At 50.3% G+C, this 57,671-nt stretch carries 49 protein-coding genes (1 of these 49 only partly in view); 40 read left to right on the top strand and 9 right to left on the bottom strand.

Annotated elements, in window-relative coordinates:
- The 16 genes from WH45_RS19840 to WH45_RS19760 all read left to right on the top strand — a co-directional run.
- Positions 1-1,572 carry the 3' portion of a glycerol-3-phosphate dehydrogenase/oxidase gene (locus WH45_RS19840; RefSeq protein WP_046216200.1) on the top strand. Its footprint begins 108 nt before the window's first position, so the window shows 1,572 of its 1,680 coding nt (coding positions 109-1,680); the start codon falls outside the window, past its left edge; the stop codon is at positions 1,570-1,572.
- A 286-nt stretch (positions 1,573-1,858) separates the two neighbouring features.
- Positions 1,859-2,362: a hypothetical protein gene (locus WH45_RS19835; RefSeq protein WP_046216157.1), complete on the top strand. Its 504-nt coding sequence runs from the start codon at positions 1,859-1,861 to the stop codon at positions 2,360-2,362.
- 367 nt (positions 2,363-2,729) lie between these two features.
- On the top strand, positions 2,730-4,061 hold the full coding sequence (locus tag WH45_RS19830) for a hemolysin family protein (protein WP_046216156.1): 1,332 nt from the start codon (positions 2,730-2,732) through the stop codon (positions 4,059-4,061).
- Between the two features lie 192 nt (positions 4,062-4,253).
- Positions 4,254-4,511, top strand: a complete 258-nt coding sequence (locus WH45_RS19825) for a YqkE family protein (RefSeq protein WP_046216155.1) — start codon at positions 4,254-4,256, stop codon at positions 4,509-4,511.
- Positions 4,512-4,795: 284 nt separating this feature from the next.
- Positions 4,796-5,755, top strand: coding sequence for an ABC transporter permease (locus WH45_RS19820; RefSeq protein ID WP_046216154.1), 960 nt, complete (start codon positions 4,796-4,798; stop codon positions 5,753-5,755).
- Positions 5,739-6,692 (top strand): iron chelate uptake ABC transporter family permease subunit, encoded by a 954-nt coding sequence (locus WH45_RS19815; protein WP_046216153.1) that lies wholly within the window; start codon positions 5,739-5,741, stop codon positions 6,690-6,692. The genes WH45_RS19820 and WH45_RS19815 overlap by 17 nt, the downstream gene beginning before the upstream one ends.
- An 88-nt stretch (positions 6,693-6,780) precedes the next feature.
- Complete coding sequence (locus tag WH45_RS19810; protein WP_046216152.1) at positions 6,781-7,539, top strand: iron ABC transporter ATP-binding protein; 759 nt, start codon at positions 6,781-6,783, stop codon at positions 7,537-7,539.
- A 139-nt stretch (positions 7,540-7,678) separates the two neighbouring features.
- Positions 7,679-8,635, top strand: coding sequence for a siderophore ABC transporter substrate-binding protein (locus WH45_RS19805; RefSeq protein WP_082096990.1), 957 nt, complete (start codon positions 7,679-7,681; stop codon positions 8,633-8,635).
- A 359-nt stretch (positions 8,636-8,994) separates the two neighbouring features.
- Positions 8,995-9,936 carry a carbohydrate ABC transporter permease gene (locus WH45_RS19800; RefSeq protein ID WP_046216151.1) on the top strand — a complete coding sequence of 314 codons (942 nt, stop codon included), beginning with the start codon at positions 8,995-8,997 and terminating at the stop codon, positions 9,934-9,936.
- Between the two features lie 12 nt (positions 9,937-9,948).
- Positions 9,949-10,833, top strand: coding sequence for a carbohydrate ABC transporter permease (locus WH45_RS19795; protein ID WP_082096988.1), 885 nt, complete (start codon positions 9,949-9,951; stop codon positions 10,831-10,833).
- A gap of 26 nt (positions 10,834-10,859) precedes the next feature.
- Positions 10,860-12,248: an ABC transporter substrate-binding protein gene (locus WH45_RS19790; protein ID WP_046216150.1), complete on the top strand. Its 1,389-nt coding sequence runs from the start codon at positions 10,860-10,862 to the stop codon at positions 12,246-12,248.
- A gap of 881 nt (positions 12,249-13,129) precedes the next feature.
- Positions 13,130-13,333 (top strand): YwbE family protein, encoded by a 204-nt coding sequence (locus WH45_RS19785; protein ID WP_046216149.1) that lies wholly within the window; start codon positions 13,130-13,132, stop codon positions 13,331-13,333.
- Between the two features lie 42 nt (positions 13,334-13,375).
- Positions 13,376-14,284, top strand: a complete 909-nt coding sequence (locus tag WH45_RS19780; protein WP_046216148.1) for an aldo/keto reductase — start codon at positions 13,376-13,378, stop codon at positions 14,282-14,284.
- A gap of 166 nt (positions 14,285-14,450) precedes the next feature.
- Positions 14,451-15,239, top strand: a complete 789-nt coding sequence (locus tag WH45_RS19775; RefSeq protein WP_046216147.1) for a ZIP family metal transporter — start codon at positions 14,451-14,453, stop codon at positions 15,237-15,239.
- Between the two features lie 540 nt (positions 15,240-15,779).
- A complete protein-coding gene (locus WH45_RS19765; protein WP_046216145.1) occupies positions 15,780-16,553 on the top strand; it encodes an alpha/beta hydrolase in 774 nt (257 codons plus the stop codon).
- A gap of 136 nt (positions 16,554-16,689) precedes the next feature.
- The gene (locus WH45_RS19760) at positions 16,690-17,007 is read left to right on the top strand and encodes a thioredoxin family protein (protein ID WP_046216144.1); all 318 of its coding nucleotides are present in this window, start codon (positions 16,690-16,692) and stop codon (positions 17,005-17,007) included.
- Positions 17,008-17,128: 121 nt separating this feature from the next.
- Here the strand turns inward: WH45_RS19760 and WH45_RS19755 are convergent, their stop codons facing one another.
- Positions 17,129-17,584, bottom strand: a complete 456-nt coding sequence (locus WH45_RS19755; RefSeq protein WP_052723879.1) for a MarR family winged helix-turn-helix transcriptional regulator — start codon at positions 17,582-17,584, stop codon at positions 17,129-17,131.
- Between the two features lie 411 nt (positions 17,585-17,995).
- Between WH45_RS19755 and def the strand changes: the two genes are divergently transcribed.
- The 14 genes from def to cyoD all read left to right on the top strand — a co-directional run bounded on the left by def (position 17,996) and on the right by cyoD (position 37,679).
- Positions 17,996-18,541: a peptide deformylase gene (gene def, locus WH45_RS19750; RefSeq protein ID WP_046216196.1), complete on the top strand. Its 546-nt coding sequence runs from the start codon at positions 17,996-17,998 to the stop codon at positions 18,539-18,541.
- Positions 18,542-18,940: 399 nt separating this feature from the next.
- Positions 18,941-20,731: a cache domain-containing sensor histidine kinase gene (locus WH45_RS19745; RefSeq protein ID WP_082096986.1), complete on the top strand. Its 1,791-nt coding sequence runs from the start codon at positions 18,941-18,943 to the stop codon at positions 20,729-20,731.
- Between the two features lie 106 nt (positions 20,732-20,837).
- Positions 20,838-22,370 (top strand): response regulator transcription factor, encoded by a 1,533-nt coding sequence (locus WH45_RS19740; protein WP_046216142.1) that lies wholly within the window; start codon positions 20,838-20,840, stop codon positions 22,368-22,370.
- A 338-nt stretch (positions 22,371-22,708) separates the two neighbouring features.
- Positions 22,709-23,689 carry an ABC transporter permease gene (locus WH45_RS19735; protein ID WP_046216141.1) on the top strand — a complete coding sequence of 327 codons (981 nt, stop codon included), beginning with the start codon at positions 22,709-22,711 and terminating at the stop codon, positions 23,687-23,689.
- A gap of 70 nt (positions 23,690-23,759) precedes the next feature.
- Positions 23,760-24,662, top strand: coding sequence for a carbohydrate ABC transporter permease (locus tag WH45_RS19730; protein ID WP_046216140.1), 903 nt, complete (start codon positions 23,760-23,762; stop codon positions 24,660-24,662).
- 203 nt (positions 24,663-24,865) lie between these two features.
- A complete protein-coding gene (locus tag WH45_RS19725; protein WP_046216139.1) occupies positions 24,866-26,563 on the top strand; it encodes an ABC transporter substrate-binding protein in 1,698 nt (565 codons plus the stop codon).
- A gap of 228 nt (positions 26,564-26,791) precedes the next feature.
- Positions 26,792-28,483, top strand: a complete 1,692-nt coding sequence (locus tag WH45_RS19720; protein WP_046216138.1) for an ABC transporter substrate-binding protein — start codon at positions 26,792-26,794, stop codon at positions 28,481-28,483.
- 180 nt (positions 28,484-28,663) lie between these two features.
- Complete coding sequence (locus tag WH45_RS19715) at positions 28,664-31,132, top strand: glycoside hydrolase family 95 protein (RefSeq protein WP_046216137.1); 2,469 nt, start codon at positions 28,664-28,666, stop codon at positions 31,130-31,132.
- Between the two features lie 207 nt (positions 31,133-31,339).
- On the top strand, positions 31,340-32,683 hold the full coding sequence (locus WH45_RS19710; RefSeq protein WP_046216136.1) for a GH1 family beta-glucosidase: 1,344 nt from the start codon (positions 31,340-31,342) through the stop codon (positions 32,681-32,683).
- A gap of 388 nt (positions 32,684-33,071) precedes the next feature.
- On the top strand, positions 33,072-33,356 hold the full coding sequence (locus WH45_RS19705; RefSeq protein WP_052723878.1) for a hypothetical protein: 285 nt from the start codon (positions 33,072-33,074) through the stop codon (positions 33,354-33,356).
- Between the two features lie 266 nt (positions 33,357-33,622).
- Positions 33,623-34,657: a cytochrome aa3 quinol oxidase subunit II gene (qoxA, locus tag WH45_RS19700; RefSeq protein WP_046216135.1), complete on the top strand. Its 1,035-nt coding sequence runs from the start codon at positions 33,623-33,625 to the stop codon at positions 34,655-34,657.
- Between the two features lie 91 nt (positions 34,658-34,748).
- Positions 34,749-36,725, top strand: coding sequence for a cbb3-type cytochrome c oxidase subunit I (locus tag WH45_RS19695; protein WP_046216134.1), 1,977 nt, complete (start codon positions 34,749-34,751; stop codon positions 36,723-36,725).
- Entirely contained in the window at positions 36,725-37,336 is a 612-nt protein-coding gene (gene cyoC, locus WH45_RS19690) for a cytochrome o ubiquinol oxidase subunit III (protein ID WP_046216133.1), read from the top strand. The genes WH45_RS19695 and cyoC overlap by 1 nt, the downstream gene beginning before the upstream one ends.
- A gap of 1 nt (position 37,337) precedes the next feature.
- Positions 37,338-37,679, top strand: a complete 342-nt coding sequence (cyoD, locus tag WH45_RS19685) for a cytochrome o ubiquinol oxidase subunit IV (protein ID WP_046216132.1) — start codon at positions 37,338-37,340, stop codon at positions 37,677-37,679.
- A 134-nt stretch (positions 37,680-37,813) separates the two neighbouring features.
- Here cyoD and galU read toward each other — a convergent pair whose 3' ends face one another.
- The 5 genes from galU to WH45_RS19660 form a co-directional block, all read right to left on the bottom strand.
- A complete protein-coding gene (galU, locus tag WH45_RS19680) occupies positions 37,814-38,719 on the bottom strand; it encodes a UTP--glucose-1-phosphate uridylyltransferase GalU (protein ID WP_046216131.1) in 906 nt (301 codons plus the stop codon).
- 102 nt (positions 38,720-38,821) lie between these two features.
- Positions 38,822-39,199 (bottom strand): GtrA family protein, encoded by a 378-nt coding sequence (locus WH45_RS19675; RefSeq protein WP_046216130.1) that lies wholly within the window; start codon positions 39,197-39,199, stop codon positions 38,822-38,824.
- Entirely contained in the window at positions 39,186-40,178 is a 993-nt protein-coding gene (locus WH45_RS19670; protein WP_152663607.1) for a glycosyltransferase family 2 protein, read from the bottom strand. The genes WH45_RS19675 and WH45_RS19670 overlap by 14 nt, the downstream gene beginning before the upstream one ends.
- Positions 40,179-40,555: 377 nt before the next feature.
- The gene (locus WH45_RS23005) at positions 40,556-42,169 is read right to left on the bottom strand and encodes a sensor histidine kinase (RefSeq protein ID WP_052723877.1); all 1,614 of its coding nucleotides are present in this window, start codon (positions 42,167-42,169) and stop codon (positions 40,556-40,558) included.
- The gene (locus WH45_RS19660) at positions 42,166-42,843 is read right to left on the bottom strand and encodes a response regulator transcription factor (protein WP_046216128.1); all 678 of its coding nucleotides are present in this window, start codon (positions 42,841-42,843) and stop codon (positions 42,166-42,168) included. The genes WH45_RS23005 and WH45_RS19660 overlap by 4 nt, the downstream gene beginning before the upstream one ends.
- 353 nt (positions 42,844-43,196) lie before the next feature.
- Between WH45_RS19660 and kduI the strand changes: the two genes are divergently transcribed.
- The 6 genes from kduI (at position 43,197) to trxB (ending at position 48,908) form a co-directional block, all read left to right on the top strand.
- The gene (gene kduI / locus WH45_RS19655) at positions 43,197-44,027 is read left to right on the top strand and encodes a 5-dehydro-4-deoxy-D-glucuronate isomerase (RefSeq protein ID WP_200897763.1); all 831 of its coding nucleotides are present in this window, start codon (positions 43,197-43,199) and stop codon (positions 44,025-44,027) included.
- 134 nt (positions 44,028-44,161) lie between these two features.
- The gene (locus WH45_RS19650; RefSeq protein ID WP_046216127.1) at positions 44,162-44,929 is read left to right on the top strand and encodes a DeoR/GlpR family DNA-binding transcription regulator; all 768 of its coding nucleotides are present in this window, start codon (positions 44,162-44,164) and stop codon (positions 44,927-44,929) included.
- A 55-nt stretch (positions 44,930-44,984) separates the two neighbouring features.
- A complete protein-coding gene (gene kduD / locus WH45_RS19645; protein WP_046216126.1) occupies positions 44,985-45,737 on the top strand; it encodes a 2-dehydro-3-deoxy-D-gluconate 5-dehydrogenase KduD in 753 nt (250 codons plus the stop codon).
- A 33-nt stretch (positions 45,738-45,770) separates the two neighbouring features.
- Positions 45,771-46,640: a sugar phosphate isomerase/epimerase family protein gene (locus WH45_RS19640; RefSeq protein ID WP_046216125.1), complete on the top strand. Its 870-nt coding sequence runs from the start codon at positions 45,771-45,773 to the stop codon at positions 46,638-46,640.
- Positions 46,641-46,808: 168 nt separating this feature from the next.
- Positions 46,809-47,624: an SDR family NAD(P)-dependent oxidoreductase gene (locus WH45_RS19635; protein ID WP_046216124.1), complete on the top strand. Its 816-nt coding sequence runs from the start codon at positions 46,809-46,811 to the stop codon at positions 47,622-47,624.
- Positions 47,625-47,966: 342 nt separating this feature from the next.
- A complete protein-coding gene (gene trxB, locus WH45_RS19630; RefSeq protein ID WP_046216123.1) occupies positions 47,967-48,908 on the top strand; it encodes a thioredoxin-disulfide reductase in 942 nt (313 codons plus the stop codon).
- 200 nt (positions 48,909-49,108) lie between these two features.
- On the opposite strand, the gene WH45_RS19625 is transcribed toward trxB, so the two are convergent.
- Together WH45_RS19625 and WH45_RS19620 are read right to left on the bottom strand one after the other, a co-directional pair.
- On the bottom strand, positions 49,109-49,669 hold the full coding sequence (locus WH45_RS19625) for a hypothetical protein (protein ID WP_046216122.1): 561 nt from the start codon (positions 49,667-49,669) through the stop codon (positions 49,109-49,111).
- A 272-nt stretch (positions 49,670-49,941) separates the two neighbouring features.
- The gene (locus WH45_RS19620; RefSeq protein ID WP_046216121.1) at positions 49,942-50,139 is read right to left on the bottom strand and encodes a hypothetical protein; all 198 of its coding nucleotides are present in this window, start codon (positions 50,137-50,139) and stop codon (positions 49,942-49,944) included.
- Between the two features lie 379 nt (positions 50,140-50,518).
- Between WH45_RS19620 and WH45_RS19615 the strand changes: the two genes are divergently transcribed.
- Positions 50,519-50,869, top strand: a complete 351-nt coding sequence (locus tag WH45_RS19615; RefSeq protein ID WP_052723876.1) for a hypothetical protein — start codon at positions 50,519-50,521, stop codon at positions 50,867-50,869.
- Between the two features lie 360 nt (positions 50,870-51,229).
- Here the strand turns inward: WH45_RS19615 and WH45_RS19610 are convergent, their stop codons facing one another.
- A complete protein-coding gene (locus WH45_RS19610) occupies positions 51,230-52,393 on the bottom strand; it encodes an ROK family protein (RefSeq protein WP_046216119.1) in 1,164 nt (387 codons plus the stop codon).
- Between the two features lie 195 nt (positions 52,394-52,588).
- Here WH45_RS19610 and xylA point away from each other — a divergent pair, with 195 nt between their 5' ends.
- The 3 genes from xylA to WH45_RS19595 all read left to right on the top strand — a co-directional run bounded on the left by xylA (position 52,589) and on the right by WH45_RS19595 (position 57,287).
- Complete coding sequence (gene xylA, locus WH45_RS19605; protein WP_046216118.1) at positions 52,589-53,905, top strand: xylose isomerase; 1,317 nt, start codon at positions 52,589-52,591, stop codon at positions 53,903-53,905.
- Between the two features lie 227 nt (positions 53,906-54,132).
- Positions 54,133-55,629, top strand: a complete 1,497-nt coding sequence (gene xylB, locus WH45_RS19600; RefSeq protein ID WP_046216117.1) for a xylulokinase — start codon at positions 54,133-54,135, stop codon at positions 55,627-55,629.
- A gap of 533 nt (positions 55,630-56,162) precedes the next feature.
- Positions 56,163-57,287 carry a transglutaminase domain-containing protein gene (locus WH45_RS19595; RefSeq protein ID WP_046216116.1) on the top strand — a complete coding sequence of 375 codons (1,125 nt, stop codon included), beginning with the start codon at positions 56,163-56,165 and terminating at the stop codon, positions 57,285-57,287.
- Positions 57,288-57,671 lie beyond the last annotated feature (384 nt).

The following is a 57,671-nucleotide window of genomic DNA, read 5'->3' as shown; positions in this document are numbered from 1 at the left end:
GCAGTCACACGCGGTATGAAAATCGGACTGGTGGAGATGCAGGACTTTGCAGCCGGCACGTCCAGCCGTTCGACCAAGCTGGTCCATGGCGGACTGCGCTATCTGAAGCAGTTTGAAGTGAAAATGGTTGCCGAAGTCGGCAAGGAACGTGCGATTGTCTATGAAAATGGACCACATGTCACCACACCGGAGTGGATGCTGCTTCCTTTCCACCAGGGCGGAACATTCGGCAGCTTCAGTACATCGATTGGTCTGCGGGTATACGATTTCCTCGCTGGCGTGAAAAGCAGCGAGCGCCGCAAAATGCTGAGTGCGCAGGAGACGCTGAACAAGGAACCGCTTGTGAAGCAGGACGGACTCAAAGGCGGCGGCTATTATGTCGAGTACCGCACCGACGACGCGCGTCTGACGATCGAAGTGATCAAGGAAGCGGTCAAACGCGGCGCACTGGCATCCAACTACACCAAAGCCGTTGATTTCATCTATGAAGACGGCAAACTGAAAGGCGTCAAAGTCAAAGATACGATCAGCGGCAAAGAATACAAAATCTTCGCCCGCAAAGTGATCAATGCTGCAGGTCCATGGGTAGATACACTGCGCAAAATCGATAACTCCAAAAAAGGTAAAACCCTGCAGATGACCAAAGGGATTCATCTCGTTATCGACCATGAGCGCTTCCCGCTGGAGCAGGCGGTTTACTTTGATACACCGGACGGTCGAATGGTGTTCGCCATTCCAAGAGACGGCAAAACATATGTTGGTACGACTGATACGGTCTACAAAGCAGACCCGATCCATCCGCGCATGACTACGGCGGACCGCGATTATGTTATCAAAGCGATTAACTACATGTTCCCGACCGTTAAAGTCACTGCGGATGATGTGGAATCCAGCTGGGCTGGCGTACGTCCGCTCATTCACGAAGACGGCAAATCGCCATCCGAGATTTCCCGCAAGGATGAAATCTGGCAGTCCGACAGCGGTCTGATCACTATCGCTGGCGGCAAGCTGACCGGCTACCGCAAAATGGCCGAGATGGTGGTCGATCTGGCCGTCGAGCTGCTGCAAAAAGAAACCGGCCAGACGTTCAAACCTTCCCAGACCAAGCATATGGCGATTTCCGGTGGAGATGTAGGCGGTTCGGCAGGCTTGCCGGCCTTTATCCGTCAGCATGCCGATGCAGGAGCAAATGTAGGGCTGAGCCGAGAACAGGCGGAGAAGCTGTCCGGATTCTACGGTTCCAATGTGACCCAGCTGTTCGCCCGTGTGAACCAGCCGGATGCCATTGCTGAAGAACTGGGATTGCCAGCGGATGTACGTGTACGTCTCGTATACGCGATGGAAGAAGAAATGACAGCCAAGCCGGTCGATTTCTTTATCCGCCGTACCGGTGCATTATTCTTCGATATCGCCTGGGTGCAGCAGTGGAAACAGCCGGTCATCGAGTACATGGCGAGACGCCTGAACTGGAGCGCCGATCAGAAGCGCCGTTACACCGACGAGCTGGAGACCCAGCTGCATGATGCGGTAGTGCCTTCCGATGCGGAAGCAAGCAGTGAGTTTGCGGTGTAAATGTACTAAATAAATAATCTAAATAATGCATAATCGCATAAGAGCGAGCATATTGAATCATTAAGTTATGATATTGTTGAATGACTGGATTACCGAATAGCAAAGCTGGATCAACGGCTCTCTTCCATAGAGAGCCGTTTTATTTTGGCCTAAAAGGAATGTGCAGAAGAACAACCCCGACCAAAGTCTAGGGGCAAAATCATCCACAGGCTGAGGTCAACGCATAATGCAGCATGGTATGCTGGATATACTCAGGTACAAACTAAGGATAAAGGGGAGAAATCAGATGATTAAACGGGCGATTATTGCACCGGTCCTGCTGCTGCTGGGAGTGTATTTGTTTTTAAATCCCGGCGGGTCGGGTGGAGCGGGCGAGATTTTTGCGACGTTCTGGCCGACACTGTTCATCATACCGCTGGGGCTGCTTTTTCAATGGATGTATTTTTCACTGGTCGGACCGAAAGGAGTCGGACTGCTCGTGCCGGGAGGCATTCTGCTGACGGCCGGAATCGTGAGCCAGCTGGCTCAAGTGTTCGGGATCTGGAGTTACATGTGGCCGGGCTTTATCCTGGCAATAGCAGTCGGGCTGTTCCAGCTGTACTGGTTCGGTTCACGCAACAAATGGCTGCTTATTCCAATCAATATCCTGACCGTGCTGTCACTGCTGTTTTTCGCTGTATTCTCGATCGATTCGGTGTTATCTCGGCTCATCTTCGTACAGCCGCTGGTAGCGATCGCGCTTGTACTCGGTGGTGCCTGGATGCTGGTGGAACGCAAAAAAGAATGGTAAGGAGTATAGCTTCGTATCGGTGATTCGAGCATCGCAGACTATCGAATCCCGACCAGCCAAAAGAGGCAGCACACCACACTGTACATATTCTATTCTTCATAACATCTATCGCATGCCGTATACTGCACATGATATGCCAATGATCCTGTTACAATTGCAGACACTGCTGCATCCAACCACATCGATCGGCTATCGGGAAAAGCTGCCTATTCGGCAGCTTTTTTGGTCGTTCCCTGGTCAAGCATGGCATGAACAAAAACAGAGCGGTTTATTTTGGGTAATGGTAAACAGTGAATGCCAAAGCATACATACTATTTATGTATAAATATCTGCTGGATTCAATCGAAAAAGAGGAGTGAGCCCGCCCATGGAAACGCTCAATGTCATTATCGTAATTTTGTTGATTCTGCTTACTTCATTTTTTGTTGCATCGGAATATTCCATTATCCGTGTCCGGGTATCGCGGATTAATCAGCTGGCGGAAGAAGGCAACAAAAATGCCAAAGCCGTACAGTATATCATTTCCAAGCTGGATGAGTTCCTGTCTGCCTGCCAGCTGGGAACGACGCTAACCTCACTGGCACTCGGCTGGCTGGGGGAATCGACGATTGAGGAGCTGCTGCACCCACTGTTCGTCTGGCTGCATATTCCGGGCTCCATGACGTCTGTGCTGTCCTTCCTGATCGCGTTTCTGCTGATGACCTATTTTGAAGTAGTAATCGGGGAACTGGTGCCCAAATCGTTTGCGATTCAGGTCGCCGAGCCGATGGCGCTGTTTTTTGCCCGGCCGATGATTATTTTCTACAAATTGACGTATCCGTTCAACTGGGTATTGAGCCGTTCGGCCCGCTTTATTACCGGATTGTTCGGGGTGAAACCATTATCCGAACAGGAAGTGGCACAGAGTGAGGCGGAGCTTCGGTTTGCCCTGTCCGAAGGATACAAAAGCGGCAGTATCACACCGACCGAGTACCGTTATCTAAACAATGTGTTTGATTTTGATGAATTGGTCGGCAGCGAGATTATGGTGCCGCGCACGGAAATTATCTATATTGCCCAGGACGCTTCGCTGGAGCGGTTCTATGATATTATCCGCGAGGAACCATACAGTCTGATCCCGGTCGCTCTCGGCGGGGACAAGGACCGGATTATCGGCCTGCTTAACGTCAAGGAGGTGCTGCGTGATGCGGTTAACCGCCAGCATGCACCGACCGATCCGATCGCGCCATTTATTCGTCCGGTGCTGCAGTTGATCGAGACGGTACCTGCCCGCGAGCTGCTCGGTCAGATGCAAAAGGAAAATATTCATATGGCTGTGCTGCTGGACGAGTATGGCGGAACAGCCGGTATGGTCACGCTGGAAGATGTTCTGGAAGAGATCGTCGGTGATATTCCATCCAAGTCGGATACCGAGCCGATGTCCACGCCGGCGATCAGCAAGCTGGGCGACCGGCATTACAAATTGCAGCCGCAGGCATTGATCCATGAAGTGAACCGCCGCCTGGGTACGGATATCGAAGCCGGTGAAGCCTATACGATCGGCGGCTGGATGCTGTCACGCAAGTTCAATATCCGCGAGGGACAATCGGTGATCGAGGATCATTATGAATTTACCGTTACGCGGATGGAGCAGCATCATATTCGCGAGATCGAAGTGCAGCCGTATGAACCGGAAGAACCGCAGGAAAATGATGATTAAGCACATAGTATGGACAGTGAGGAAGTGGGATGCAAGATAGTAAATGCAAAACCGGCACAAACCGCCAGCTTGCCCTTCACTGCAATCCTGTGAGAATGATATAATAAAATGAATGTCAGCCATGATGAAGCTATATGCATAAATGATCCATTTCGGCTGACATCCCAACTCTGGATAACGGGGGAACAGACCATGGCCAAGAAAAACAAAGCGCCGGCCAGACCGGCAGCCGCGCAGGATAAACCGGCTACACTCAAGGATCTGCTGAGTGCCGATGTGCTCGACAAGCTCAAATCCCAGGCGAATGAACTGCGTGAAGCGGAGCAGCAGCAGCAGGAGAAGCAGCGTCAGCAGGCGGAAGAAGCCCGCAAAGCCGAGCAAAAACGCAAAGACAACGATTTTGAGTACTTGCTGGAGAACAGTAATCAGGACTGGAAAAAATATAAATAAGTCTGCCAGCGTGCAGAACAGGAAGCCCTTCGGGACACAGCAGAGCCTACTCTGCCGCCGCCGGATGGCTTCTTTTGTCTACTTATTGATAACGATTATCAAAAAAAGGGTTGATCATTGTTTGGTAAATGGCTACAATAATACTTTGTAACCTATTGATAATGAATATCATTATCGAATGTATTTTTTTCCATATTACATACAAGGTCAGTCATCGGGAGGGAGGATTACCTTAAAGAGGATAACCAGGCAGTCATGCCGCCTTTTTACGGGAATGAACAGGTATGAAATTAAGAACGCTTATTATACTATTTACGGTTCTGGCGATCACCTCCCTGTTCGTGGGAGTGAAGGATCTGCGCCCCTGGGAAATGTTCAGCTGGACGGCCGAACAGCAGCAGGTGTTCTGGATCAGCAGGGTACCGAGACTGATCAGTATTATTATTGCCGGAGCCTGCATGAGTATTGCCGGACTAATCATGCAGCAGCTCAGCCGCAACAAATTTGTCTCGCCAACGACGGCCGGGACGATTGAATGGACCCGGCTCGGCATACTCGTCTCGATGATGCTGTTCGCCGCGGCCGCACCGCTGGTCAAGATGGGTATTGCGTTTGTGTTCGCACTGGGTGGTACTTTCTTGTTCATGCAAGTGCTGAACCGGATCAAGTTCAAGGATACGATATTTATCCCGCTGGTCGGGCTGATGCTCGGTAATGTGGTTAGCTCGATCGCTACCTACTTTGCCTACCGATATGATCTGGTGCAGAATATCTCCTCTTGGCTGCAGGGCAACTTCTCGCTCGTGCTGCAGGGGCGGTATGAACTGCTGTACATCAGCGTACCGCTCGCGATTATCGCTTACATCTATGCGAACCGGTTTACACTGGCGGGAATGGGTGAGGATTTTGCGACCAACCTGGGACTGAATTATAAAAGGGTCGTTACGATCGGACTGATCATCGTCTCGCTGATCTCGGCTTCGGTCGTGCTGACTGTCGGCTCGATTCCTTATCTCGGATTGATCATTCCGAATATCGTCAGCATCTACCGGGGTGATCATCTCAAGAAAAGTCTGATGCATACGGCACTGCTTGGTGCGAGCTTTGTTCTGCTGTGTGATGTGCTCGGACGAATCCTTATTTACCCTTACGAAATTCCGATCGGAGTCATGGTGGGTGTCATCGGCAGCGGCATTTTCCTGTATCTGTTGTTAAGGAGAGATGCATATGCGGCTGCAAGCTAAAATAGGATGGATGATCGGTGCTTCGGTCGTGCTGATTGCGATGTTTCTGTTCGTCAAGCTGAATCCCGTCAATCTCGATTATGTGCTGCCACGGCGCGCAGCGAAGATTACGGCGATTGTGCTGACCGGTACGACGATCGCGTTTGCTTCGGTTATTTTCCAGACGATTACGAATAACCGGATACTGACGCCGAGTGTGATGGGACTGGATTCGCTGTATGTGTTTATCCAATCGGTGATTGCTTTTCTGTTCGGGACATCCAGTCTGTTTATGCAGAATGCGAATGTGAACTTCCTGCTCTGTGTGGTTGGGATGATCGCCTTTTCCGGAGTGTTGTACCGGCTGATGTTCAGGCGGGAGAATCAGAATATTTATTTCCTGCTGCTGATCGGGATGATTCTGGGGAGTTTCTTTTCCAGTCTCTCGACCTTCATGCAGGTGCTGATTGATCCGAATGAATTTCTGATTTTGCAGAACAAGCTGTTTGCCAGCTTCAACAAGGTCAACACCGATCTGCTCTGGCTTGCCCTGATCGGTACGGCAGCGGTCGGCGTCTATGTGTATCCGTATATCAAATACTTTAATGTACTCGCACTGGGCAAGGATCATGCGGTCAATCTGGGCATCAATTACGATCTGGTCGTCAAAAGGCTGCTGCTGGCCGTAGCCGTGCTCGTGTCGATCTCGACAGCGCTGGTCGGACCGATATTGTTCCTCGGACTGCTCGTCGTCAATCTGGCACGGGAGTTCCTGCCGACGTACCGGCACAGCTATCTGATCGGCGGCTCGATCCTGATCAGCATCATTACGCTGGTCGGTGGGCAGTTGGTCGTAGAGAGACTGTTTGCTTTCTCGACACCGCTCAGTGTCATCGTGAACTTTTTTGGCGGCAGCTACTTCCTGTATTTGCTGCTGCGGGGAAATATCGCGAGATAGAGGGATAGCAGGACAGAGGATCACATCACGAATCCGCACAGAACAGGGTGATTCATGAGCCTGCTCTGTCATGAAAGGAAGAAGGACCATGCTGGAAGTCAAAAACCTGTCCAAAACGTATAACGGCAAAAAAGTGGTCGATGATGTCTCGCTGACGATCCGCAAAGGTCAGATCACTTCATTCATCGGACCGAACGGTGCCGGCAAAAGTACACTGCTCTCGATGATCAGCCGGCTGATTACGAGAGATCAGGGCGAAGTATGGCTCGAAGGCCGCGAGATCGGCAGCTGTGACAGCAAGGAACTGGCGCGTACACTGGCGATTCTCAAGCAGGCCAATCATATTGAGCTGCGGCTGACGATCCGCGAGCTGGTATCCTTTGGCCGGTTTCCATATTCGCAGGGACGGCTGAACCGGGAAGATGAGCGTCATGTGGATGAGGCGATTGCCTATATGGGACTCACCGACATGCAGCACAAGTACCTCGACGAGCTGAGCGGCGGCCAGAAGCAGCGTGCTTATATCGCGATGGTGCTCGCCCAGGATACGGAGTATATCCTGCTCGATGAGCCGCTCAATAATCTGGATATGAAGCATTCGGTCCAGATTATGCAGACCCTGCGCCGGATGGTACAGGAGCTGGGCAAGACGATTGTGCTCGTTATTCACGATATCAATTTTGCCTCCTGTTATTCGGACCGGATCGTCGCCCTCAAGGACGGACGGATCGTGCAGGAAGGCAGTGTGGAGCAGATTATCGACACGGATGTGCTGCGCGGTATCTATGATCTGGAGATTGGCATTCAGGAGATTGCAGGCCAGCGGATTTGTACATTTTACGCATAATGCCTGTACGGGAAAGAGTACAGCATCGGTGCTGCACGGTACCGAAATCCTGTTCTCTATAGAACCGTCACAGGCAGCACCTGGATTGAAATGGAATATTCATGCAGCATCCAATACACTTATCAAAGGAGAATTTATAATGAAAAAATGGACACTCGGTCTTACACTTATTCTGGCTATTCTGGTACTGGCCGCCTGCGGCAAAGATGCAGGTTCAACAACAGGAGCGGCAGCAGGAAGCAGTACAGCAGAAACGGCTACCGTCAAGGTTGCTCAGACGACAGGTGATGTTGAAGTACCGCAAAATCCGCAGCGCGTTGTTGTATTTGATATGGGGATCCTCGATACGATGGATCAGCTGGGCATCAAGCCTGTTGCTGTGCCCCAGGACAATCTGCCGCCTTACCTGAAAAAATATGCAGCCAGCGATTATATCAATGCCGGCGGCCTGAAAGAGCCGGACTTTGAGAAAATCAGCGAAGCGGCACCGGATCTGATCATCATCTCCGGACGCCAGGCGGATTCCTATGAAGAGTTCAGCAAGATTGCCACCACGATCAATCTGAGTGTGGATACGAATGATTACATGAATTCCTTTACCCAAAACATGAATATCATCGGTGAAATCTTCGGCAAGCAGGATCAAATCAAACAGGCCCTGACAGCCATCAACGACGAGATCAAAGCTACCCAGGATAAAGTGAAAAAAGCCGATCAGAACGCACTGATCGTACTGGCGAATGAAGGTAGCCTGAGCGCATACGGAGCAGGTTCCCGCTTCGGTCTGATCCATGACGTACTGGGCTTCAAACCGGCTGATCCGAATATCGAAGCATCCACTCACGGACAGAGTGTATCGCCTGAATATGTAGCAGAGAAAAATCCGGATTATCTGTTTGTTGTCGACCGCGGCAGTGCGGTGGGTGAAGATTCCTCCGGCAAAGCTACAGTTGAAAATGCACTCGTCAAAAACACCAATGCCTACAAAAACGGACATATCATCTACCTGAACCCGTACTACTGGTACCTGTCCGGCGGTGGTCTGCAATCCGTATCCGAAATGGTCAAAGAAGTGGGCGACGCGGTACAGGGATAATTTTCTGTACATCGATTGATCATGAAAACAGGAAAATGCGTAAAAATACGCTAACAGTCCTGCTAACCTAGTTATCTCGCTCTATTCCTAATTTCATCTATAGTCCAAAGGAAGCTGCAAGTTACATCGCAGCTTCCTTTTTGTTATATAAAGTGACATATACAAGTCAATAGAATGTTGGATATTAACCAAAATTCGATTTTTATGTATGAAAATCAATTATATTGATCATACCAATTAACTATTTTAATAACTATATTACACAAAAGGAGAACTATACTCTAGAAATTAATCATTATTTCATTATAATGATTATAACAACAGGTGCTGCTCACAAAACTTCCAAGGAAAGAAGGTGGATGATGGTGTCTGAAAATGCACAAACGATCGCAGGTCAACAAACCATAGCCGTCCGCAGAAAGTGGCTGAGTTCCACCGATATCGCCGGCTGGTGCTTTGTCCTGCCGCTGCTGGTCGGAGTACTGGGCTTCTCCCTGTACCCGATGGTCTCCGCTCTGCTGACGAGCTTCCACGGTAACGGCGCTGCCTCCGCGCAGTGGGTGGGGCTGACTAACTATTCCAGGGTGCTGCAGGACGATCTGTTCTGGGGTGCTCTCTACAACACAATCTATATTGGCGGGCTATCGGCCATTCTCGGTATTGTGTTCTCCTTTATCCTGGCCAGTCTGGTCCATCATCTGCCCTGGCAGCGTACGCGCAATGTGTTCAAAGCGATTTTCTTCCTTCCCAATGTGGTCTCGGCCGTAGCCACCAGTCTTCTCTTCAGTCTGTTATTTCATCCCGGCAAAGAAGGTCTGATCAACTATGCACTGAACTGGTTCGGTATCGATCCGGTTGGCTGGTTTACCGATCCTTCGATTGCACGTCTGAGCGTCGTGTTCATGATTCTATGGAGTGCGCTTGGATACAATACGATCATTTTCCTGGCTGCCCTGCAGAGCGTACCGCGCGAGCAATATGAAGCAGCCGATATCGATGGAGCGAGCGCGCTGGGCAAATGGCGCTATATTACGATTCCATCGCTGCGCCCGATTTTCCTGTTCATGATCGTCATGGGCGTGATCAACGGCATGAAGCAGTTTACCAATGTATGGCTGATCGGCGGCAGTGCAGGCAATCCGTCTGGCGCGCTGATGACATCGGTACTGTACATTTACCGTAATGCCTTTTTGTCTTCCCAGCTGGGGATCGCTACGGCAGCGTCGTATCTGCTGTTTGTGTTCATTCTGCTGCTGACGCTGGTCATCCTGCGGATCAATTCCCGCAACCAATTGAACTAGGAGGCTGACGATATGGATAAAACTGCACCCACGCTCCCGACAGCGCCTATGCAAAGGGGCCACAAAACAAGCCGGAAGTTCACCAGCTTTGCGATTATGTTCATCCTGTGCGCAGCCTCCGTGACGATGGTACTGCCTTTTATCTGGATGGTTATGACCAGCTTTGACTGGGGAGCAAGGCTGAATATTCCGTTCCCGCCCAGCTTCTGGCCGGAAGATCCGTCGCTGCGCACTTACCGGGCCGCTCTGACCAATGTGGATCTAATCCGCTATATTCTGAACTCCTTTGTCGTGGCGATCGGTGTGATTGTGATCAGCCTGTTCTCGGCGCTGCTGTCGGGGTATGCGCTGTCCAAGATCCGGTTCAGGGGAGCGGGATTGGTGCTCGTACTGGCACTCAGTACGATGATGATTCCTTTTGAAATGACGATGATTCCGCAGTACATGCTGTTCAACCAGATCCATCTCCTGGATACATATTGGGTTTTCTTTTTGCCGGCACTGAATTACGCCTTCGGTACGTTCCTGTGCAAGCAGTTTATTGACGGATTGCCGGGTGAGCTGAGGGAAGCGGCACTGATCGACGGAGCGAGTGAATATGGCATCTTCCCGCGTATTTATTTGCCGCTGTGCATGCCGATCTTTGCCACGATGGTCATTCTGCAGTTCCTCGGGGTATGGAATGAGCTGATCTGGCCGCTGCTGGCGCTTAACAATCCGGACAAGTACACCATTCAGCTCGGTCTGGCCATGTTCAACTACAACAATGGCTCCCGCCAAATGCCATCGATCATCATGGCAGCAACCTGTATCAGCCTGATTCCTGTGCTGGTACTGTATATGTTCCTGCAAAAGTACATCGTGGAAAGCATCGCGACAACAGGCATCAAGCAGTAACCAAATTAGACAAAGGTGGTAACGCTATGAGACGAAGATGGCAATCGGTGTGTATTGTACTGCTGGTAATGATTCTGACGGCATGCAGCTCTTCGGCAGAGGGCGAGGCGGGCTCGCAGACGTACAACTCGGAAGTACAGAAGGTATCCGATGTATCGGGCACTGTACGTCTCTCACTGGCCGGCTGGCAGCTGGAGAACGGCATTGATCCGGTGACCGGGCAGGAGACGACCGGATTCAACCAGTATGTCGAGGACACGTTCAAAAAAATGTATCCGAACATCACGCTGGAAGTGACCCAGGTTCCATGGGAAAATGCCCAGGCCAAGCAGCGTGCCCAGCTGATGTCCGGTGATGTCGATGTGATCTACACCGGTGGTGCCTTTGCCGCCCAGTATTATAATGAAGGATTGCTGCGCGATCTGGATGATCTGATCGACAAGGATACCACCTTTGATCCAGGCATCTATCTGGAAGGGATCTGGAACAGCTCTTACAGTACACGCTCGCCGGATGGACAGCATCAGTACGGCATCCCGGCCATTCTCGGCAAGCGTGTGACCATCTATGACAAGCAGATCTTCGCAGACTGGGGCGTAGAGCCGCTGTCTGAAGTACCAACTCCGGAAGAAATTCTGGAAAAAGCCAAAAAAATGACCGGTACCGATCCAAAAACCGGTGAGCAGACGTATGGACTGTGGTTCTCCGGCAACTCGATCAACCAGTCCACCTTTGTCGCGCTGAGCTACTATTTTGGTGAAAAAGGTGGCGAAGGTACCCTCGACAAACCGGGCGATATTAAATGGTCGCTGGATACACCGGGTATGGTCAAGGCTCTGGAATGGATGGGCGAAGCCTCCAAGCTGGCACCACCGGCATTCGTCAATGGCAGCGGTGAAGAGAACTTTGGCCTGGAAAATAACAATGTCGCGATGGTACTGGACAACAGCGGAACTACCATCATGAGTGAATTCCGTGCCAATGGCGACAAGGAACTGCTGGACCGCTACGTACCGGTTATGAATATCGGTAAAGACGGCACCGGTTGGGTCGCCGTCGATCCGATCATCATGGCCAAAAAAGTCGAAAACCCCGAAGCTTCCTGGGAAGTCATGAAGTTCCTGGCGAGCTACGATACGCAGAAGTGGGCATACCTGAACTTTGACTACACCCCGACACTGAAAAAGGCAGACTTTGTGGAAGAAAATAACGGATTCGTCCAAAACGCCATGAAGATGGCGGATATCACCAAGCCGACACTGATGGACGAAGCGAACCCTTTCTACAACAGCGAAATCGTCCCGGCGATCAACGGCTACCTGAGCGAATCGGCCAACGGCAAGACGCCGGATGCCAAAGCACTGCTGGAACGACTGCAGTCACGTGCGGAAGACTGGTCAGCCAATCAAAAGTAAGACGAGCTTTTTTGAAATGGAAGTGTTAGTTAGGAGTGACAAGTCAATGGAATCGTTGTGAGGTCATGCATTCCAGAAAGGAATAAGAACACGTCCTCCGGTGGAGCCGGGGAATCTACGAATTAGGAGAAAATGTAGATTCCCCGGCTTTATATTTTGGTTGATTCTAGAATGAAGAACTTACACATCTATGGCAAACACAGTAAAATAGCAAACCAGCTAAAATTAAATTAAAAGGAACTGACTGTTGCGGTAATCACTACTGCTATAGCCGGTTCCTTTTTTATTCGAGAGCACATCTTTCCGGGTAAGTACATATTTGATGTAAAATTATTCTGATGGATGCTTTCACTCCATGCCGGGTGCGGATACGAATCAGTTTGGCAAATTAACAAATGGATCAGATCACAAATACATTAACAAATCGTAATCCATCTAATAACCAGGAAATCCAATGGAATGCAACTGTTCTACAGACTTCTTCTCGTAAGTCTTGCAAGCTCTGTAAGCAGACGCGGCAAAAGCTGCTCGCTTGCACGGAGCGCAGGAAAGGGAATAGAGCTAAGGACGACATTTAAGTCTGGAGATCGACTGCTGCAGGCGGTCAACCATGATCTCCAGGCTTAACCGGAGGACGTGCTCTATCCCTTTCCGGAGCAGATGCCGCAAGAACATCCGAACCACCGTATATGCTGCAAGAACATCCGAACCACTACATATGCCGCCAGACCATACACACCATTGCCCAGCATAGAACACGCACCACTTTGTGGATTTCAGCCAAGTATTATAAAATATGCTGTAGCACCATCAATAGAACAGACAGCCCACACCTGACATAGATGGCAAGGCTATCGCTCAGGAGGAAAGGAACTCAAATCATGAACGGACAAACACGTGCCAACATCAAGCCGGGCCTGGAAGTGGATATTGTGCTCAAGCAGGATCAGCGCACCGGCAAACTGACCCGCGGGGTGGTCAAGGATATTCTGACCAACTCGCCGAATCATCCGCACGGCATCAAAGTGCGCTTGGCGTCAGGACAGGTAGGACGGGTAAAACATATTATTGCGGCTTCCAACTGAAGCACACGGCAAACAAACACATAATGAAAGGGGTACTGCATGATGAAACAGAACAAACTGGGAGCTTCCGATCTGGTCGTCGGTGAAATCGGGCTGGGCTGCATGTCGCTCGGCACGGATGAGAACAAGGCGATCACGCTGCTGCACGAAGCGCTGGATCTTGGCGTAACGCTGCTGGATACGGCCGATCTGTACGATGAAGGACGTAACGAGGAGATTGTCGGTAAAGCGATCAAAGGCCGCCGCAGCGAAGTCGTACTCGCTACCAAAGTGGGCAATCGTCGTATTCCCGGCAAAGAGGGCTGGGTATGGGATGCGTCCAAGGAATATATTCTCCAGGCGGTCAAAGAGAGCCTGCGCCGGCTGCAAACCGATTATATCGATCTGTATCAGCTGCATGGCGGTACATTGGACGACAATATCGACGAGGTTATTGAAGCCTTTGAACAGCTGAAAAAAGAAGGATTGATCCGCCAGTACGGCATCTCCTCCATTCGACCGAATGTGATCCGCGAATATGTGAAACGTTCGCATCTGGTCAGCGTGATGAGCCAGTACAGCATCCTGGATCGCCGTCCGGAAGAAGAAGTACTGCCGCTTCTCGCCGAGAACGGTGTCAGCGCCATCGTGCGTGGTCCGGTAGCCAGCGGCGCATTGGCCCATGGCCGGGAGGACAAAGCACAAAAGGGCTATCTGGACATTGATGGTGACGAGATTGTGAAGCTGCGTCGTCATCTGGAAGAACTATGCGGCCCGGATCGCAGTCTGACCCAGCTGGCGATCCGCTATTCCCTTGCCCATTCGGCAGTGGGAGCCGTTATTCCGGGAGCCAGCTCGTCGGAGCAGCTGCGTCATAACGTGGAGGCCGCTTCAGCGCCTCTGCTGACCGAAAGTGAACTGAATGCGATCCGTGCGCTGCGTCCGGCCAACACGTATGCCCAGCATCGTTAAGTACGGTATCAACATCTATTCAAAGCATCTCATGATGATCATGGGATGCTTTTTTCATGGATTCATAGACAATATGTATATTGTGAGATAACTGGGTGTTCCTATTCACTTCATTTCTGGTTAATAAGAGGACAGGTTAGCTTGTTACAAAAGGAGGCGGAAAAGAATGTGGAATGCGCTTATGTGGGGAGCAATTGCCGGTTCGGCCGTGCTGCTGGGCGCGCTGGTAGCGATTTATTTTAAAATTCCCAAAAAGATTATCGGCTGGATCATGGCATTCGGTACCGGTACGTTGATCGGGGCAGCATCGTTTGAATTGCTGGGTGATGCGATCGAGGATGGCGGACTGTTTGCTACGGCGATCGGCTTTCTGGTCGGTGCGGTAGTGTATACGGGATTCGATCTGTTCATCTCTTCCCGGGGCGGCGCCCACCGCAAGCGTTCGTATTACAACCGGGCGGAAGAAGGAGACGAGCAGGACAGCAGCGGACAGAACTCTTCTTCCAAGGATAAAGGCAAATCCAAAGGCGGCAGCGGGCTCGGGATATTCGCAGGTACCGTCATGGATGCCATCCCCGAGTCGATCATGATCGGTGCCAGCCTGCTGACCGGTCAAGGGGTTAGCGCCGTACTGGTCGTGTCGATCTTTGTGAGTAATATTCCGGAGGGACTCTCCAGTACCGTAGGGATGCAGCAGAGCAATTTTTCCCGCGGTAAAATATGGGGCATGTGGATCGCCGTATTGATCGTATCATCGCTCGCTTCGATGCTCGGCTATCTGTTCCTGGAGACCCTGCCCAATGAGATCAAAGCAGGCATCGGCGCATTTGCCGGCGGCGGGATTATCGCCATGCTGTGCTCAACGATGGCACCAGAAGCCTACGAGGAAGGCGGTCCCATGGTCGGCCTGATCGCTTCGCTGGGCCTGCTGGTTGCACTGATGCTGAGTATTTGAATTTTGCATAGGGCTATGAATAAAATGCATGGAGTAAATAAATCAGCTGATTTCCTGAGCATGGGGTTAGCTGATTTATTTCCATATAAAGAATAAATTTTGCCGAATCGAGAATTACATACACATGAAAAAGGGTTAAACTTATATATACTTGGTAAGTCGCACCCTCTATTATCATCTGGATATTTTGCTGATAAATATTCACGGTGGATTAGCGATCTGGAGTGATTTCATTTTTACATGCTGGCAGTCTGCAAAGACTGGTTAAGGCAGAACTTATCCAAGATGAAATAATGCATAAAAGCTGCATATTCAGAGACATGGTTCTGGAACTGCAGCAACATGATACCTGGAGTATTGATGCAGTCAGACATCCATCTGCTTGGCGCGAGGTACTCGAACTGGCAGACGAAATCAGGATAGAGCTGGGAATGATCTGGATCCTGTCGGTGAAGCGGATCTGGAATTGGATGATTTCACGAAACAGGATGAAGTGATATGTACTTCATTCAATCAGGAACTGCAAAAAGGAGAGTCGTCATGAAAGGAACACTGTTTACCGAAAGACATGCCGGACGTGAACTGCTGATTTATTTGCCTCCTTCCTATGAGCAGGCGGAATATCCGCTGCCGGTGGTGTATGTGCAGGACAGCGGGGATCTGTATGACCCGGTGCTCAATGCGAATCTGTACCATCTGGAGCTGCGCTTTGCCGCCGGTACACTGCCTGAATGTATGCTGGTCGGCATTATGCCGTATGACCGGATTCACGAATATACACCGTGGTCGGCCCAGAAGCTGCAGCCCGGGCGACGATATGATCATTTTGGCGGCAGGGCCAGCCAGTATCTGTATATGATCGTACACGAGCTCAAGCCGTGGGTTGACCGCAATTTCTATACCGATCCGCGACCGGAGAGTACCGGCATCGTCGGCAAATCGCTCGGCGGGCTGGTGGCCCTGTTTGCGGCGTATGTGTATCCCGAGGTATTTGGCCGCATCGGCGCCATGTCGGCTTCGCTCTGGTACGAAGGCTTTGTGGAATTCATGGAGGAGCGCCAGCTGAATCCCAATCTGCGTGTATACATGGATATCGGCTCCCTGGAAGGTACCGCCAAGACCAACCGCCAGCGGCTGATGCAGTCGCTCACTGATGAAGCGGCTGCCATCCTGGCGCGCAGCGAGCTGCCTGCGGAGCAGCGGCATTTCCGGCGCATCGAGGGAGAGGACCATAACGAAGAAGCGTTCTATCGGCGCTTTCCGGAGATGATGGAATGGTTATACGCCCGCCATACGGTTCGGTTGCTGCAATAGAGACCTTGCCAAATTTAGCTAAAAAGCAGATAATAAGAACAGAGAATTCTTTAAATTAAGATAGCTGAAGGACAGCAGTGGTGATCCGCCGCTGATCTGACAGATGCATAAATCACTAGGAAGGAGCGATTCTCTAATGGAAAGAATAGAATCTGCAGAACAATACCAGCAGCTGATTGGTGAACAGGAATATACGGTGATCAAGTTTGATACCAACTGGTGCCCGGACTGCCGTACCCTGGACCGTTTTATGGGCGACATTATCGAACAGAACGCAGACAAGCGCTTTTATGCCATGGATGCAGAGAAGTTCCAGGATCTGGCGGAGCAAAATGAAGTAAGAGGAATTCCGAGCCTGCTCGTATTCCGCAACGGCGAGAAAATCGCCCACTTGCACAGTAAATTTGCCAAAACACCTGCACAGGTGTCCGAATATCTCGCAGAAGTTAAATAAGCAGCCATACAACAGTCAAAAGCCCGGTACAGGATGATGATCCTGCCGGGCTTTTGTTATGGTAATGTATATGTTAACCGATTGAGGAATATGGGAAATGTAGAATAACATCATTACATTATTATCTTTGCTTCGCGACCAGCTCTTTGCGTTTAAGAATAAGATGTTCCACACTGCGCAGATGCAGCAGCAGTTCGTCTGCATCCTCATCATTCAGTTCACGGATATTCTCGACCAGCTTGCCAGCCATGATGCTGAAGATTTTATCGAGTGCTCTTCCGCCTTTGCGGGTAATGGAGATGCTCACATAACGACGATCCTGATCGGAACGAGTACGTTCGATCAATTCTTCCTGTTCCAGTTTGTCACAAATCTGCGTTACGGCACTTGTCGTCAGCCCTGTTGCCTTGACGATATCCGTACCATACTGACTGCCATTATTCAACAGAAAGTGAAGAATAAAGATCTCGGTTGTGTTGGATTTGAGTTGACGCATTAATGTAGGCAGTTCCATGATCCGCGGCATGCGGTCCACAAGCAGTAAATAACTTTTAAGAAGTTCACCAGACGTTTCCAATTGTTAAATCCTCCTCAATAATATAGGTAAAACTGTTAGTTAATTATCGATATGATGAAAAGTGTGAAAAATGATTAACTATCAGAATTCCATTATGTAACATCAGGTTGTCTACAATAGAAAATGCAAAAATACAAATAAGAAATGCAAGATTCTTAAAACTTCCTTAACAATATAGTAATTTGTTACCAGTATTACGTCAATGCAAATTCGACAGATTGAGACAAAAAACCGCTGTCATTGACGTAAATTTGAACTTTTTTTATAATTAAATATAAATATCGCCGATTTAGCTATCATTTTTTAAAATATTGAACTATGCAGCGTTTGCCGTCTTGTCCGGCAGGCGAATTATATCAATTAAAAGGTGGCCCAATTCCATTGAACCATTCATCACTTCCCTTTGTAACCATGGACGAAATTGTACGTGAAGGTGAGCCGATTCTCCGTGAGGTGACTGAACCGGTGACACTTCCTTTATCCGAGGAGGACCGCACGACAGTCAGTCGCATGATGGAATTCCTGAAAAAATCCCAGGACGAAAAAGCGGCTGAGCAATATGGACTGCGGGCGGGCATAGGTCTTTCTGCCAATCAGATTGGCTGGAACAAACGCGTCTTTGTTGTTTATTTTACCGATGATCAGGATCGTCAGCTGGAATATGTATTTTGCAATCCCAAGCTGGTCAGTCACTCGGCTGCCATGATCTATCTGGAGAGCGGTGAAGGGTGTCTGTCTGTAGATCGTCCGGTGGACGGTTATGTACCAAGGTATGAGAAAGTAACGGTGCACGCATATACGCCGGAAGGACAACTCTTCAAACTCAAGCTGAAAGGCTTTGCAGCTATCGTATTCCAGCATGAGTATGATCATCTGAACGGTGTGATGTTCTATGATCATATTAACAAGAAGGATCCATTCCGTCTGCCTGATGTCGAATATATACGTCCGCTGTAATCTAACTAGTATATCGGATAAATGTTCATTTTCATGAATTTTTTTCATAATAAAATTCATACTTTCTTAAAACTTTGGCAATAGGATAGGGCAGCATACAGCGTTATTCATGCTGCAGCAATTGACCCATAACCCCTGTTCAGCCATAGTCCAGGAGCATAAAAATCAAATCCGCTGCTATCTTCTCAGGCAGAGCGAACCGGAAAGGCCGTCAATGAAAGACGGTCTTTTTCGTCTGGTTGTGATATGATACATTATATTTCCGGATAATTGTAAGCGTTTCAATATACTGAATGCATAATAATTCGGATCACAAAGGTAAAAAAGAGTAGTCTGGATTTATGATACGGGAAGCAGTGAATCATTACCAATCATGACCAAGCGGAGCGATGAGGAGATATGAAGAAAGCGAGAGGGACCATGCTGCAGCTGATCATTGAGCGTATTAATGATATCAAAATCAAAAACAAGCTCATTTTTGCGTACATTTTTGTCGTGGTGCTGCCGGTACTGTGCATTGGCGGCTTTGTCGTCGATTATTTACGGCAGGAAGCGCTCAACAATGCGATTGAACAGACGACCAACAATGTGGAGCGTATCAAAAACCAGATGACGACCATGCTGCGCATCCCCATTAACATCTCCAATGAACTTCTGTTTGATACCCGGCTGAGTCAGGTCGTCAATACACGCTATGAAAAGGTATATGATCTGGTGGCAGCCTACCAGAATTATCAAGAATTCGATGAATATCTGCGCCTCTACTCCGAAATATCAGCGATACGCTTCTATACCAGCAACGAGACCATTCAGAACAACCTGGAATTTATGAAAATCAATTCGGATACCCGCAGCAGCGAATGGTATCAAAAAGCGATCAACAGCCGCAAAATCAACTGGTTCTATCGCAGCGATGACCAGATTAGTCCCATCAAAAAGCTCAGCCTCGTACGTGATATCAAATTTACCGATTATACGACGAGCGGAGTGCTTGTCATTGAGCTGAGCCAGTCCTATCTGAATTCACTGATCAGCGCAGAGCCGTTTGAGACGATGATTCTGGACGATGACGGAAATATTGTGGCAGCGAAGGATATATCGCTGATCGGCAAGCGACTGGATGATCCCATCATTGATATTGATATCGACCCTGCCGGCAAAGGAACCTATGAACGTGAAGTAAACGGCCAGCAGTCCAACATTGTCGTTGATGAACTGGTGCCCGAGAGCAGCGCCAACGGACTCAGGATTGTCTCGGTCTTCTCCAATAATACGATTGTCCGCGATTCCAATATGATCATTCTGATCGGAACCGGTGTGCTCGTGCTGATCCTGCTGAGCGGGCTGCTGTTCCTGCGGCTGATCTCACTGCTGATTACCCAGCGTCTGTCGGGACTCAGCCGTCAGATGAACAAGGTGGGAACCGGAGATCTGACCGTCACCTCGCGCATCTCCGGGATGGATGAGATCGGTCAGCTGTCGCGTAAATTCAACGATATGGTCGCCAGCATCCGCCAGCTGATGGATCAGGTATACGAGACCAATGAACGCAATACACGGCTTGAGATCAGCCAGCGGGAGATTAATTTTAAAATGCTGGCGAGCCAGATCAATCCGCACTTTCTGTTCAATGCGCTGGAATCGATCCGGATGAAAGCCTACATGAATGGAGAAAAGGAAATTGCCTATATTGTCCGGCTGCTTGGCAAGCTGATCCGCAACAATCTGGAGATCGGCAGCAAGCAGACGACGATTGAAGGTGAGATGGAGCTGATCCGTTCCTATCTCGAAATCCAGAAATTCCGGTTCGGGGAGCGGCTGAATTATGAACTGCTGCTGGACCCTCAGACATGCCGTACCCCGATTCCGCCGCTGATCATCCAGCCGCTCGTCGAGAATGCGATCATCCACGGCATGGAAAGCAAGGAAGGCGGCGGATTGATCATTATTCGTACGCTGCAGATTGACCATGAGGTGATGGTTGATGTTATCGATAACGGAACAGGCATGACCGAGAGCAGACTCGAGCAGGTGCGCCGGTCCCTGTACAGTGAAGAAGAAGGTGAACGGATCGGTCTGCGCAATGTGCATCAGCGGCTCACCCTTTCCTACGGCAGTGCGTACGGGCTTCATATTTCCAGTACGCCGCATGTGGGCACACAGATTTCCTTTAAAATTCCGGCCGGATAATGACAGCAGCCCGGTTATGCCGGATACATGCAAAAGCGGCACGGAAGCAGCATCCTATCATCGATCAGGCAGATGCTATACCATTCTTGGCAGAGGGAGGTTCATTATGTTTAAAGTAATGATTGTCGATGACGAACCGGCAATACGTGAAGGATTAAAAACCATTGTGGACTGGGATGCAATCGGATTTGAGGTGGCAGAGACGGCGGCCAATGGCCGGGAAGCACTGCAGAAATATGAGCGTATCCGTCCCGATCTGATGATTATGGATATCCGTATGCCCGGCATGAGCGGACTGGAAGTGATTGAGCAGCTGCGTCAGGACAAGCTGCGCCAGGCCCATGTGCTGATTCTGAGCGGATATGCGGATTTTGAATATGCCCGCCGGGCGCTCGGTTATGGGGTAGATGGATACCTGCTCAAGCCGGTGGATGAGCAGGAGATGGAGGAAGAGCTGCGCCGGGTGCATCGCACACTGGAGCAGGAGCGCCGGGTTAATGTACGCCGGTCGGAGCCTGTGCCTGTGCATGAGGTGGTCGAGCAGATGCTGCTGAGCAGCTCCGGCAAAGAGCAGAACAAAGCCGAGACCGAGCTGCAGCTGGACTGGGATCGGTATCAGATCATTTTGCTGGAACTGCGTGAAGGGCCGGGCAGACCGTCTGAAGGGTTGGCAAGGCAATTCCGCCGGCTGTCCGATTGGTGGACGGATGATCCCAAAAACATCGTCTTTCGTGCCGGCAGCTATCTGGGCATACTGACCGGACGCGAAGCGGACAGGGATAGTCTGCTGCAGCTGCGCCAGCGGCTGTTGGCGCAGGAACCGGAAGGCTATCAGGTGTATCTGGCTGCCGGTGAGGCGACCGGGGACAAGAGTCTCATACATGACAGTTATGAGCAGGCCGAGTCGCTGATGAACCGGCGCTTCTGGGCGGGAGAATCGGGTATTCTGCAGATGGAGCCTGCACCGGTGGAGCCTGAGGATGAAGTGACCGTGCCGCTGGCCGGTGAGTGGGCAGACCGGCTCTATTATGCCGTCGATATCCGCAGCCTGAATGCAGTGGAGCGGGTCATGCAGGAGCTGATCACCGCCTGCCGGAGTGCAAGTCTGTCCGAGCGGGATACGAAGAGTCTGTGCTCGCATGTATTATCGCTGGCGCTCAGCCGCCTGCCAGGCAGCATCGCCGGCTCTGGTCCGGCTGTGCAGAAGTGCCTGTCGCTCATTCCAGAGCTGTATGCCATGTCGACAGCCGGGCAGATTATCCGGCTGGTGCTGCAGCAGATCGGCGAACTGCTGGAATCGATGGATGGCGGCAGTCATGAATCGGTGATGAAGCAGATGACCGATTTTATCCGGCGCCACTACAGTGACAATCTCAAGCTGGAGATGCTGGCGGAGATATTCAACTACAACAGCGCCTATCTCGGCAAAATGTTCAAGACATATACCGGGGAATCGTTCAATCATTTCCTCGATCAGGTTCGGCTGGATAATGCCAAGGAGATGCTGGCCCAGGGCATGAAGGTACACAAGGTTGCGGCCCAGGTAGGGTATGCGAATGTGGATTATTTTCACAGCAAATTCAAAAAGTATACCGGTATCTCGCCTTCCGCCTATCGGGAGCAGATGGGACAGGGTTGAAGCAGGAGCATAGGGCTCCTGCTTTTTTTATGCCACAGCGTAAGCGTATGACCAGCGTTATATCGCAGCGTTCGGCCAGCGCTGAATATATGCGGTCACAGCAGCTGGCAAGAAGATCGGAAGGCTGCAGTGCAGAATGGAAAAACCTCAAATTTTAGTGATAAAGGTTATGGAATTTCCTATGACTAATTTTTATATGAATTTATGTGCAATTTGTAAGGTATTAACAGTAAGCGCTTTCTTTTATAATCGGTATGTATCCCACACAGACGCGGTATCAAGTAATAAGGTCAGTATCCGCGCAGGATCAGGACCGATTATAGGAAGGCGGATGAGTTATGGAGTCAACAACCAAACAGGCTTCGTCCCGGAAAAGGGATCGGGCTGCCAGTCTGAATTCCCGCAAAACGGGAGGCTTCTGGAAGTTATTTAAGCAGCAGCGTTATTTGTATCTCATGTCGTTGCCTTTTGTGATCTGGGCGTTCATATTCAGCTATGTACCACTCTGGGGATGGCTGATGGCCTTTCAGGAATACAAGCCTAACCGATCCTTTTTTGACCAGAAATGGGTAGGGTTCGATCAGTTTATTACCCTGTTCCAGGACCAGCAGTTTTACCTGGCTCTGCGTAATACACTGGCCATGAGTTTTCTTGGTCTGATTTTCGGATTTATCTTTCCGGTTGTTTTTGCCATCCTGCTCAATGAAGTCAGAGGCATGGTGTTCAAAAGAACCGTACAGACCGTCTCTTATCTGCCTCACTTTGTCTCATGGGTCGTTGTCGCCGGTATCGTAACCAAGGCGCTTTCCACAGACGGCGGGGTGGTTAACGAACTGCTCATGTCGCTTCATATTATAAACCAGCCGATTCAGTTTATGGCTCAGGGCCAATGGTTCTGGGGGATTGTAACCGCTTCCGATGTATGGAAGGAAATGGGTTGGAGCACCATTATTTATCTGGCAGCCATCACAGGTATTGACCAGGAACAGTACGAGGCTTCCCGTGTAGATGGAGCCGGACGCTTCCGTCAGATGTGGCATATCACACTGCCGGGTATGCGTACCACAATTATCGTACTGTTAATCATGTCTATCGGTCATCTGGTGAGTATCGGTTTTGAGAAGCAGTTCCTGCTCGGTAATAACCTCGTAACGGATTATTCACAGGTACTTGATCTGTACGCACTGAAATACGGTCTGGAAATGAACCGCTATTCCTACGGTACAGCGATCAGTATATTCAACTCGGTCATCAGTATTATCCTGCTGTTCACAGCGAACGGAATCTTCAAGAGAACGACCAAAGAAAGTATCATGTAACGCTGGAATGGTATGGAATACGTTACCCTATGCTGGAGCCAACTGTATAATCTGAAGGAGGAGAATGGAAATGGCTGCAAATAAAGCTTTTAACGCCACCCGCGGCGATAAAATATTCGATGTATGTAATACGATTATCATGTGTCTCGTACTAATCGTGACGCTGTACCCTTTCCTGAACGTGCTCGCGATATCCCTGAACGAGTCGTCCGATACGGTAAGAGGCGGCATTCACCTGATTCCACGGGCATTTACACTGGAAAATTATTCGGTCATCTTCCAGTACCAGGGGCTGCTGCAGGGCGCGCAGATCTCGGTACTGCGGACAATTGTCGGTACGATTCTCGGTCTGATCAGCGCCTCGATGCTGGCGTTTACCCTCAGCCGGGTGGACTTTCAGGCACGTAAATTCATCTCCACGTTCCTCGCACTGACGATGTATGTAACGGCCGGTCTGGTACCGACGTTCCTGCTGATTCGTGACCTGGGCATGATCAACTCCTTCTGGGTGTATGTACTGCCAGGTGTGGTAAGCGCGTTTAACGTATTTATTATCCGTTCTTTTATCGATGGACTGCCGTATGCACTGCAGGAATCGGCCAAGCTCGACGGAGCCAATGACTTTACCATTTATCTGAAAGTCATTCTGCCGCTGTGTAAGCCGGTACTCGCCACGATCGCCTTGTTCCTCGCGGTCGGTCAGTGGAATGCCTGGTTCGACACGTATCTGTATAATGCCAGCGCACCGCAGTGGACCACACTGCAGTATGAATTGATGAAAGTCCTGCAGCAGAGCACCCAACAGAGCGGAGCGGTCAATGCTAATGATATGGCCAGACAGATGGCGAGTATCTCGCCGGAATCGATCCGGATGGCGATTACCATCGTCGTTACTGTACCAATCCTGGTCGTGTATCCGTTCCTGCAAAAGTACTTTGTGAGCGGTATGACTCTTGGTGCGGTCAAAGCATAATGCACCCTTTGCACATATGATCCAGGCTACCGGGCGGCATCTTGCCGTCTTAGCATAAATGGTCTGCCACAGCATCTCTGGATATTTCGCTGGTCCGCAAGCGAGGATCGGTGGAATATCCAGAGATGGTGAGCAAGCCGGGTTGTCCATGTTATGTCATGTTCATTTCATGCAGTATCCATTTCATAAAGGGGGCTAAATGAATGCCTAGCAAATTATTCCGATATGCACTGGCTCCACTGGTCGTACTGTCGCTTGTTACTGCGACTGCCTGCGGCAGCTCGGATCCGACCGAGCAGGAGACATCCGATCCGTCCACACCGATCACGATTTCCTTCTTCGGTTCCGATGCCAATCCGACATGGAACAATATGAAGGATGATGTAGGACAGGCGATCACCAAAGCAACGAACGTAACGATCAATGCCGAGTATGATGTCAGCGGTGGCGGCACACAGAAAATCGCCCTGATGACGGCATCCGGTGAATACCCGGACATGATTTTCCCCAAAGGCTCCATCACCAAGCTGGTCGAAGCCGGAGCACTGATTGACCTGACGGATCTGATCGATAAATACGGTCCCAATATTAAAAAAGTATATGGCGACGATCTGTCACGTCTGAAATACAGCAAAGAAGATCCTTCCATTTATGTGATTCCAACCAACGCGGGTGTTGGCCAGACTACCTTTGACGCAGGCGGCGGGTTTGAAGTGCAAAATGCCGTCATGAAGGAACTGGGCTACCCGGAGATCAAAACCGTTAAAGACTTTGAAAACGTTCTCAAAGAGTATAAAGAGAAGCATCCGACCATTAACGGTCAGCCTACCATTCCATTGTCGTTGAATGCCGACGACTGGAAAATTATGATTACGGTTACAAACCCGGCCTTTACTGCAACAGGCGCACCGGATGATGGTGAATTCTATATCGATCCGGAGACGTATGAAGCACAATTGCACTACAAACGTCCGGAAGAGAAAGAATACTTCCGCTGGCTGAACCATATGTATAATGAAAAGCTGCTTGATCCGGAGACATTTACCCAGAAGAGTGACCAGTATATGTCCAAAATCGCCAGCGGGCGTGTCCTCGGTCTGATCGACCAGGAGTGGGACTACCAGCAGGCCGAGAATTCGCTGAAAACATCCGGTATGGCAGAGCGCACGTACGGTCACTATCCGGTACAGCTGGATGAATCGACCAAAGACCGTTCGTTCCAGGATATCGGCGCACCGGTCGGTTATGGTATCGGTATTACCACTTCGGCCAAAGACCCGATCCGTATTGTCAAATTCCTCGACTGGATGGCATCCGATGAAGCACAGGTGCTGAACAACTGGGGTGTGGAAGGCAAACAGTATGAAGTCAAAGACGGCAAACGCGTAGTCCCTGCTGCTGTGCAGGAGCGCAAGGTCAATGACAACACCAACTTTACCAAAGAATCCGGTATCGGCATGTACAACTTCTCCGTTCGTTATGGTGATGGTGTCAAAGATCCGGGCGGCAACTACTACACCACCAACTTTCCTGAGCAGATTGTAGCGGGCTACACGCAGCCGGAGAAGGATACGCTCAAAGCCTATGGCGCAACCACATGGAAAGATCTGTTCCCGCAAAAAGAAGAATTCCCGGTTAAACCATGGGGCGCAGCGTACAACCTGCCGGCTCCTGATGACCCAAGCTACACGGTCAACTTCCAGAAATCACAGGATATCGTCCGCAAACGGATTCCGGAAGCGATCCTCGCCAGTCCGGACAAGTTTGATACTGTCTATGATCAGATGCTCACCGAACTGAGCACGGATGAGATGAAAAAAATGGAAGCGGAATATACCCAGATGATCAAGGACACCGTAGAACTGTGGGGCGAGAAAACGACTACAGCCGCTGCAAAGTAAAATAGCAGGTCATACAGTAAAGCGATATACCGGAGCAGGCCGTACAAATGTAATAACACTGCTCCGGAATATTGAATACAATGGGGACTCCGGTTGCTGGAGTCCCTTTTATATGGAATATACTATATTTTAGTACTGTCCCACAGGAAGGGGCAGCAGTAGTGGAATACATGAATGCAAGTAATGAATGACCAAAATGAGCATGATAACAAAGGAGAGTAATTTACGATGTCTGGCAAATGGCTTAAACGTACGCTGATCCCACTGACGGTTCTCTCATTGGCAGCAGTGACTGCCTGTGGCGGAAGCAGTGATCCGACCCAAATGGAAACTTCCGACGCCTCCCAGCCGATTACCATTTCATTTTTTGGTTCGGACCCGAGTCCTACCTGGAACAATATGAAAGATGATGTAGGACAGGCGATCACCAAAGCAACCAATGTCACGATTAACGCCGAGTATGATGTCAGCGGCGGCGGCTCACAGAAAATATCCCTGATGACGGCATCCGGCGAATACCCGGACATGATTTTCCCCAAAGGCTCCATCACCAAGCTGGTGGATGCCGGCGCACTGATTGACCTGACGGACTTGATCGACAAATACGGTCCCAATATCAAAAAAGTATATGGCGACGATCTATCCCGGCTGCAGTACAGCAAGGAAGATCCATCGATCTACGTCATTCCGACCAACGCGGGTGTCGGCCAGACTTCCTTTGACGCAGGCGGTGGATTTGAAGTGCAAAATGCCGTCATGAAGGAACTGGGCTATCCCAAAATCAAAACGGTCAAGGACTTTGAAAATGTGCTGAAAGAGTACAAAGAAAAGCATCCGACCATTAACGGTCAACCTACCATTCCGCTCTCACTGAATGCGGATGACTGGAAGATCATGATTACCGTTACCGATCCATCCGTATCAGCCACCGGCGGAGAAGCAGACGGAGAATTCTACATCAATCCGCAAACCTACGAAGCACAACTGCACTACAAGCGCCCGGAAGGCAAGGAATACTTCCGCTGGCTCAACCATATGTATAATGAAGGATTGCTGGATCCCGAGACATTTACCCAGAAAAATGACCAGTATCTGTCCAAAATCGCCAGCGGGCGTGTCCTCGGTCTGATCGACCAGGAGTGGGACTACCAGCAGGCCGAAAACTCGCTGAAAACATCCGGTATGGCGGAGCGCACGTACGGTCACTATCCGGTACAGCTGGATGAGAAGACCAAAGACCATTCCTTCCAGGATATTGGTCCTCCGGTAGGTTACGGTATCGGCATCACCACTTCGGCCAAAGACCCGATCCGTATCATCAAATTCCTCGACTGGATGGCATCCGACGAAGCACAGGTGCTGAACAACTGGGGCGTGGAAGGCAAGCATTATGAAATGAAAGGGGACAAACGCGTTATTCCCCAGGAAATACAGGAGCGTCGTGTGAACGATAATACCAACTTTACCAGAGAATCCGGGATTGGCATGTACAACTTCTCGGTTCGTTATGGCGATGGTGTCAAAGACCCGAGCGGTAACTATTACACCACCAACTTCCCTGAGCAGATCATCGCAGGCTACACACAACCGGAGAAGGATGCGCTCAAAGCATACGGTGCAACGACATGGAAGGATCTGTTCCCGGCCAAAGAAGAGTTCCCGGTTAAACCATGGGGCGCAGCGTACAATCTGCCGGCTCCGGATGACCCGAATTATACGGTCAACTTCCAAAAATCCCAGGATATCGTCCGCAAGCGTATCCCGGAAGCGATACTGTCCAGTCCGCAAGAATTTGATAAAGTGTATGATCAGATGATTGCCGAACTGAGTACAGATGAGATCAAGCAGATGGAAGCCGAATATTCCAAAATGATCAAAGACACGGTTGAATTGTGGAGCCAGCCTGTGGCTGCAAAGTAAACTGCCGCCATTGCGTACATCAGAGGGGCTCCTGTGCAGGGAGTCCCTCTTTATATATGTAGGAAATGGTTAGAGCTGTACAGGGCACCTGACTGCATGGCTGATGATACATAGATCATGCAGTGCCGGGTTCCTGGATTTCAATAAAGTTAAGTACACAAGTATGGAAGGAGTGGTGGTATGAAGCAGAGACAATTCTCTCCGTATTCCCTATGGTATGACCGACCGGCAGAGATATGGGAAGAGGCGCTGCCGATCGGAAATGGCAGACTTGGTGGGATGGTATTCGGCGGAGCGGGAATGGACCGAATTCAGCTGAATGAAGATACATTATGGTCGGGCAGGCCGCAACAGGATATACCGGCTGTCGACCCGGCTGAGCTGGATCATGTGCGGCAGCTGATTTTTGACGGTCAGCTGGATGAAGCGCAGGAGCTGATCAACACCCGGATGCTCGGCAAGGATGTAGAGGCGTATCAGCCGCTCGGTGATCTGGAGATCGAATATGTTCATAGTGAGGGAGAGCCATCTGATTATTATCGTGAACTGGATATACACAATGCGATAGCACGTACCTGCTGGACAGAGGATGGACGAACGATGCAGCGGGAAGTGCTGGTCAGTCGTCCGCATCAGGTGCTCGCCTATCGGATGAGCCGCAGTGACGGCACAGCATTCAGCGCAGCTGTTCGTCTCCACAGCGTACAGCCGCATCAGCTGGATAGCCGGCCGCAGGAACTGCAAATGCATGGGTATGTATATCCGGATATGCAGTGGTATCGCGACCGGCAGGAGCCGTATCGGTATGACGCGGAGGAAGAGCATGGTATTCATTTCCAAGTGCAGGCTCGTATACATAGTGCTGGCGGTCATGTGCATCACCGCGATGGACAGCTGCATATCGAGAACACGACCGAGCTGATCGTTCTGCTGACAGCGGTCACGGACTTTGACGGCTATGATCGTCTGCCGGGAAGTGCAGGACGCCGACTGGATGAGGAATGTACGGCTAGACTGGATGAAGCAGCAGCGCTGGGGTGGACCACTCTCGTGGAAGCACATCAGCAGGATCATCACCATTTGTTCGACCGGATAGGATTGGAACTGTACAGCGATGACGCGGAACCTGTAGACGCAGAGCAGAATACAGCAGCCCATTTGCTACAGCTGCCTACGGACCAGCGGTTGGAACAGTACCGACAGGGAGGGACCGATATCGGGCTGGAAGCATTGTATTTCCATTATGGACGCTATCTGCTCATCGCCTGCTCACGTCCGGGAGATCAGGCGGCCAATCTGCAGGGTATCTGGAACCCGCATGTACAGCCGCCGTGGAACAGCGATTATACGACCAATATCAACGTACAGATGAATTACTGGCCAGCCGAAGTCTGCGGACTCGGTGAATGTCATGAGCCGCTGCTCACTCTGGTGGAGGAGGTGAGTCATACCGGACGAGAGGTCGCTAGCACGCGCTATGGCGCCAGGGGATGGACGGCTCATCATAATACCGACCTGTGGAGATCTGGCCTGCCGACAGGCGGCGATGCCAGCTGGGCCTTCTGGCCGCTCGGCGGTGTCTGGCTGTGTGCGCATCTGTGGGAGCATTATGCCTTTTCCGAAGATCGGGAGTTCCTGCGTCAGACCGGCTATCCGGTCATGCGTGAAGCGGCCCGATTTGCACTGGACTGGCTGATGGAAGACCCGCACGGTTATCTGGTCACCGTACCTTCTACCTCCCCGGAAAATAAATTCCGGACTGCTTCCGGTCAACCATGCAGTACATCCGCAGCGTCCACGATGGATATGACGCTGATTCGGGAACTGTTCACCCATTGTATAGAAGCAGCCGCTGTACTGGAAACGGATCAAGAACTGGTGGCAGAGCTGCAGCAAGCTGTGGACAGACTGTATCCTTTTCATATTGGACAGCATGGACAGCTACAGGAATGGTATGAGGACTATGAGGAGTATGAACCGGGGCACCGACATGTGTCCCATCTGTATGGGCTGTATCCGGGACGGGAGATCAACCGCTATGAGACTCCCGAGCTGGTCGAAGCCGCCCGTGTCTCACTGGAGCGGCGCATTACCCACGGAGGCGGTCATACCGGCTGGAGCTGCGCCTGGTTGATCAATCTGTATGCCCGGCTGCTGGATGGCGAGCAGGCCTATCATTTTGTGCATACTCTGCTGGCACGCTCCACCTATCCCAACCTGTTTGACGCGCATCCGCCATTCCAGATCGACGGCAACTTCGGCGGAATAGCCGGAATCGCGGAGATGCTGCTGCAAAGCCATCTGAACGAAATCCACCTCCTGCCCGCCCTGCCCCAAGCCTGGTCTAGCGGCCAGGTCACCGGCCTGCGCGCCCGAGGCGGCTTCACCATCGATCTGATCTGGCAGCACGGCAAATTGATCACCGCCACCATCCTGTCCGATCGTGACCATACATGCAGCCTGCTGTCCTCGGTACCATTAATCCTGACAGATACCATCTCTGCAGCATCCATCGGAGCAGGAAGCGTGCCGGCCAATGAAAAAGCAGCTTCCCCGGTGCTCACTGTTACCAATAGCAACGGGCAACACCGACTAGACCTGTCCCTGCAAGCAGGCCAGCGCTATACCTTGCAGGCCTCCGAGCTGTAACTGTAGCCCCACCATCCCACCTTGCGCATACTCGTCACTCAAAAATCCTTGAATTTGCGCACCATGAAACATAAGTTACATCCTTTTACCGGGCTCACCGCTAAACTATAATGTAAACGCATACGAATGAATCGGTCCCGGCCGCATGAACGCCGGACGCATAAATGAAGCTTTTTCAACCAAACACCATACAGGAGGCAACCAATCATGACCATTTTCCAATTTCCCAAAGACTTTATGTGGGGTACCGCTACAGCCGCTTACCAGATCGAGGGCGCTTATCAGGAAGGCGGACGCGGTCTGTCGATCTGGGATACGTTTGCCCATACACCCGGCAAAGTATTTGATGGACATAACGGCAATATCGCCTGTGACAGCTATCATCGCTACGAGGAAGATATCCTGCTGATGAAAGAGCTGGGTATCCAGACATACCGCTTCTCTGTAGCCTGGTCACGGATCATTCCGGATGGAGACGGCGAGATCAATCAGGAAGGCATTGATTTCTATCACCGGTTTGTCGACTGTCTGCTGGATGCGGGCATTGAGCCGTTCTGTACGCTGTATCACTGGGATCTGCCGCAGGCGCTGCAGGATGTGGGCGGCTGGGAGAACCGGCGTACGATCGATGCCTTTGTCAAATACGCCGAAGTCATGTTCCGCGAATTTGCCGGGAAAATCAAATTCTGGCTCACTTTCAATGAACCATGGTGCATCGCATTCCTGTCGAACCTGGAAGGCAAGCATGCGCCGGGCAACCAGGATCTGCAGATTGCCCTCAATGTCGGCCATCATCTGCTGGTCGCACACGGTCACTCGGTCAAAATGTTCCGTGATATGAAGCTCGAAGGCCAGATTGGTATTGCACCGAACGTCGCCTGGGCGGTTCCGTACAGCAAGAGCCCGGAAGACCGCGCGGCCTGCAATCGCAATATTGAAGTATATGCGGACTGGTTCCTTGATCCGATCTACAAAGGCAGCTATCCGGATTCCCTGTATGAGTGGTTCCTGCAGGCAGGTGCCAAGCCGCCGATACAGGACGGAGACATGGAGATTATCGCCCAGCCGATCGATCTGCTCGGCATTAACTACTATCATCCTTCGGTGAATCGCTATCATCCGGAAGCGGGTTATTTGCAAAGTGAAGAGGTGGATATGGGACTGTTCAAGACCGATATCGGCTGGCCGATCGATGCGACAGGTCTGTATGATGTACTGCATTATTTGCAAAAGTACGGCAATGTCGATATCTACATTACCGAAAATGGCGCCTGTGTGAACGACGGTCCGGTAGACGGGGCAGTCAATGATACGCTGCGCGTCCAGTATTTGCAGCAGCATATCGCCCAGGTGCACCGGGTAATTAATGATGGCATTGCGCTCAAAGGCTATATGGCCTGGTCACTCATGGATAACTTTGAGTGGGCAGAAGGCTACCGGATGCGGTTCGGACTGATCCATGTCGATTTCCGTACCTTGGAGCGCACGCCCAAGGAAAGCTACTATTGGTACCAGAATGTTGTCCGCAACAACTGGATGGAGACACGCTGATGTATACCCTGCAGCTCGATGATTAAGATAGTTCATACAGGAAGTTCACTTTTATCCTGCGCAAAATTATGAAAGCCAGCGCTCTGCTGTTCGGATATCTTTCCGGCAGAGAGCACTGGCTTTTGCGGTTTATTGGCAAAATAGTGATGATTATTGGGAGCCTAGTCGTCAATTGAATCTGCTTTGACGACTGTTTGCATGAACGGTCTAATGGCCTGTGCAAGAGCCGAATGAGTAAATATTTTAATGGAAAAGAAACCAAAGCGAATCAAACCCATACTTTTGTGGTAATAAGCTTTATATCATATTAACGTCACACAAACGCTACTATGAACAAATCAACCGGTAAACGGACCAGAATCACAATTATGAAAGGGGAGTGGAACATATGGCTACCAAGAGCAAAGGGCATTCCAATTCGCCCCGTAATCATTCACCAAGACATAACACGTATGCGATGAGCAGAGCGCTCACTATCGTATCATGGGTGATTTGTGCGGTAGGTGTTTTCCTGATTATTTTCAATCTTCAGCCGTTCAATGACAACAATATGGGATTAATGGGCGGAATTGGCTGTCTGGTGGCAGCGATCTTTATTTACTTCATTGGTAAATCCTTCGGCTCGATGCAGGCCCGGAGCGATGAAGGTAAGGATGGGATCAAGGAAGATTAACCGTCCTGCTTACAATTAAATAGCGGCTCCTTTGAGAATTTGTTCTTGAAGGGGCTTTTTTACGGAGTAAAAATATGTTAATCTTTAAATAATGTGAAAACATTCACTTCCGCTTGCTAATAAATTGACAGATTTGTTAACAAGCTAAAAAAAACCGAAATTTACACCTTCTATGGATACGCAAAAAGCACACTTAGTGTTAACATAGAAATGTGTGGTTTCAATATTATGAACGTCATAAGCGTTATGTGAGAAAGGGGATCAAGATGAGCAAAAAACCAGGTTCGCGCCTTATGAAATGGGTTGTTCTGATTGTGACCGTTCTGTCACTGGCCCTGACGGTTTGGGCGTTGTTTGCCGGTACAGGCAACTATTTCGTTCTTAACCCGAAAGGACCTATTGCAGAAGGACAGCGGGACTTAATCGTCATTTCTACGATTCTGACGGCAATCGTTATCGTGCCGACGACAATAATTGCTTTTATTATTGTGTGGAGGTATCGTGACAAGCCAGGCAGAAAGGCCAAATACGATCCGGATTTCAGCCACAACAATTTGCTTGAAACCATCTGGTGGGGCATTCCGATCGTCGTTATCTTTATTCTGGCTGTCGTAACGGTTCGTTACACGTATGCTCTGGAGCCTTCCGTGGCACTTAAGTCCGAGAAGGAACCAGTTACGATCCAGGTCGTTTCTCTGGATTGGAAATGGGTATTCTTTAACCCGGAAGAAAATATTGCCACTGTAAACTCCGTGACAATTCCGGAAGACACACCTATTCGTTTTGAACTGACGTCCGACGCGCCGATGAACTCCTTCTGGGTACCGCAGCTGGCCGGTCAGATCTACACCATGTCCGGTATGGCGATGACCCTGTATATGCAGGCCGATCATCCGGGAACCTATTTCGGTTCAGGAGCGAACTTTAGCGGTGAGCACTTTGCCGATATGAGATTTGATGTGAACGCTGTGTCCGATGCGGATTATCGTGCATGGGTGGACAAGGTCAAATCGGAATCCAAACCAATGACGATGGAAACTTACCAGTCACTGGCTATTCCAGGAACAGCGGACAAGCAGTCATTCTCCTCTTTCCCGGACAATTTGTTCCAACAACTCGTAACCAAATATCTGCCTGGCGGTCTGGCTGACAACAGCAACCGCGCGACTCACACGACTCCTCAGACGGAAATTAATGAGAAGGAAAGTGAACAGGGTCAAAGCGATATGGGTACGGATACCAAATCCAACAATGAGCATGACGGACTGGGTACAGACACTCAGGAAGGCTCAAACAACTAGGTTCGATCAGGTTCCGATGCAGATATGCTGTTGATTGTGAAGCAGTGTACCGGTAAGCGGGACGCATAAAGACAGTGAAAGGAGCTCCCCGATGCTCGAGAATATTAAAGAGTTTGCATCAGAATTTTTTGTCACCGGTGACCCGCTGATTTACGGTGCAGACGTATCCATCGCATTGGTGACGATTGCGATCGTTGCGGGACTAACCTATTTCAAGAAATGGAAATGGTTATGGCGCAACTGGTTGACAACCGTCGATCATAAAAAAATCGGTATCATGTACATCCTCGCTGCGATCATCATGATGTTCCGCGGCGGTGTGGATGCTCTCATGATGCGGACACAGCTGGCTATTCCGAATTTTGAATTTTTGCATCCCGAACACTATAACCAGGTATTTACTACGCACGGCGTAGTTATGATCCTCTTTATGGCGATGCCATTTATGTTCGGTTTGTTTAACGTCGTTGTACCTCTTCAGATTGGTGCGCGCGACGTCGCATTCCCATTCCTGAACTCACTCAGCTTCTGGCTGTTCTTCCTGGGTGCGATGCTGTTTAACCTGTCCTTCGTAATCGGTGGTTCACCGGATGCGGGCTGGCTGAGTTATCCGCCGCTCTCGGAACTTCAATTTAATCCAGGGCCTGGACAGAACTTCTATATCTGGGGTATTCAGATCTCCGGTATCGGTTCCCTGGCAACAGGTATCAACTTCCTGGTAACGATCATCAAAATGCGTGCACCAGGCATGACAATGATGAAAATGCCGATGTTCACATGGTCGGTATTTGCAACTTGTGTAATCATTATTTTTGCATTCCCAATTTTGACTGTTACACTGGCACTGCTGTTCCTTGACCGCTTTGGAGGAGGACACTTCTTCACGCTCGATGGTGGCGGTAACCCGATGATGTATATCAACTTGATCTGGATGTGGGGTCACCCTGAGGTATACATTGTTATTTTGCCGGCGTTCGGTATTTTCTCCGAGATCGTCAGCGTATTCTCCCGTAAAAAACTGTTCGGTTACACATCCATGGTCTTCGCCATGATGATCATCGCCTTCGTATCCTTCTTCACCTGGGCTCACCATTTCTTCACAATGGGTTCCGGTGCAGACGTCAACGCATTCTTTGCGATTTCGACGATGCTGATTGCGATTCCGACAGGGGTCAAAATCTTTAACTGGCTGTTTACGATGTATCGTGGTCGAATTCGCTTCGATCTGCCGATGCTGTGGACGGTTGCCTTTATCCCGGCCTTTATCGTCGGTGGTATGACAGGGGTTCTGCTGGCCGTTGCGCCTGCTGACTTCCAGTATCACAACAGTTACTTCCTGATTGCCCACTTCCACCAGGTTCTGATCGGTGGTGTCGTGTTTGGTTACTTCGCCGGTATGTACTACTGGTGGCCAAAAATGTTCGGCTTCAAGCTGAACGAGACACTGGGCAGATGGTCCTTCTGGTTCTGGAACATCGGTTTCTATGTATGTTTCATGCCGCAATACCTGCTGGGTCTGATGGGTATGACTCGTCGTGTAAGTACATTCGACTGGGATACTGGCTGGGGACCGCTTAACGTGGTATCCACGGTTGGTGCGTACCTGATGGGTATCGCATTCGTCTTCCAGGCGATCCAGATTGCCTACAGCTTCAAGTATCGTGAAAAAGATACAACAGGCGATATCTGGGATGCTCATACGCTGGAATGGACAATTCCATCCCCGGCACCAGAATACAACTTTGCAATTACACCGGTAGTGGACAGCAGAGATCCACTCTGGGTTGAAAAGCAGCGTCGTGCTGCCGGCAAGCTTCCTAAGAAAGATGCGAAGCCGAAATACGAACCAATTCACATGCCTAGTAATTCGGGTATACCGATTGTATTTTCTACATTCTTCTTCATTGCTGGTTTTGGATTCACCTTCCATTGGGTATGGATGGCCGTTCTCGGCCTTGCAGGCGTACTAGCATGTATGGTTGTACGTTCCATGAATGACGATGAAGGATTCTATATCCCTGCTGAAGAAGTAGAAAAGACTGAGGCTTCATTAAGGGGGACACTTTAATGGCACAAGCCGTATCACAGAATGATCATGGTCATCACGACCATGGTCACCATGATCCGCAAGAGCTGAAAATGCTCGGATTCTGGATCTTTCTGATCACGGACGTTGTTTTGTTCGGTACGCTGTTTGCTACGTATGTGGTACTTCACAACAACACAGCAGGTGGCCCGAGCGCACATGAAGTTTTTGAAATGCCTGGTGTTATAGCAGAGACCTTTATCCTGTTAACATCCAGTTTCACAAGTGGTCTGGCTGTACTGGCAATGAACAAAGGTAATGTAAAACAGCTGATCGCTTGGCTGATCGTTACTTTCATTCTGGGTGCGGCGTTTATCGGCCTTGAGGTACAAGAGTTTGTACACCTGGTTCATGAAGGATTCAACTTTGGTACTAGCGCATTCTCTACCTCATTCTTTACACTGGTAGGTACGCACGGACTTCACGTTTCGATGGGTCTGGGATGGATGATTCTTTTGATTATCCAACTGTCCCGTCGTGGTATCAATGATGTAACGCGTGGTAAAGTTAATGTTATCAGCTTGTACTGGCACTTTTTGGACGCAGTATGGATCTTCCTGCTGTCGGTCGTTTATCTGATGGGGGTGATGTAAAATGGCGGATCATTCCAACCATGCACACGGACACAACGAAGCGCATGCACATGGCTCCGTAAAATCTTACGTCATCGGTTTCGTCCTATCGATTATCTTGACGATTATTCCACTGGTTGTGGTTCTGAATCATATGCTGTCCGAGATCCCTACGATCCTGGTAATTATGATTACAGCCGTGTTACAGTTTGCGGTTCAGTTGTTCTTCTTCATGCACGTACGCGAACGTCAGGGTAACCAGCCACGCTGGAACGTAATGGCTCTGATATTCGGTCTGGCAATCGTTCTGGTTGTCGTATCCGGTTCGGTCTGGATCATGGCTTACAACGGTGTAGGTTACTAATCACATCAATCACGTGTAATGTTCATACGAGCATTATGCAGTAATGAACAACGAAAAAGCTCTTCTGCAAGTCGGATTTCCATTTCGCAAGAAACGGGAATCGGATCGATGCAGAAGAGCTTTTTTTATTTATGTTAAAGTTTCGGACTCGCAGAAGTCACCGAATTTACATAGGCAGGTTGATATTTATCCTGTAAATAGTTCTGTATCTCATCGCGCAGTTCCGGACGGTTTAACGCAAAATCGATCGTTGCTTTGACATAGCCGAGCGGATCGCCAATATCGTAGCGGTTGCCCTGAATCTCCAGCGCAGCCAGGTGCGGCAGTCGGGAGATGGCATCGGTTAACTGAATTTCGCCGCCTTTGCCGGGCAAGGTGTCTTCGAGAATATCGAAAATCTCCGGCGGCAGTACATAACGGCCGATCACTGCGAGATCCGAAGGTGCATCTTTCACATTCGGCTTTTCTACAATATTACTGACGGGGATGATGGAGTAGGGCGTACTGGAGATGGTGGCAGGAGCGACGATGCCGTATTTATTTGTATGTTCATAAGGAACATGCTGTACGCCCACAATGGCGGTGGAAGGGTACACATTTTGATTAAGCAGCTGCTTCAGGCCCGGCTCTTCATGTACAATCAGATCGTCACCAAGAAGTACGGCAAATGGCTCGTTGCCGACAAACTGACGTGCACAGAGGATCGCGTGACCAAGTCCAAGAGGCTTTTTCTGTCGGATATAGTGAATATCGGCCATTTCGGAAATGCGGTTGACCTGCTCCAGCAGGGCCGTTTTGCCTTTGGAGGCGAGATCAAGCTCCAGTTCAATGGAGTGGTCGAAATGATCTTCGATCGAGCGCTTGCCGCGTCCGGTGACGATCAATATGGATTCTATGCCGCTCGCTACGGCTTCTTCGATAATATACTGGATAGCAGGCTTGTCCACGATGGGAAGCATTTCTTTGGGCTGTGCCTTGGTGGCAGGCAGCAATCGTGTGCCGAGTCCGGCTGCCGGGATAATCGCTTTGCGTACTTTCATGATAAATGCCTCCTTGAGGATTGGAATAAATGGAATGACCAGAATGAGCAGGAATGTATAAAAAGGGACAGCGGAGAAGTTCTGTCGCTGTCCACGTATTGCTTAACGGAATACCCATAGTTTGCTAAAGCCAAAATTAATAGCCAGACCGAGAACCGTTACTGTGATTTTGGCGATCCAGACCGGAATGGACGCCGAAAGGAGGCTGATTACCATTGTCGTGATCGCGGCAACAATAGCATTGACGAGCAGGAAGCGCAGCAGCTCGCCCATATTCCAGCCTTTGCCCCGTGCAAAGGTCCAGCGCCGGTTCCAGAAATAGCTGTTGGCCGTACCGGCACCATAGCTGATCACCTGTGCAGGAGCGATACCGATCAGCTGATGCAGCAGCATAAACACGATAAAATCAATCGCCGTGTTGGAGACGCCTACCGCCGCAAAGCGGACAGCCTGGCTGGCAAACAGCTTAGAAACCAACATAGCGCTGTTCCTGGATCATCTGACGTTGTTCGCTGACAGGGCGCTGCTGCTCCTGACTGAAATTCTTGGTCTCCTGTACCAGATACAGCGGGCGCTGCTTGACCTCGTCATAGATCCGGCCGATATATTCGCCAAGAACCCCGAGAATGATCAGCATAATGCCGTTTAGGAACAGGATGCATGCGATCACCGAGGCCCAGCCCGGTGTAGTGGAGAAATGCAGCAGCTTCTGGCCGACGACGAACAGCAGGTAAATAAAGCTGAACAGCGAGATCACACTGCCGAGTATACTGGCCAGCCGCAGCGGCTTCAGGGAAAAGGCAACAAGTGCATCGGAGGCGAACTTGAGCATCTTTTTGAGCGGATACTTGGTTTCTCCGGCAAAGCGCTCTTCGCGTACATAGGAGATGGACGTCTGGCGGAAGCCTACCCAGCTCACGAGGCCGCGGACGAACCGGTTTGTTTCCTTGAGATTCTTCATCGCTTCGCATACTTTGCGGTCGATCAGGCGGAAGTCACCGGTATCGAGCGGGATATCGATATCGCTCAGCTTGTTGAGTGTCCGGTAAAAGGCGGCAGCCGACCACTTTTTGAATCCGGTCTCGCCTTTTCGTTCGGCACGGGTTGCGTAGACGACATCATAGCCTTCTTTCCATTTCTCGATCATCTCCAGGATTAGTTCGGGTGGGTCCTGCAGATCCGCATCGATCACGACAATCGCATCACCCTGTGCATGATCCATCCCCGCCGTAATCGCAATCTGATGGCCAAAGTTGCGGGAAAAGTCGATCAGTTTGACCGCAGGATCGCTGCTGCACAGCTGGCTGACCATGGAAGAGGTCTGATCCCGGCTTCCATCATTAATAAAAATAAGTTCATAGCTGTCACTCGTCTGTCTCATCACTTCGGTCAGACGGCGATAGCATTCAAATACGACAGCTTCCTCGTTATACACCGGGACGACAATCGAGTATCGCATATTTATTTCCTCCTTCATACAAATCACAAACGGTATCCATCATGATGATGATCCAATCCCAAACGTCTATTCTGTCAGCTCCTCCAGTGATTGCATCAACAGGATGAGCAGCTTATGTAAAAAATATAACAATGCAATATGAACAATAAATGAACGCTGCCTTAAAGATCGCTGAGTATTCCTGTAAAGGAACATAAAAAAGCGGTTATCCCTGTACTGACCAGGGATAACCGCTCGGAAAAACCGAGATTTCACTCGGGAAAATCATTGTTTATTCTGTTCAAAATCATCTATGTTCTGCATAGATGATCAGGGAGAAGCAGCCATATTCCGAAGATTTTCAATCATTCTGAGACTCTCTCCATAAGGCTGTCCGGTCAGGATATCGAACCGATCTCCCGGGGCAAATACACTCTCATGATCGTGCCCTGCTCAGGTGCGCTGTCGACTTCGATACGGCCGCCGTGCAGACCTACGATTTTGTGGACGATGGACAGTCCGAGTCCATTGCCGCCGGTGGCGGAGTTGCGGGACGTATCCGCTTTGTAGAATCGTTCGAAAATATGCTGACGATGCTCTTCGGTGATCCCGCAGCCGGTATCCTGTACCGATACCTGAATCCACTGTTCATCCTCGGTGAGCGTGATATAGATATTGCCTTTTTCCGGGGTGAACTTAATCGCATTGGATAGTAGATTCATCCATACCTGACTGAGCAGATCCTCATCGCCGGTGAACTGGATTTTGTCCAGATCGGCGGAGAGGTCGATATGCTTGGCGGTCCACATCGGTCCACAGGAGACGACGGACATCCGGATCTGTTCATCCAGCCGAAAAAGGCGTGTATTCAGCTTCACTACATCCAGCGAAGCAAGCTTGAGCAGATTGCTGCTCAGCTTGGACAGCCGTTCGCTTTCCTGCTCGATGATCTGCAGATGCCGAATCTGCTCATCGGTGGCACTGTCGCGCAGAGCACCGGCGAATCCGCGGATCGAGGTGAGCGGCGTCTGAATCTCATGCGATACATTGGAGACAAACTCCTGCCGCATCGCCTCGATCTTGGACAGCTGGGTCGTCATCTGATTAAAATTGGTACCTAGTTCACCGATCTCATCTCGCCGCTTGAGATTGACACGTACACTGTAATCACCCTTGGCGACGAGCCGGGTCGCTTCGGACAGCTTGTTGATCGGCCGGGCGATCAGTCTGGCAGCGAACAGGAACAGCAGTACACCGGTGACCAGCATGACCGACAGCACGAGGATCATCCAGTTGTTGAACTGATTTACAAAATGACCGGGAGATGGACGGACGAAGAGGGCATAGCGCTCGCCGTTTCGCTCGAACGGCACACCTACATAGCGCGGTGTTTTATTTTCCGGCTTGCTATTACTAAAAAAAGAAGTCAGATTCGGTATCCCCGGTGTCTTGTTATCCTGAGAATTGGCCGGGTGATACGTCTGACCATCCAGCACCTGCTGCTGCACCTGTGCAGGAATAACCCACTGGCCTGCCGGATCGGTCTTCCGAGCCCCTGCGCGGGCAGAAGGCACGCTTGACGACGATGGTGAGTCTGAAGCAGAGGATACGCTGCTGTCCTGCAAGGCGGTAGCAGCGGCTGCTGGCCTATTATCCGTACCCGACGCATCCGTAGATGATATATGACTGCTGTCATCCGCTTGCGAAGAGGAGGAGGACAGCCCTGGCGGACCGCCCGGTCCATCGCCGGTCGAGCGGTATTCCGTTCCGTTCTCGCCGATGACCACGATCTGCAGCTGACCGCCCTGACTGTCCAGATACTTCTGGATCATCGATTCGGGCAGGGAAGACTGGATATCCGCCATCGCCCGGGCATCCGTCAGAATCCGGTCTTCCACAAAGGTCACCTGCTGGCGCTGGAATACCCAGTCCGACAGCAGCAAGGTCACCAGGAAGCTGGCGACGATAACGAGGATAAAGGTGAGGACGAGCTGACTGTAAATATTTTTCAATCCGTCTTCACCTCGATCCGGTAACCGATCCCCCGAATCGTCTGGATCACAAAGCCGTTCTCTTCGGAGAAGCGGTCGCGCAGCCGCTTGATATGCACGTCTACTGTCCGCTCATCTCCATCATAGTCATGGCCCCAAATCTTCTCGATCAGCTGATCCCGGGTGAAGATCTGTCCGGGGAATCCGGCGAGCGTATAGATCAGATCGAATTCTTTGGCGGGCAGGGACTGGAGAGTTCCGCCCACATCCGCTTCCTTGGTGGACGCATCCAGCCGTACATTGCCGATCGTCAGTGACTCGCCGGCGAAGATACGGTACCGCCGCAGTAGTGCTTTTACCCGCATGACCAGCTCCTCCGGTACAAACGGCTTGGCCAGATAATCATCGGTTCCCAGCCGGAATCCCTTGATTTTGTCTTCGGCTTCGCCTTTGGCGGTAACGAGCAGGATCGGCACATCGCCATAATAGCGGCGAATGTCCATGCACAGCTCCCAACCATCCATATGCGGCATCATGACATCGAGGATAATCAGATCCCATTTGCCATCACTCAGCATATCAAAAGCTTCCCGGCCATCCCGGGCGCGGTGCACATTATAACCTTCACGGGTCAAATACATATGGATCAATTCCAGTATGGATGCATCATCATCAGCAATCAGAATACGTACCATCGTTAACGCTCCTTTAATGTGTAATGAGTTTGTCTATATTAACACTACAATTTTGGTCCAAAGTAACTTTTGGTTCCGAATAATAGGTTTCTATGGATATATCGGTTTTGTACATATTTTTATCAATCGTACCACAGGAATATGTAGGATATATGAACAACTCCCTGGAATAAAAAAGAAATAAAATGAACAATCCTCTTCACAAAATGAACAATATAAACTAAAATGAACTTATATAAACATTTAAAAATTACTAACCAATGATTACCGACTAATCGTCAAAAGCCACCAGCCATTGATCTTTTCGTCTTCAACCTCCTTACCCACTACATTAAACCGAGAGGATGATTCACATGGAAAACCGTTACGTCTCCCACCCGAATGATGTCAAAACGTTTGATACTGCCCGTCTGCGCGAGGAGTTTTTGATTGAGAGCCTGTTTGCACCGGATCAACTTGTAACCGTTTACAGCCATGTAGACCGTTATATTGTCGGTTCAGCGGTTCCGGCTTCCAAAGAGATCAAGCTGGAAGTCAATCTCAAGGATATCGGTACCGACTTTTTCCTGGAACGTCGTGAGATCGGCATTATCAATATCGGTGCTCCCGGCACAGTAACTGCCGATGGGGAAAAGTACGAACTGGGCGCATTTGAATGTCTGTACGTATCACTTGGAACGAAGGAAGTCAGCTTCGCCGGCAGCGGCAGCGAACCGGCCAAATTCTACTTTGTCTCCACGCCTGCGCACAAAGCCTATCCGACGACTAAAGCAACGAAAGAAGACGCTACACCCAGCCATCTCGGCGATATCAAGACATCGAATGAACGTACCATCTATAAATATATCCATCAGGGCGGTATTCAGAGCTGTCAGCTCGTAATGGGCATTACCGAGCTGGAGCCGGGCAATATGTGGAACACCATGCCTTCGCATACGCATAACCGCCGCTCGGAAGTATATCTGTACTTTAACCTGCCGGAAGATGCGGTTGTATTCCACTTTATGGGTGAGCCGCAGGAGACCAAGCATCTGGTCGTGCGTGACGGTCAGGTAGCCATTTCTCCGAGCTGGTCGATCCACAGTGGTGTGGGTACGAGCAATTATACGTTCTGCTGGGCGATGGCCGGGGAGAACCAGACGTTCGATGATATGGACGCAGTAGCCATGAAAGATTTAAAATAAACCCAAAACCATTCCAGTGCACATGAATGAACATGCCGTATCCGTTGTGCGTTCTGCCCTCAGACTCGACTCATGAGCGAGAAGGACAGGAGCAGCGACGGATACGGTTCAGACTGGAAGGGACGGGGGTTAGGATGAGCGCACTCAAGCGGCATGAACGCATTATGGAAATACTGATCGCCAGCCAGGAGATTACGGTAGGCGAACTTAGCGATACATTGAATGTAACCGGCAAGACGATCCGCGAGGATCTCGCCAAGCTGGAAGAAATGGGCCTGCTGGTCCGGGTACATGGAGGCGCCGTACTGGCTCAGAACGATCAATACGGTATTCTGTCCGGCCAGGGAATCAACACCAAGCATATGCCGGAAAAGGCCGAGATCGCCGAACGGGCGCTGCATTATATTCAGCCCAATGACATTATCGCGCTGGATGGCGGCAGCACCACACTGGAGATTGCCCGCCGCCTGCCGGCGATGCCGCTGACGGTGGTGACCAATGATCTGTTTATCCTCAGCGAACTGGCCAAGCGTGAACAGATCCGGCTAGTCGTTCCGGGCGGGGAGCGCAACCGCAATATGCTGGTCAGCAGCCAGGCGATTGAATATGTGCGCGGACTGAATATTCACAAGGCATTTGTCTCGTCTACAGCCTTGCATCCGGAGTTCGGATTGTCCATTTATACCGGCGATCTGGTTCCTTTCAAAAAAGCACTCGTGGAGACGGCACAGCATGTCTACGGCGTGATCGATCATCAGAAATTCGGGCAGTTTGCCCTCTGGACGTTTGCAGGTTGTCATGAACTCGACAGCATTATTACGGACAGCGGACTGTCGGCGGAGCAGGCAGAGCAGTTCCGTCAGGCCGGCATCCCGCTGGATCAGGGAGGTTCGGCATCCTGATCGCCGGATTAGAACAGGGGATAACAGCAATCCAATTACAGGAGGATGAGCAGGGATGAAAGCATTTGATTTGAGCGGTAAGGTAGCACTCGTAACCGGTGCAAGCGGCGGACTCGGTCAGGGAATGGCACTGGGGCTGGCAGAAGCCGGAGCCGATGTGGTCTGTGTCTCCTATTCAAGCAGTGACGAGACGGTGAGCAAGATCCGCGAACTGGGCAGAGACGCCTATTCCATCGAAGCCGATCTGAGCCAGCATGACCGGCTGGAGGATGTGGTGAAGCAGGCGCTGGCGTTCAAGGGACGTATCGATATTCTGGTCAACAATGCAGGCATTATCCGCCGTACACCGGCTGTCGATCACTCATGGAAAGACTTTGCCGATGTGATCGATATTAATCTGGAGACCGTATTCTATCTGTCCCAGCTGGTCGGCCGCCATATGATCGAACGCGGCAGCGGCAAAATTATCAGCGTCGCTTCGATGCTGTCCTATCAGGGCGGAATCAATGTACCCGGATATACGGCGAGCAAGCACGGGGTGGCCGGTATTACCAAAGCACTGGCGAACGAATGGGCCTCCAAAGGCATCCAGATCAATGCGATTGCGCCGGGCTATATGATGACCGACAATACGGCTCCGATCGTCGCCGATCAGGCACGCTTCGATGCGATTACCGAGCGTATTCCTGCGGGGCGCTGGGGCAAAGCGGAAGACATGAAGGGACCGATTGTATTCCTGGCTTCCGAAGCTTCGGATTATCTGAATGGACATATTATCTGTGTGGATGGCGGATGGATGGCACGTTAAACCAGCTTCATGACTGAATCGGGAGGTGTCACCATGAGACAGGCAGTATTATCGCATCTATACGGCAAGCAGCCCGTCGCCGATCTGGCGGCCAGAGTCGCAGAGGGTGGATTCAAGGGCGTACAGCTCGCCCTCGCCAAAGCGATCTCCGATGTGGATACGAGCACTGGCAAGCTAAGTCCCGGACTCGGCCATATGATCGCCGAACAATTCGATCGTCACGGCGTCCGCATCGCTGTACTCGGCTGTTATATCGATCCGGTCCATCCGGATCTGGACATCCGGCGGCAGGAGATTAACCGGTTCAAGGAACATCTGCGTTATGCCCGTGACTTTGGCTGCAGTATGGTCGCTACAGAGACCGGCTCTCTGACTACCTACCAGCAAGCTTACCCGGACAGCTACCGGGAAGTCGGCTGGAAAGTACTGCGGGAAACTGTCTCGGAACTGGCCGAGGAAGCGGAGAAATGGGGCGTACATATGGCGATCGAGCCGGTTGCCGTACATACGCTGCATACGGCGGAACTGATGGAGCGATTGATCGAAGAAGTGCCTTCCTCCACCGTAGGCATGCTGTTTGATCCGTGCAATATGATGAAGCATGAATTCATGGATGACCAGCAGTCGTTTTTGCGTGGGGTATTTGAGAAGCTGGCAGAACGAATCATTCTCATTCATGCCAAGGATTTTCGCTTCACCGAGGATGGCACCAAGCAGGAATGTGTAGCTGGCACCGGTATGCTTGATTATCCGTATTTCTTTGAGCTGCTGCAGCAGTACAAGCCGCATATCGATATCTCGCTGGAAGGGGCAACCCGGGAGCAGCTGCCGGAAGCTTCCCTGTATATGCGCCGGATCTGGCAGGAGACGCTGGACAAGCGGCGGACGCTGACACACGGCTAAATAACAGCAAGCAGCAAAAAGGACAGTTATCCGTACTGTCCTTTTTGTCGTGCCTGCCATGCGGGAAGGAACATACCCAACCGGGAATACATTTGCTGCTATAACATACGTTTACCATACAAACAGCGGGGTAATGATCAACATACACGATCTGAAGGGAGCCTCATTATGACGAATCTACAGCAGGAGCAGCATCGCAAAGTCGCACTCGTAACCGGTGCTGGCATCGGTTTGGGCCGGGGAATCGCCAAGATTCTCGCACAAAAGGGTTACCGGTTGGCGATTACCTATTATTCCGACTCCGAGGATGTACAATCCGTATCCGAGGAGCTGGCTCATATCTATGGAGCCGCCCCGCTGGTTATTCAGAGCGATCTGACCAATCAGGATGAAGTGAAATCGACGATTGAGCAGACGGTGGAGCATTATGGACGCCTCGATCTGTTGGTAAATAACTCGGGTGGCGGGGAATCCTCACCGCTGCTGGATTTGAATAAAGACGATTTTAACCGGATGATCGATCTGAACTACCGGGCGCCGATTCTGGCGACGCGCTATGCGGCGCAGGCGATGATTGACCGCGAGATTCCCGGCAATATCATCTATATTACTTCTTCTCGCGGAGAGCGGGCTTATCCGGGGGACAGCATCTATGGCGGGATGAAGGCAGCATTGATCCGTTCCAGTGCCTCTCTGGCGCTGGAGCTGGCGCCTCATGGTATCCGGGTCAACTGCGTCGCACCGGGCGCTACCGTCAACCGGATGGAGCAAAATGCACTGACCGAACCGCTCGGCAAAAAGATTCCGCTCGGACGTATGGGCACACCTGCCGATATCGGAGAAGCAGTCGCCTGGCTCGCTTCAGACGAAGCTTCCTATATTACAGGCATCAACCTGCGTGTGGATGGAGGTCTGATCCTGCCGGGTATGCCGGAAGATGTATCCGATGAAGCAGGATACGGATGGGGCAAAGTGTACGATTGATGGACAGTTGATAGACACTTATTCCAATTATACCAAGTGTAATAAAGGGTGAATCTCCCGGAATGCGAGGGGATTTGCCTTTTTGCCGTTTCATCAAAACTTCATTTGACTCCAGACATAAGTGGAAGCATAATGATAATATCTTCAAAACAAATAAATTGTATACAACTTAATTATTCGCATGTATAATAAATATAACTTCCAATTCCAAATACAAACTAGTTTTAACTTTTCGTTGATCAAGTACTGGCGTATGTGCAGCATGATCGATTCTGACCTGTTTCATGGTCCCGACTGGATGTGCTGCAGCGCCGCACTCACAATATAAATGGAGGAATTCAAATGTACAAATCCGTTATTATCGGTACCGGTCCTGCCGGACTGACTGCTGCGATTTATCTGGCTCGTGCCAACATGAGCCCGCTGGTGATCGAAGGACCACAGCCAGGTGGACAGCTGACCACCACGACCGAAATCGAGAACTTCCCGGGCTTCCCGGAAGGCATCATGGGTCCTGAACTGATGGACAATATGCGCAAACAGGCAGAGCGCTTTGGCGCCGAATTCTTCACCGGCTGGGTCGACAGCGTGGACATGTCCGAGCGTCCATTCAAGCTGCAGGTCGAAGGTAAAGGCGAGATCGTCGCCGAGACGCTGATCATCTCTACCGGTGCTACAGCCAAGTACCTGGGCATCCCGAATGAGCAGGACAATATCGGACGCGGTGTCAGCACCTGTGCGACCTGTGACGGTTTCTTCTTCCGCAACAAAGAGATTATCGTGGTGGGCGGCGGCGACTCCGCTCTGGAAGAAGCCAGTTTCCTGACCCGCTTTGCTTCCAAAGTAACCCTCGTGCATCGCCGTGATGAACTGCGCGCTTCCAAAATCATGCAGGATCGCGCACGCAGCAACGAGAAAATCGAGTGGGCGCTGAACAATACACCGGTTGAAGTGGTAGCAGGTGATATGGGCGTTACCGGTCTGAAAGTAATGAACAATGCAACCGGCCAGGAAGAAGTGATCCCGGCGCATGGCGTATTCGTAGCGATCGGTCACCACCCGAACACCGGATTCCTCGGCGGACAGATCACGACCGATGAGAATGGTTACATCGTGACCACTCCAGGTACAGCCGAGACCAATATCCCCGGCGTATTCGCCTGTGGCGACGTACAGGATACCAAGTATCGCCAGGCGATCACTGCAGCAGGCAGCGGTTGTATGGCAGCGATGGATGCCGAGAAATTCATCGAAGCAATGGAGCATGCAGCAGTAACCCTGTAATGTAGCAGGTAAATACGGAAAATAAACAACACGATTTTGCATTTCTTCCTGCTGGTTGATTTGCAGTCGTATTTACTGGATGTATATCATAAAAGAGTATATCAATCAGCCGGATATGTGCGTACTGCACATTCCGGCTTTTTTGATCCATTTTGAAAATGGAAGTAAAGGTCTACAGCGGATATTATTGTCCATAGATCTCATTTTACAGGAATGCTGGGTAGAGCAGGAGCAGCCGCCTGTAATGCAGCATCGGTTCTAATTACAAATAAGTATTCCTGTTTCTGTCCATGCATGTCATAAGAAAGGCGAAAGCCCCTAAGAATACGTCCGGGTTGATAAGATTGGAAATCTGAACTGAGACAGGCATCGGAGTTGGACGGAATTTTGAATGATATACTTCCTTGATTCACAGCCAGCTTCATCATATCCTGGGATGATTTTGAATAGGTATCCTGACCATTTTTCTGCAGAATAGAATCTGTAATCACTGCTTCTGAGGGTGTGGTTCCACCAAACTGGATATGTATTTGTTCTCCTAATTGAACATACGGTACAGCAGCATTCTTCTGCTTCAGTATTGTCCCCAATATGCTGTCTTTGTTCTGATGGGGGGAAATCGGTTCGACAGGGATTCGTTGGTTATCCTCTGTCTGGATCGTTAATCGTCCGGCTTGTTGTGCTGTTAGATCAGGACTGTGATTCGGGGTACAGCCTGTGAGCATCAGCAGCAGACACCAACCTGCTATCGGTATTTTCATCGGTATCCTCCTGATTGGGATAGTTTGTTTCTGTATGGTATGAATGATCTTCATTGTATTACAGGAATTCATCCACTTACAATAAAAGGAATAAGATGACAATGCTGGTACTATGCACGGTACATTCGAATGAGTACTTTATTATTGTCCGCATGAATAAAGCCAGTGAGCGGACGATATGCTCACTGGCTTTATTGGGGTTAGACACTAGTGCCGATTCATACAAATGAACTCATATACATGCGACTTCCCTAACGTCTGTTTTTTCAATACTAGAACCAGACACTCGATATGGCCTGAAAAATCAGAAAAATTCCAAAACCGGCCATTAACAAAGACATGCCTTTTTTTCGCTTGGCCTGTGAGAAGTTAAACACACCCAGACTGAGCAGAGGAACAATGATGAGCGCGAATAAGAACATCATAAAGTAGAAAGGCAGCGAAATGTCGGCAGTTCCCCAGAAATTCATGGTTGCTCTCTCCGTTTCACAAATGGTTGATCTCTATCTATTTATATGTTTGCATAGCGGCTGTAACAGCCTTTTCTTTTTTTTGAATATCCTACAATTACCAATAACGAAATTATAGATCATAATACCGAATTCGGTTCATCCTAAATAAGGCAATTTTACGTCAAATTTTAAGCAATTGAGTGAGCAGCTGCCGTAGGGTATCAAGTGCATGTCGATGATGTGACAAAGCAGTCTAGAGAGGATTGACAGAGAAGAAGCTAACCCATTCAATAAATTTATAACCGGCGGATTGATAATGGAATAGCTGGCCTATTGTTTTCTCTTGTATTCCGAGTATAATACTCGGTATAAAAAGAATGCAAAGGTGTGAATGACTGTGAATCGTATTCAGAAAATAATATCGGAACGTAATGACGACTATCTGGACCTGCTGAATTATGCGATCCAGCTCGGCGACCTGGAATGGCAGGAGCAGATCCTGGAGAGCCTGTGCCACTGGAACACTTCCAGCGAATGGGCGATTATGGAGAACCTGTGGAGAGAATTTGACCGTATCAATTATAAATTAATGCAAGTATATGAAGATATCCGCCAGAGTACGGATGAACTGTCCAAAAAGCAGCTGCTTCAGCAGTGGTGGGAGCTCAAGCTGCAGCGTATCCATGTCTCCCGCCAGATCCAGTCCGAGGCGACTGAACAGGACAGCCGTGAGCAATCCTGTCATTAGATTCTACTGAAATGGGATCTGCCCAGAAATAAGCTGCTGAAAATTTTTGGAGATGATAAAAATCTACAGCAGCGAATAGCAGTCCGGCATGCAACCTATAAAAAAGAGAGCCGTATCTGCACCGGCAGACGACTCTCCATCTCTTCATTCCGTTACACGACAAGCCAGCATACATTCACACAACAGTGTGAATTACATGCTGGCTTGTTGCATATCACGTATTATGGTCATTATGTTGGTCATCATCTCATCGCATTCCTGCAGCTTGTTCATCATCATTTTCATGTTGTCGATCACGATTATAATTCGATTCAAAAAATAGAATCCGGACGAAGCAAACCGGGCAGGGAAATCGGCATTTTATACCGATACCCGCACACGTCCCAGAAACTGTGAAATGGCCGCATAGGCTGCCCCGATTACGGTAGATTGATCGCCCAGTTCGGAATACTGGATGACCAGCTTCTGCCGGTGATACGGCAGGGTGCGCTGCGATACGACTGACTGCACGTGCGGTGCGATCCATGGCTGCGCCTGCCGCATATGGCCGCCAATAATAACGACTTCCGGGTTAAAGCTGTTGACCAGATTAGTGATGCCGATCCCAAGGTATTCGCCAATCCGTCGGAATAGCTCGATCGCTTCGGGTTCGTCCCACTGCGCCTGCTGTACCCAGTAGGCGGTGGTACTGTCCAGCAGCGGATCACGAAGCGCATGATCATAGGCCAGCTCCGACGCATACAGCTCCCAGCACCCTCTGCTGCCGCAGGAGCAGGGCAGACCGTACGCCTCGACCGACATATGACCGGTCTCTCCGGCATAACCGCGTGCGCCCTTGTACGGCTCGCCATCGATAATGATACCGGAGCCGATCCCCATGCCCACACTGACATAGACCAGATTGCGGACATGCCGTCCAGCGCCAAACTGCAGTTCACCGATTGCGCCAGCATTGGCTTCATTATCGATCGTCACGGGCAGTCCGAACAGCTGCTCCAGTTCCTCGCGCAGCGGTACGCCTTCCCAGCCGAGGTTGGGAGCGAACAGCACATTGCCCAGCGCATCGACCATGCCCGGCACACCGACGCCCATCCCGACCAGCCCGTGCACAGAGGCAGGGACTTCGGTCAGCAGCCGGGTCATCATCTGCTGCATCAATTCCAGGGTCGTGGATACCTGGTGATCCTGCAAGGGCATCATTTGACGGGCGATAATCTCTCCTTCCAGATCGGTGAGCACGATAGTCAGTTCGTTGACGGTCAGCTCCACACCGGCAGCATAGCCGGCGGTACGGTTGAATTCCAGCATGAGCGGCTTGCGTCCGCCGCTGGACTGTCCTTCTCCGGATTCCAGTACAAGTTGATCGTCAATCAGTTCCTGCACCAGATTGGAGACGGTAGCTTTGTTCAGCCCGATGAGACGGGAGAGACTTGCGCGTGACAGTGGTGCGTGCTGGCGAATACTGTCCAGCAGAAGTGATTTGTTGATTCTTTTGACGAGTGCCTGGTCTCCTGTAATCTTCATGAACGGGTCTCCTTTATTCCATTTTCAAGACTTTGTTTAATGCATAGACAAAGTATATTGTATATGTTAGGATAGCGATGTAAACGATTTCTTTCAAGCGGCTATTTTGCGCAGCGGACAGCTCACCGGGTGATGGACTACCTGTTCTGCCGTGAAATTTCACGCCCATGAACACATAAGAGGAGGATTTATGTAATGGCTTACTTTGCAAATGTTGAGAAAGTAGCTTACGAAGGTGTCCAATCCAAAAATCCCTATGCTTTCAAATTTTATAACCCGTCCCAGATCGTAGCGGGCAAGACGATGGAAGAGCATCTGCGCTTCGGTATGGCATACTGGCATACACTGGTTGCCGGCGGTGCTGATCCGTTTGGTGTTGAAACCGCTTCCCGGCCGTGGGGCTCCTATACAGGCATGGATCTGGCCAAGGCTCGCGTCGAAGGACTGTTCGAGCTGATGGACAAACTGAGCATGCCATACTTCTGTTTCCATGATGTGGATATCGCTCCCGAAGGAGACAGTCTTCGCGAATTTTACAACAATATCGATACAATTGTCGATATGATTGAACAACATATGAAGCAGACCGGCAAAAAACTGCTGTGGAATACAGCCAACATGTTCAGCAACCCGCGCTTTATGCACGGTGCGGCATCGACATGCAATGCGGATGTATACGCTCATGCAGCAGCACAGATCAAAAAAGGTCTGGAAGTCGGCAAACGTCTGGGCGCCGAAAACTATGTGTTCTGGGGCGGCCGTGAAGGTTACGAGACGCTACTGAATACGGACTATGCGCTGGAGCAGGACAATATGGCCCGCATGTTCCATATGGCTGTCGATTATGCCAAGGAAATCGGCTTTGATGCTCAGTTCCTGATCGAACCGAAGCCAAAAGAGCCGACCAAGCACCAGTATGACTTTGATGCGGCTACAGCGATTTCTTTCCTCAAAAAATATGATCTGACCGATCATTTCAAATTGAACCTGGAAGCCAATCATGCCACACTGGCCGGCCATACGTTCCAGCATGAGCTGCGCGTGGCCCGTACGGAAGGCATGCTCGGCTCGCTGGATGCGAACCAGGGCGATCTGCTGATCGGCTGGGATACGGATGAATTCCCGGTAGACCTGTATGCAGCAACGACTACCATGTACGAAGTGCTGCAAAATGGCGGTCTGGGCCGCGGCGGTATTAACTTTGATGCCAAAGTACGCCGTCCTTCCTTTACCCCGGATGACCTGGTGATCGCTCATATAGCCGGTATGGATACGTTTGCCAAAGGTCTGACAACAGCAGCACGCCTGCTGGAAGACCGCGTCTTTGAAGACTTTATCGACCAGCGTTACAGCAGCTTCCGTGAAGGCATCGGTGCCGACGTGGTTGGCGGCAAAGCCACACTGTCTTCCCTGGCGGAATATGCACTGAATAACGAGAATCCGCGTCCAAACGAATCCGGTCGCGAAGAGCTGCTCAAAGCGACACTAAACCAGTATCTGGTGACCGAATAAGCGAAATATTGCGCATGAATCACATCTGACATCCATGCTGTGCATCGAAGCTGAACAAGGAATGATCGCTTCCCTGGGTCCCGTAAGGGAACAAGCCGGGGAAGCGATTTTTATATGGATCTCTATGAAAATGCGCCATCCGGCAGGACAGAGCGACAGGTTCACAAAAAGCGGTATCGGCATACTTAGAAAATGGCTGTGCAAGCAGCTTCCGAGGAGGAACAGGGATGAGCTATGTAATTGGAGTCGATCTCGGTACCAGCGCGGTTAAGACCGTGCTGGTCAACAAGCAGGGACAGGTGGCGTTTGAGACAGCGGAGTCCTATCCGCTATCCCAGCCCAAGCCGGGATACAGCGAGCAGAACCCGGAGGATTGGGTGGAGCAGACGCTAATCTCGCTGGGCAGATTGTTGGACGTATCCGGCGTACCGGCAGAGGAAATAGAAGGGATGAGCTTCTCCGGGCAGATGCATGGTCTGGTTCTGCTGGATCAGGATCATCAGGTTGTACGTCCGGCCATACTGTGGAATGATACACGCACGACCGCCCAGTGCCGCCGGATCGAGCAGGAGCTGGGTGCGGATCTGCTGGGGATCGCCCGCAACCGTGCGCTGGAAGGATTTACTTTGCCCAAAATGCTGTGGGTACAGGAGCATGAGCCGGACAACTGGAGCCGGGCCGCCCTGTTCCTGCTGCCCAAAGATTATGTACGCTACCGGCTGACCGGTGATCTGGCGATGGATTATTCAGATGCGGCAGGTACGCTGCTGCTGGATATTACCGCCAAATCCTGGAGCGAGCGGATCGCAGGAGCATTTGATCTGCCGCTGTCACTCTGTCCGCGGCTGGTGGAATCCTTTGACGATGTGGGTGGACTGCTGCCGGAAGTGGCGGAGCGCACCGGACTTGGCAGCAGCACACGTGTCTATGCAGGCGGCGCGGATAATGCCTGTGGAGCGATTGGTGCAGGTATTCTGACCGAGGGACAGACGATGTGCAGTATCGGCACATCCGGAGTCGTGCTGTCCTACGAAGAGCGCAAAGATCTGGATTTTGAAGGCAAAGTGCACTTTTTCAATCATGGGGAAAAGGATGCTTTTTACATTATGGGTGTGACGCTGGCGGCCGGTTACAGTCTCGAATGGTTCCGCAGTACGTTCGGCAAAGATCTGTCGTTTGAGGAACTGCTGGAGGGTGTTGACGGGATTGCAGCTGGAGCCGAAGGACTGCTGTTCACTCCATATATTGTCGGCGAACGCACACCGCATCCGGACGCGGATATTCGCGGCAGCTTTATCGGGATGGATGCTTCGCACAAACTGCCGCATTTTGCCCGGTCGGTGCTGGAAGGTATCACCTTCTCACTGCGGGAGTCGATTGACATTTTGCGCGAGTCCGGCAAGACGATCACCGAAGTGATCTCGATCGGCGGCGGAGCGCGTAATGAGACCTGGCTGCAGATGCAGGCGGATATTTTCAATGCCCGGGTGATCCGGCTGGAGAATGAACAGGGACCGGCGATGGGGGCGGCGATGCTGGCAGCCTATGGCAGCGGCTGGTTTGGATCGCTGGCCGACTGTGCAGCGGCTTTCCTGCGCACATCCAGGTCATATGAGCCAGATGGAGAGCGGGCAGAGCGCTATAATCAGCTGTTTGCCATCTACCAGGAGATCTACAGCCAGACGGCGGATCTGAACCGGAGGCTGGCTGCGTTTAGAGGATAGGATGGTATGCAGTCAGCTGACAGGTGCTTGCCGCGTCAGACTGATCACCGCCAGGTTCATCGCATAGAGCGGTAGACAGAGTACAGCCCACTTTCCATATTGTGAAAGTGGGCTGTATTCATTTCAAAGGATATGTCTATCCACCGGGATAAGCGGTACATTTGATTATAGATGCAAAAAAGTTTTACAATAAGTGGGACGAACAAAGTATACTGTATTTGATCCGTTTCCTTTTCCGTATGACAAAGAAACCCGTTTAGTCACAACAAAGCAGGCGAGGGATCGCTGTCAGACTATAATATTACACTTTTTCCCAAATGATGAAGACATTTAGCGCAACTATCTGCTGCTTTATGCGTCTTATCTATGGGCTTATAAAATGCCAGGCTTACGGCAGAATTAGTCCCTGTACAGCATAGTATACACATAAATGATATTTATCGGTAAAACGTCCTCATTCTATTAATGGAACCGGCCCATCTGCCGATAAATACTATCATAGCAAATCATACGAGAAGGGCGGTTACATCTGCATGAAAACATCAAGTTCACTCTGGGTTAAGACCCTTCTGGCCGGAACCATCCTGTTTACAGGGCTTCCAGCTATCACTCCCAATCAGGCCATCTATGCGGCCTCTTCACAGGTAACCGTTAACAGCTCCACCGATGTTACCAGTGCGCTCTATAATTCACTGATGAATCGTGATACCGAAATCACTCTTTTATATAAAGGAAGTACCAGCGGTCTGAAAGCAATGCTGCAGAACTCATTTGAAAATGCGCTAGAGAAAGATCCGTATACCCACTACATTCTGGACAGCTACGGACTGAGCTGGCGCCAGAATGCCTATTCTGCGCGGGTGACAGTCACCATGAATTACCGGGAGACAACCGCCCAAACCGGCTATGTCAAAAATAAGGTACAGCAGATTTTGTCCAATATCGTCTCTTCCAGCATGGATGACCACGAGAAAGTCAAAGCGATTCATGACTGGGTCGTGCGCAATGTGAAATACGATGAGACCTACACCCGTTATACCGCCTACGAGGCGCTTCATGACGGAACAGCCGTCTGTCAGGGATATGCCCTGCTGACGTATGAACTGCTCAAGGAAGCCGGCGTTCAGAACATGATTGCCGAAGGAACAGCAGATGGTGAGCTGCATGCCTGGAATTTGGTTAATCTGGACGGCAAATGGTACCATCTCGATACGACCTGGGATGATCCGGTACCCGATCAGGGCAATGATGTGCAGACTGCCTACTATCTGCTGACCGATTCCCAGATGAGACAGGATCACAAATGGACCAAAACTTATCCGGCAGCGAATACCACGTATCACAGTACGCTGGATCAGCTGATCGCAGCAGGCGGTCCCAAAACGAGCATCTATCAGCAGCTGGCCAAAACGCTGAACTACGTATCTGCAGCGAGCGAATCCCAAGCGATTAGCTCAGCAGCAGCCCTGAAGTCGCACGTACAGGCGGCCCGGACGGCAGGCAAGAATGCCGTTTCCTTCCGCTACAGCGGCAGTCTGACCAGTCTAAAAAATGACCTTCGCGGTCTGTCCTCGGTCGGTCTAAAGTCACTGTCCTACAGCGTGAAGTCGATCAACAGCACCAATGATCTGAAAGTGACATTAAGCTGGAACAAATAAATTTTATAGTAAGTGGATCGAATATAGATGAACAGGAAGACCTGATGGCTTAATGCGATCAGGTCTTTTTCTCGTCATAATAGAGGTGGAGCTAAGAGTATATTAGTCTGATGTGAAGGATACCAACTGTCCATACCGATCTGAAATTCATTGTGCTCATTTGGGAAAAAATAGAAATCAGTCTCGATCGATTACTTCTGTATTATTATATGTTTTTTATTTGGAAAATAATTGGATGATCGAAAAGTACATATACATTTGTAAATTCATCAATAATAACCTTTATAAATTAATGTTCACACATATTAATTAACATTTATATTAACTATAAAAAGTACAAAAGATACCTAAAGTATAATGTCATAAAAATACGTGAATATTATA

The sequence above is a fragment of the Paenibacillus wulumuqiensis genome, from assembly GCF_000971965.1.
GTDB lineage: Bacteria > Bacillota > Bacilli > Paenibacillales > Paenibacillaceae > Saccharibacillus > Saccharibacillus wulumuqiensis.
The sequence above is the reverse complement of the archived record's forward strand: the minus strand, read 5'-3'. Positions and strand labels throughout refer to the sequence as shown.

Bases quoted from the DNA above. Each gene is read 5' to 3' on its own strand.
- WH45_RS19835 (WP_046216157.1), top strand. From the start codon at position 1,859: ATGATTAAACGGGCGATTATTGCACCGGTCCTGCTGCTGCTGGGAGTG.
- WH45_RS19830 (WP_046216156.1), top strand. From the start codon at position 2,730: ATGGAAACGCTCAATGTCATTATCGTAATTTTGTTGATTCTGCTTACT.
- WH45_RS19825 (WP_046216155.1), top strand. From the start codon at position 4,254: ATGGCCAAGAAAAACAAAGCGCCGGCCAGACCGGCAGCCGCGCAGGAT.
- WH45_RS19820 (WP_046216154.1), top strand. From the start codon at position 4,796: ATGAAATTAAGAACGCTTATTATACTATTTACGGTTCTGGCGATCACC.
- WH45_RS19815 (WP_046216153.1), top strand. From the start codon at position 5,739: ATGCGGCTGCAAGCTAAAATAGGATGGATGATCGGTGCTTCGGTCGTG.
- WH45_RS19810 (WP_046216152.1), top strand. From the start codon at position 6,781: ATGCTGGAAGTCAAAAACCTGTCCAAAACGTATAACGGCAAAAAAGTG.
- WH45_RS19805 (WP_082096990.1), top strand. From the start codon at position 7,679: ATGAAAAAATGGACACTCGGTCTTACACTTATTCTGGCTATTCTGGTA.
- WH45_RS19800 (WP_046216151.1), top strand. From the start codon at position 8,995: ATGATGGTGTCTGAAAATGCACAAACGATCGCAGGTCAACAAACCATA.
- WH45_RS19795 (WP_082096988.1), top strand. From the start codon at position 9,949: ATGGATAAAACTGCACCCACGCTCCCGACAGCGCCTATGCAAAGGGGC.
- WH45_RS19790 (WP_046216150.1), top strand. From the start codon at position 10,860: ATGAGACGAAGATGGCAATCGGTGTGTATTGTACTGCTGGTAATGATT.
- WH45_RS19785 (WP_046216149.1), top strand. From the start codon at position 13,130: ATGAACGGACAAACACGTGCCAACATCAAGCCGGGCCTGGAAGTGGAT.
- WH45_RS19780 (WP_046216148.1), top strand. From the start codon at position 13,376: ATGAAACAGAACAAACTGGGAGCTTCCGATCTGGTCGTCGGTGAAATC.
- WH45_RS19775 (WP_046216147.1), top strand. From the start codon at position 14,451: ATGTGGAATGCGCTTATGTGGGGAGCAATTGCCGGTTCGGCCGTGCTG.
- WH45_RS19765 (WP_046216145.1), top strand. From the start codon at position 15,780: ATGAAAGGAACACTGTTTACCGAAAGACATGCCGGACGTGAACTGCTG.
- WH45_RS19760 (WP_046216144.1), top strand. From the start codon at position 16,690: ATGGAAAGAATAGAATCTGCAGAACAATACCAGCAGCTGATTGGTGAA.
- def (WP_046216196.1), top strand. From the start codon at position 17,996: ATGGACGAAATTGTACGTGAAGGTGAGCCGATTCTCCGTGAGGTGACT.
- WH45_RS19745 (WP_082096986.1), top strand. From the start codon at position 18,941: ATGAAGAAAGCGAGAGGGACCATGCTGCAGCTGATCATTGAGCGTATT.
- WH45_RS19740 (WP_046216142.1), top strand. From the start codon at position 20,838: ATGTTTAAAGTAATGATTGTCGATGACGAACCGGCAATACGTGAAGGA.
- WH45_RS19735 (WP_046216141.1), top strand. From the start codon at position 22,709: ATGGAGTCAACAACCAAACAGGCTTCGTCCCGGAAAAGGGATCGGGCT.
- WH45_RS19730 (WP_046216140.1), top strand. From the start codon at position 23,760: ATGGCTGCAAATAAAGCTTTTAACGCCACCCGCGGCGATAAAATATTC.
- WH45_RS19725 (WP_046216139.1), top strand. From the start codon at position 24,866: ATGCCTAGCAAATTATTCCGATATGCACTGGCTCCACTGGTCGTACTG.
- WH45_RS19720 (WP_046216138.1), top strand. From the start codon at position 26,792: ATGTCTGGCAAATGGCTTAAACGTACGCTGATCCCACTGACGGTTCTC.
- WH45_RS19715 (WP_046216137.1), top strand. From the start codon at position 28,664: ATGAAGCAGAGACAATTCTCTCCGTATTCCCTATGGTATGACCGACCG.
- WH45_RS19710 (WP_046216136.1), top strand. From the start codon at position 31,340: ATGACCATTTTCCAATTTCCCAAAGACTTTATGTGGGGTACCGCTACA.
- WH45_RS19705 (WP_052723878.1), top strand. From the start codon at position 33,072: ATGGCTACCAAGAGCAAAGGGCATTCCAATTCGCCCCGTAATCATTCA.
- qoxA (WP_046216135.1), top strand. From the start codon at position 33,623: ATGAGCAAAAAACCAGGTTCGCGCCTTATGAAATGGGTTGTTCTGATT.
- WH45_RS19695 (WP_046216134.1), top strand. From the start codon at position 34,749: ATGCTCGAGAATATTAAAGAGTTTGCATCAGAATTTTTTGTCACCGGT.
- cyoC (WP_046216133.1), top strand. From the start codon at position 36,725: ATGGCACAAGCCGTATCACAGAATGATCATGGTCATCACGACCATGGT.
- cyoD (WP_046216132.1), top strand. From the start codon at position 37,338: ATGGCGGATCATTCCAACCATGCACACGGACACAACGAAGCGCATGCA.
- galU (WP_046216131.1), bottom strand. From the start codon at position 38,719: ATGAAAGTACGCAAAGCGATTATCCCGGCAGCCGGACTCGGCACACGA.
- WH45_RS19675 (WP_046216130.1), bottom strand. From the start codon at position 39,199: ATGTTGGTTTCTAAGCTGTTTGCCAGCCAGGCTGTCCGCTTTGCGGCG.
- WH45_RS19670 (WP_152663607.1), bottom strand. From the start codon at position 40,178: ATGCGATACTCGATTGTCGTCCCGGTGTATAACGAGGAAGCTGTCGTA.
- WH45_RS19660 (WP_046216128.1), bottom strand. From the start codon at position 42,843: ATGGTACGTATTCTGATTGCTGATGATGATGCATCCATACTGGAATTG.
- kduI (WP_200897763.1), top strand. From the start codon at position 43,197: ATGGAAAACCGTTACGTCTCCCACCCGAATGATGTCAAAACGTTTGAT.
- WH45_RS19650 (WP_046216127.1), top strand. From the start codon at position 44,162: ATGAGCGCACTCAAGCGGCATGAACGCATTATGGAAATACTGATCGCC.
- kduD (WP_046216126.1), top strand. From the start codon at position 44,985: ATGAAAGCATTTGATTTGAGCGGTAAGGTAGCACTCGTAACCGGTGCA.
- WH45_RS19640 (WP_046216125.1), top strand. From the start codon at position 45,771: ATGAGACAGGCAGTATTATCGCATCTATACGGCAAGCAGCCCGTCGCC.
- WH45_RS19635 (WP_046216124.1), top strand. From the start codon at position 46,809: ATGACGAATCTACAGCAGGAGCAGCATCGCAAAGTCGCACTCGTAACC.
- trxB (WP_046216123.1), top strand. From the start codon at position 47,967: ATGTACAAATCCGTTATTATCGGTACCGGTCCTGCCGGACTGACTGCT.
- WH45_RS19625 (WP_046216122.1), bottom strand. From the start codon at position 49,669: ATGAAAATACCGATAGCAGGTTGGTGTCTGCTGCTGATGCTCACAGGC.
- WH45_RS19620 (WP_046216121.1), bottom strand. From the start codon at position 50,139: ATGAATTTCTGGGGAACTGCCGACATTTCGCTGCCTTTCTACTTTATG.
- WH45_RS19610 (WP_046216119.1), bottom strand. From the start codon at position 52,393: ATGAAGATTACAGGAGACCAGGCACTCGTCAAAAGAATCAACAAATCA.
- xylA (WP_046216118.1), top strand. From the start codon at position 52,589: ATGGCTTACTTTGCAAATGTTGAGAAAGTAGCTTACGAAGGTGTCCAA.
- xylB (WP_046216117.1), top strand. From the start codon at position 54,133: ATGAGCTATGTAATTGGAGTCGATCTCGGTACCAGCGCGGTTAAGACC.
- WH45_RS19595 (WP_046216116.1), top strand. From the start codon at position 56,163: ATGAAAACATCAAGTTCACTCTGGGTTAAGACCCTTCTGGCCGGAACC.